Source organism: Mycobacterium sp. E183 (genome assembly GCF_001667735.1).
Lineage (GTDB): Bacteria > Actinomycetota > Actinomycetes > Mycobacteriales > Mycobacteriaceae > Mycobacterium.
Window position 1 is genome coordinate 1 of record NZ_LZJN01000136.1, and the last position, 56155, is coordinate 56155.

Consider the following 56155-nt stretch of genomic DNA (forward strand, 5'->3'; position numbering starts at 1 on the left):
GCGCGGTCGTGCTTCCATTCGGCGATCAGCGCGTCACGATGGGACTGCAAGGCGGCGTCGAACGTGGCGGCGTCCAAGTGGGGCAGGGTGATCCGGTAGCAGGCGCCCTGCTCGCTGGAGGTCTTCCTCAACGAGGGCTCGAGCTCGCGCCGGGGTCCTGGGTCAGGACGCGGTTCGAGGCTGACCGCGGTGCGCAACTGGTGCACCGTGGCCACCCGCGCCAACTCCGCATAGTGCGCATCGGAGCCCGCACCCGCGCGTGCCGCGATGACGCCGACCTGATCCAGCGACAGCCGGCCCTCCCGCATTCCTTGGGCGCAGCGGGGGAACTCCTCGACCCGGCGCGCGACGGTGGCGATCGTGTGCGCGGTGGTCGAGGACAACCCCAGCTTCCAGGCCACCAACGCCGGCACCGACCGCGCGCCGGTCATGCCGCACAGCTCCTCACGCTCGATCTCGGCGACCAAATCCACGATGCGCCCATCGACGGCGTTGCGCTGACCGGCCAACTCCGCCAACTCCTCGAACAGCACCCCGAGACGGTCTTTGGGGCTCACCACCACGGAGTCGGACGATGCGGTCGAAGACATGAACCCATCATCGCAGCGGGGTACGACAAGTTTCGAAAACCCGATCCCCGCTCACAGCCGCAGCGTCCAACGGCCGTCGCGCAGGTGCATGACGGTACGACTGACGGTCGCAATGTCGATGCGCCAGAACGATTCCGGCGGTGCCGCCAGGGCGACCAGGATCGCCGCCCGGATGACCGCGGGATGCGTAACCGCCACGGTCGGCTGGTTCACCGACTTCAGCCATCCCGCCACCCGTTCGACCAGGGCGACGATCGACTCGCCACCGTGCGGCGCCCGGCCCGGGTCGGTCAGCCACGCCTCGAGGTCCCGCGGGTCGATTGTCTCCCGTGCTTGCCCGCGCCATGTCCCGCAATCGATGTCGGCCAACCGGGGCTCGACGCTGGCCGCCAGGCCCAGCAGCTCCGCGGTTTCACAGGCGCGCCGCTCGGGCGCGGCGAGGTGCGTCTTGGCTTTGAAGCCAACCTTTTTCACCTGCCCCCGTCCGACGTCGCTGAGCGGTTCGTCGAGCGGAAATCGCGCGGACGCCATGGCGTCGGTCATCGCGTGTGACACCATCGTCAGCCGCAGGACACCGGTCACGCGTTGATGCTCGGCGCGCGCTCCTCGAGCAACCGCCCGGCGAGCGTCGCGAACACCACGCCGACGGTCACCCACAGCACCAACTGCGCGGACAACGAGAGCAGCCTGAAGTCGTAGAGGACGTCGGCGGGAAAGCCCGGATAGACGATCGTGCCCGACGCGTCGCGCAGCGGCCCGGGGGTCTCGTCTATGTCCGGCAACGACATCGCCAGCACCGCGACCGCCGCGACGTAGCCGCCCGCGGCGAGCAGCCGCCCGTTCCACGCTCCGAGGCGGGCGGTCAGGAACCGCGCCAGCCACACGGCCGCGATGGTCAGCACCACCGAGGCCACCACCATGACCAGGTACCAGCCGGTGCGCTCCCCGATCGTGTCCGCCTGGCCCACCGCCGGCGGGTTGGGCGGATACTTCACGAACGGCACCAGGTAGACCGCGACGAAGGCGGCCGCCGCCAAAAGCAGCGAAAGCGCGCGTGGCCCAACGCTTGTCACACGCGCGGCGATCACACAGAACAGCACGCTGAACAGCGCGCCCAGCGCGACGCCGAAGATGAGCAATCCGAAGCCCAGCCCGGCGTTGGACTGCACCCCGCGGCTGAACAACTCGGCGCCGTGCTCGTGCACACCATGAGCGTTCTCCGCGTCGGCCCGGCCGTCCTCGAAGGCGATCGCGCGGCCGATCACCGGCTCGGCGCCCAGGCGGGCGAAGGCGAACGCCAGCACCGCGCCGATTGCACCGGCCAGCAAGCCGCGCCCGATCAGACGCTTCTCCACGCGATCAGTGGCAGGGGAAGCCGAGCAGGTGCCGCGCGTCGTGCACGAACTCGTGCACGTGCGAATCGCTGCCGAACAGCGACACCGCGCCCTGGTCCACGCCGACGAAGTACAGCGCCAACAGGGCCAGGAAGGCGGTTGCCGCCAACCAGGCCGCGGCGCCGGCGGCCGACAAATCAACCGATCGGGTCCGGGTCGTCTCAAGGTTCGGCACGATCGACTCTCCTTCCGGGGGATAACCGCGTCCCCTCTGGTGACGACGGGCCATGGGTCTGACTATCGACAGTGGCGCGACCGTTCTGGAATTTCACCAGATTCCGTTGCCCGTCAGGACGAGAGTCAGTCTAAACCGCCGCTCACTGCTGTGGAGGCGGGGAGCCATAACCCAGCTGGCTGGCCGTGTATTTCGCGGCCTCGGTCAGCGGTGTCGCCTGGACCGCCGTGCCGTAGGCGCAGATCTCGGTCCACACGTCGCCGATTTCGGTCGTATCGAACCGCATCGCCACGATCGCGTTGCCGCCGCGATTGCGCGCCTCGGTGATCAGCCGCCCCATCGCCTCGTTCCGGCTCTCGGCCAGGTTCTTGGTCATGCCGGCCAGCTCGCCGCCGAACATCGCCTTGAATCCCGCGCCCATCTGGGAGAAGGCGTTTCGCGAACGGACGGTCAGCCCGAACACTTCGCCGCAGACCCGCTGGATCTCCCAGCCGGGCAGGTCGTTGGTGGTGACGATCAGCACTGGCTTGCCTCCTGGTCACAGCGAAAACGGGCGGTCAGTCCCGTGAGACTAACCGCCCGTTTCCGGTAATCGCTAGGGCGTTTCCGGCGCCGCGTGCGCCCCGGCCTTCGCCAGGTCCGGCTCGGCCGGCGGCTTGCGGGTGCCGGTGAAGGTGAACACCGCGTCCTCGCCGGCGCTCTCGCCGTCCCAGTTGTCCACGTCGACCGTGACGATCTGTCCCGGTCCGACTTCCTCGAACAGGATCTTCTCGGACAGCTGGTCCTCGATCTCGCGCTGGATGGTGCGCCGCAACGGGCGGGCACCCAGCACCGGGTCGAAGCCCCGCTTGGCCAGCAAGGCCTTGGCCTTGTCGGTCAACTCCATCGCCATGTCCTTGGCCTTGAGCTGCTTGCTGACCCGCTCGATCATCAGGTCGACCATGCGGATGATCTCGTCCTTGGTCAGCTGGTGGAACACGATGATGTCGTCGATGCGGTTGAGGAACTCCGGGCGGAAGTGCTTCTTCAGCTCGTCGTTGACCTTCTGCTTCATCCGCTCGTAGTTGTTCTCACCGCCACCCTGGGTGAAGCCCAGGCCGACAGGCTTGCTGATGTCGGACGTACCGAGGTTCGAGGTGAAGATCAGCACGGTGTTCTTGAAGTCGACCGTGCGGCCCTGACCGTCGGTGAGCCGGCCGTCCTCGAGGACCTGCAACAGGCTGTTGTAGATCTCCTGGTGCGCCTTCTCAATCTCGTCGAACAGCACCACCGAGAACGGCTTGCGCCGCACCTTCTCGGTGAGCTGGCCGCCCTCTTCGTAGCCGACGTATCCCGGCGGGGCACCGAAGAGCCGCGACGCGGTGAACCGGTCGTGGAACTCGCCCATGTCGATCTGGATGAGCGCGTCGTCGTCGCCGAACAGGAAGTTGGCCAGCGCCTTGGACAGCTCGGTCTTACCGACACCGGACGGGCCGGCGAAGATGAACGAACCCGACGGGCGCTTGGGGTCCTTCAACCCGGCGCGCGTGCGGCGGATGGCCTTCGAGACGGCCTTCACGGCGTCTTCCTGGCCGATGATCCGCTTGTGCAGCTCGTCCTCCATGCGCAGCAGGCGGGTGGTCTCGGCCTCGGTGAGCTTGAACACGGGGATGCCGGTCCAGTTGCCCAACACCTCCGCGATCTGCTCGTCGTCGACCTCGGCGACCACGTCGAGATCGCCTGAGCGCCACTGCTTTTCGCGCTCGGCCCGCTGGGCGACCAACTGCTTCTCCCGGTCGCGCAGGCTGGCGGCCTTCTCGAAGTCCTGGGCGTCGATCGCCGATTCCTTCTCGCGGCGGGCGTCGGCGATCTTCTCGTCGAACTCGCGCAGGTCTGGCGGCGCGGTCATCCGGCGGATCCGCATCCGGGCGCCCGCCTCGTCGATCAGGTCGATCGCCTTGTCCGGCAGGAACCGGTCGTTGATGTAGCGGTCGGCCAAAGTGGCGGCGGCCACCAGCGCGGAGTCGGTGATCGAGACCCGGTGGTGCGCCTCGTAGCGGTCGCGCAGCCCCTTGAGGATCTCGATGGTGTGCTCCACCGTCGGCTCCCCCACCTGCACGGGCTGGAAGCGGCGCTCCAGGGCGGCGTCCTTCTCGATGTACTTGCGGTACTCGTCGAGAGTCGTTGCACCGATCGTCTGCAGCTCACCGCGGGCCAGCTTGGGCTTCAGGATGCTGGCCGCATCGATCGCACCCTCGGCCGCGCCCGCGCCGACGAGCGTGTGCAGCTCGTCGATGAACAGGATGATGTCGCCGCGGGTGTTGATCTCCTTGAGCACCTTCTTCAGCCGCTCCTCGAAGTCACCGCGGTAGCGCGAGCCGGCCACCAACGAACCGAGGTCCAGGGTGTAGAGCTGCTTGTCCTTCAGCGTCTCGGGAACCTGGCCGTGCACGATGGCCTGCGCGAGGCCCTCGACGACGGCGGTCTTGCCGACGCCGGGCTCGCCGATCAGCACCGGGTTGTTCTTGGTGCGCCGGCTCAGGACCTGCATGACGCGCTCGATTTCCTTCTCGCGGCCGATGACCGGGTCGAGCTTGCCCTCCATCGCGGCGGCCGTCAGGTTGCGCCCGAACTGGTCGAGCACCAACGAGGTGGACGGGCTGCCCGACTCGCCGCCACGGCCGCCGGTGCCGGCCTCCGCGGCCTCCTTGCCCTGGTAGCCACTGAGCAGCTGGATGACCTGCTGGCGCACCCGCGTCAGCTCGGCGCCCAGCTTGACCAACACCTGGGCGGCGACGCCCTCACCCTCGCGGATGAGTCCGAGGAGGATGTGCTCGGTACCGATGTAGTTGTGGCCGAGCTGCAGCGCCTCCCGCAGGCTCAGCTCGAGAACCTTCTTGGCGCGCGGGGTGAACGGGATGTGCCCCGACGGCGCCTGCTGGCCCTGGCCGATGATCTCCTCGACCTGGCTGCGAACGCCTTCCAGCGAGATCCCGAGCGACTCCAGCGACTTCGCCGCGACGCCCTCGCCCTCGTGAATCAGACCCAACAGGATGTGCTCGGTGCCGATGTAGTTGTGGTTGAGCATCCGGGCCTCTTCTTGCGCCAGGACGACGACCCTGCGGGCACGGTCGGTAAATCGTTCAAACATCGGTGGTTACCTGCTCTCCCTCACCATCGGTACTTGGCCTCTGTGTGGCCCACCCGGTCCCCGTCGGGGCCGGAATCTCATACCTGCCATCCACTGTAATGGTCGGCCTGCCAGGGGGCATAACCTTGCGGTTCCTTGCTGTTCAAGACCCGCCGGGCCCGTATCGGGCGAACTCCCCTGTCATTACAGCGCCGTAACCGAACCAACGTGGCCGGGTGCCAATTCGTTTCCCGCACTCTCGGACGATTCTTTCGCCGCCAGCGAAATGACAAACCGGCGCCCGGGCCGCTGCGGTCCGGGGCGCCGGTTAAGAGGTTTGTCAGGTTGCCGCGTGAAACGCGTCGATGACGTCGGCCGGGATGCGGCCGCGCGTCGAGACGTTGTGGCCGTTGCGGCGGGCCCACTCACGGATCGCCGCGCTCTGCTCGCGGTCGATCGCGCCGCGGCCGCGACCCGAGCTGGACCGCCCACGCCGTCGACCGCCGACCCGGCGTCCGGCTTCCACCCACTGCTTCAGGTCGTTGCGGAGTTTTGCCGCATTCTTGGACGAAAGGTCAATCTCATAGGTCACCCCGTCAAGGCCGAATTCGACCGTTTCGTCGGCTGCGCCGGCACCGTCGAAATCATCGACCAAGGTGACGGTCACTTTTTTCGCCATTAGCTTATCCTCGCATTTCGTCCTGAGCAGTTGCTGAGCAGTTTGGGTGAGCCTCCCCGGGTCACCAATCTGCCATAACAAGGCAGCATACTCAATCCGGCCGCAAGGCGCACAGTTGCGTTTTTCATGTGGAGTGCGGCCGAACAATCGGGAACAAAACTGTCTCGCGAATTGACAGCCCAGTCAAAGTCATCAACAACCGATCGATACCCATTCCCGTTCCCGTGCACGGCGGCATCGCATACTCGAGGGCGGCAAGAAAGTCTTCGTCTAGCACCATGGCCTCGTCGTCGCCCGCCGCGGCCGCGCGGGCTTGGGCGGCGAATCTTTCCCGCTGAATGACGGGGTCGTTCAGCTCGGAATACCCGGTGGCCAATTCGACCCCGCGCACGTAGAGGTCCCACTTCTCGGTCACACCGGGGATGCTGCGGTGCTGACGCGTCAAAGGCGTTGTCTCCACGGGGAAGTCCCGCACGAAGGTGGGCGCCGTCAGCGTGTTTCCGACCGAGTGCTCCCAGAGTTCCTCGACGAGCTTGCCGTGCCCGTAGCCCCGGTCTCGGGGAATCTCGACCCCCAGCCGATCCGCGATGGCCCACAACCGCTCCGCCGGGGTCTCGGGGGTGATCTCCTCGCCGAGCGCCGCGGACAGCGACGGGTACATTTGAATCGACGCCCATTCGCCGTCTATGTCGTAGACACTCCCGTCGGGCAGCGGCAGTTGTCGGGTTCCGATCGCCTCATCAGCGACCTCTTGAATAAGCTCGCGCGTGACGACTGCCGAATCGTCATAGGTTCCGTAGGCCTGGTAGGTCTCGAGCATCGAGAATTCGGGAGAATGCGTCGAATCCGCGCCCTCGTTTCGGAACACTCGATTTACTTCGAAGACCTTGTCGAAACCACCGACGATGCAGCGCTTGAGGAACAGTTCCGGTGCGATCCGCAGGTACAGATCGATGTCCAGAGCATTGGAATGCGTCACGAACGGCCGCGCCGCCGCGCCGCCCGCCAGCGTCTGCAACATAGGCGTCTCGACTTCGAGAAACCCGCGCCGTTCGAGCGAGTTGCGGATCGCGCGGACCACGGCGATTCGCTGCCGCGCCACCGTGCGGGCCTGGGGGCGGACGATCAGGTCGACGTAGCGCTGCCGCACCCGCGCCTCTTCGCTCATCTCCTTATGGGCCACCGGCAGCGGCCGCAACGACTTGGCCGCCATCTGCCAGGAATCGGCGAGCACGGACAATTCGCCGCGCCGTGAGCTGATCACATTGCCGTGCACGTAGACGATGTCGCCGAGGTCGACGTCGGCCTTCCACGCGTCCAGGGATTCGGAGCCCACCTTGTCGAGGCTGAGCATCACCTGGAGCGTGGTGCCGTCACCCTCCTGGAGCGTCGCGAAGCACAATTTCCCCGAGTTGCGCGCGAAGATCACCCGGCCCGCGATGCCGACGACGTCGTCGGTAGCGGTATCGACCGGCAGGTCGGGATGGTCGGCGCGCACCTGCGCCAGGGTGTGGGTGCGTTCGATGGCGACCGGATAGGGCTCCCGGCCCTCCGCCAACAAGCGAGCGCGCTTGTCCCGGCGGATGCGGAACTGCTCGGGCAGGTCTGCTGCTGCATCCTCGCTGGCGTCACTCACGACGTGCCAGCTTAAATGACCTCGCGGGGCGGCTCTTACCGGCGGCCCGCCGAGATTGCCGTCACGGTCGTTGTTCCGGTCGCGACCACGACCACTGGGGCAATCTCGTCGCCGGGGATACTCAGCGCGCGGTCTTCAGCCGGCCCCGCTGGGCGTCCCGGTTGCGTTCGAAGACCAGCCGCAGCCCGTGCAGGGTCAGATGCTGGTCGTAATGGCTGGGCGTCTGCAGTTCGGGCAGCAGCAGCGGAGCCGTGTGCCCCGTCGCCACCACCGCGACGTCGTCACCGGCGAAGCCCTCGACGTCCTCGCGAATCCGTCCGACCAGGCCGTCGACCAGCCCGGCGAAGCCGAATACCGCTCCGGCCTGCATGCATTCGACGGTGTTCTTGCCCACCACCGAACGGGGACGGGACAGCTCCACCCGGCGCAGCGCGGCGGAGCGGGCCGCCGCCGCATCCGAGGAGACCTGCACGCCGGGCGCGATCGCGCCGCCGAGGAATTCGCCCTTGGCCGACACGACGTCCACACAGATCGAGGAGCCGAAGTCGATGACGATCGCGGCGCTTTGAAACCGGTGAAAGGCCGCCAGGCAGTTGACGATTCGGTCGGCACCCACTTCTTTCGGGTTGTCGACCAAGAGCGGGATGCCGGTGCGCACGCCGGGCTCGATCAGCACGTGCGGCACCGACGGCCAGTACTGGTCCAGCATGATCCGAACCTCGTGCAGCACCGACGGCACGGTGGACAGGGCGGCGGCGCCGGTGAGTCGCTCGGAGTCGTCGCCGATCAGGCCGTCGATGGTCAGGGCCAGCTCGTCCGCGGTGACCTCGGACTCGGTGCGGATCCGCCACTGCTGCACGACCTTTGCGTGCTCTTTGGATCCGGAGATCAGCCCCACGACGGTGTGGGTGTTACGGACGTCGATCGCCAGCAGCACGGCTACCGCACAGTGATTCGGGGGTCGAGAAGCTCGGCCGCATCCGCGGGAACGAACGCCGGATCGTGTCCCAGGTCGATGGGCCTGTTGTCCGCGTCGACGAACACGATTCGCGGCTGGTAGGAGCGCGCCTCCGCGTCTTCCATCGTCCCGTACGCGATCAGGATCACCAGATCACCCGGGTGCACGAGATGGGCGGCGGCGCCGTTGATCCCGATCACTCCACTGCCGCGCTCGCCGGTGATCGCATAGGTGACCAGGCGGGCGCCGTTGTCGATGTCCACGATGGTCACCTGCTCGCCCTCCAGCAGATCGGCGGCGTCCATCAGATCGGCGTCGATGGTCACCGAGCCGACGTAGTGCAAATCGGCCTGCGTCACGGTGGCGCGGTGAATCTTCGACTTGAGCATGGTCCGTAACATCAATTCCTCCAAGATGATTCACGGGGGTCCCGATATCCGTCCGGCCCAACGGGTGCCGGCGAAGTTTCGATCTCGATCGCGATGTTGTCCAGCAGCCGGGTGCGGCCCAGCCGGACGGCCACGAGCAGCCGCCCGGATCGGTTGGCCCGCAACGGGCCCAGCTCCGGATCACGCAACTCGAGGTAGTCGACCGTGAGCTCGGGCACCGCCTCGAGCACCGCGCGTGCCGCGTCCAGCGCGGCCTGCGGTCCGGCGTCCGCGGCATGGGCCCCCGCGGTCAATGCCGCCGACACCGCCACGGCCGCCTCGCGTTGCACCGGATCGAGGTAGCGGTTACGTGACGACATGGCCAGCCCGTCGGCCTCGCGGATGGTCGGCACGCCCACCACGGCGACGTCGATGTTCAGGTCGGTGACCATCTGCCGGATGAGCACCAGCTGCTGATAGTCCTTCTCGCCGAAGAACACTCGATCGGGGCGCACGATCTGCAGCAGCTTGCACACGACTGTCAGTACGCCGGCGAAGTGGGTCGGTCGCTGGCCACCTTCGAGGTCGGCGGCCAGCGGACCGGGCTGCACGGTGGTGCGCAGGCCGTCGGGGTACATCTCAGCGGCCGTTGGCGCGAACACGATTTCGACGCCTTCGCCCCGCAGGAGCGCCACGTCGTCGTCGAGGGTCCGGGGGTAGGCGTCCAGGTCTTCCCCGGCGCCGAACTGGAGCGGGTTGACGAAGATCGACACCGCGACCACCGAGCCGGGCACCCGCTTGGCGGCGCGCACCAAAGCGAGGTGGCCGTCGTGCAGGGCGCCCATGGTGGGCACCAGCATCACCCGGCGGCCGGTGTGGCGCAGCGCGCGGGAGACGTCGGTGACGTCGCGCGGGCGCGAGTAAACGTTGAGTTCGCCGGCCTTGAAGGCGGGCGGTTTGCCCGGTCTCATCCCGCCAGCACCTCGAGGACGTCGGCGGGAGCGTGGGCGCGCCGGGCGGTCCGCAGGGCGTTCACCCGGTACGCCTGCGCGAGTTCCGGGTCGGCCTGGTTCAACGCGGCCAGGTGCCCGGCGACCGCGGCCGCGTCACCGCGTGCGACCGGGCCGGTGAGCGCGGCCTGCCCGCGTTGCAGGGTGTTCTCCAGCGCCGCCCGCGCCAGCGGCCCGACGATGCGTTCGGCGATGCCGCCCGGCTGGTCGTCGACGGACTGTTGCCCGAGCAGTTCGCTGCCACGCAGCGCGGCCCGCAGCGCCTCGAGCGCGTCGGCGAGGACCGTCACCAGGTGGTTGCTCGCGTGCGCCAGCGCGGCGTGGTAGAGCACCCGCGCTTCCTCAGGCACGGAGAACGGCTCGCCGCCCATCTCGAGGACGAGCGACTGCCCGATCGCGTACCCCACCTCGTCGGCGGCGGTGATGCCGAAGCAGGTGTCCGCCAGCCGGTTGATGTCCTCATCGGAGCCGGTGAACGTCATCGCCGGGTGAATCGCCAGCGGGATGCAACCGTCCTGGGCCAGCGGCGCGAGAATGCCGACCCCGTTGGCGCCGGAGGTGTGGGCGACGATCGTGCCCGGCCGCACCGACGACGTCGCGGCCAAGCCGGACACCAGGCCGGCCAGCTCGCTGTCGGGAACGGCCAGCAACAGCAGCTCGGCGCCGGCCGCCACGTCCGGCGGCGACGCCACCGGGGTGTCGGGCAGTCGACGCTGCGCCCGCTGGCGCGACGCGTGGGAGATGGCGCTGCAGGCGACCACGACATGGTCGGCGCGCTCCAGCGCGACACCGAGCGCGGTGCCCACCCGGCCGGCCGAGATGACTCCCACCTTGAGCCTGGCCGGGCGCAAACCGTCGAACTGCACCATCGCAGACGACCTCACAGATTTCTTTCGTTCGTTCCGGTCCCACCTCGTGGGTACCGTTCGGTCACTAAAACTCTAGTCGATCAGCGGGCCCCGACCAATGAAAGCCCCATGTGAGGAAGCTCCCAGCTCAGCCGTCGCGGCGCCGCCGGCGGCCGCCCTCGGACGGCTGGACCTGCAGCCGCGCCAGCAACTCCGCAACCGACTGACCGCCGGTCGGGGGGCCTTCGCCCGGCCCGTCCGGGGCCTGCGCCAGCGGGTCCGCGCCGCCATGGCGGGGGGCGTGCTCCGGCGGTGGCGGCGGGGCGAGCCGCGGCGGTGGTGGTGGCTCCCCGTCGGTGTGGGGTGACGGTGAATGCGGCGGCGCTGGAGGCGGGGGCGTGGCCGCCGCGGGAATGGGGCCGGACGCGAACGCGGGCTCGCTCGGGGGCGCGAAGCCGGGGGCGCCGTAGTCGCGGTACTCGGCCGAGTGGCGCGACCGCGCCCGGCGACCCGGCTCACCGAACGGCGGCGGCGGCTCGTCGCGGGGGGCCGCCCATGCCTGGTCCGGCTCGGAGTGGCGGGCGCGTCGCCGCCGGCCCGACGTCTCCTCGCCCGGCGGGGCGGACTCATCGGCACCGGCCCAGTTGCTTCCCGGCGCGCCGGGCGGCAACCACAGCCCCGACGCACCCACCGGCTGCCAGCCTTGCACCTGCGGCTCCGGCTGCGGCGCCGGCGGCTGCTGACGCGGTTCGAAGCGCGGCTCGGGCTCGGGCGGTGCGGCGCTGTACGACGGCTGCGGTGGGGCCGGCGGTGGCGGCTCCTGCGGCGGTTCGTACTGGTAGGGGACCCGGTCGCGGCGGGGCTGCGGCGGGCTCTGGGGCTGCCGGGGCGGCAACAGCGGTTCCTCGGGCACGTCGATGATCGCCGTCTCGTCGGCGCGGCCCGCCGGGTTGTCCTGGGGGACCGAGCTGACCCGATCGCTGGCGACCCAGTCGTAGGGCGCGTCACGCGGGGTCTCGCCGTTGCGGTCCCACTCGCTGTACGCGCGTTCGGGGGCCGCCTCCGCTTCGGGCGTCTCGAGGGCCGGCCGCTGGGCGAGGTCGGTGTCGAACAGGATCTCCAGGCTGGTGCGCAGCGCGCTCAATTCCGCGCGCAGCTCGGCCAGGTCGTCGGCGGCTTGTGCGCGCAGCTCGGATGCCAGCTCGCGACGCAGCTGGGACTCGACGGTCAGCTCGTACTCGCGCCGGGCGGAGATCTCCCGATCCAGCTGCAAGTCGTACACCAGCTTCAGGTCGCGGACGCGGGATTGATCCGCATCGCTCTGACGGCGGTACAGCACCGAGACGAACGCGCCGGCGACTGCGGCCCACAGGGCCAGGATTACAGCGAGCTTGAGGAGTTCCACCCGATTGGTGAAAACCAAAGCGGAACTGGCCCCCATCGCAAGGACCAGCAACGCGGTCAAGAGCACCCACCCCGGCCTGCGGCCGCCGCGCCGAACCCGGGCGCCGCGGGACAGAACGGTCATGGCCTGACTGTACCTGCGCGAGGTCAATCCGCGTGTCGCCCTACTCCGGCGATTCTCACGCTGTTGTTACCCGGGTCACAGGGGGGCTAGTTTTCGGCACCCTCGCCGTGCTCGGTCTGGTCCGGTGGCGACTTGCAGCAATGCTGCAGCCACAGCGCGGCGAGGAGCAGCGCCAGCGCGCTGACGGCGGCGACCACGGCGCCGGTGGTGTCCTCGGCGGCCGCCCGCAACCAGGATCGTCGCGGCAGGAAATACACCAGGATCCCGGCCCACCAGCCCAACATCAGCGCGCCCACCCAGGCCGACGCCTTGGCGACCATCAGGCTGCGGGCCACCGCCAGCGGGTGCAGCCAGCCGGGGCCGACCCCGATTTCGCCGTCGTTGATTTTGGTCCGCACGTAGCGCGCCCACAGGGCTTCGCCGACGGCGACGGCCAGCAACGACAGACCGGTCCACACCGTGATCGGCGGAAACAATCGGTAGAGGCCGTTGACCAGCAAATAACCAACCACCGCCGCGGCTACCACCGCGGCCGTCAGGTCACGTTTCCTGGTCGGCCCCATCAGCCTTCCGGACTCCGGTCTGCCGGGTCCGTGCCCGGCCGGTGCAGCTTGAGGTCGGTCAACCGGACGCTTTCCCGGTCCGCGGGGTCCAGCTGGGCCAGCAGGCCCGAGACGGGCTGAGCGTCCCCGGCGACGGTCAGCTGGGCATCGGGGTCGATGGCGAGCCAGGGGATCATCACGAAGGCACGCAGGTGGGCCAATGGGTGCGGCAACGTCAGATTGTTCTCGCGGGAGATCACCTCCGCCTCGCCGTAGCAAGCGATCAGGTCGACGTCGAGGGTGCGCGGGCCCCAGCGCTCGCCGCGCACCCGGCCGGCAGCCCGCTCGAACTCCTGCGCCCGGCGCAACCAGCACTGGCCGTCGCAGGCCGGGTCGTTGGCGATCAGCACCGCATTGAGAAACGGCGCCTGGTCGACGCGGCCCCACGGGTCGGTCTCGTAGACCGGGGAGACCGCGAGCACCGTCTCGCCCAGCCCGTCGACGACGGACTGCAACCGGGCCAGGCGGTCGCCCAGGTTGGAGCCGATGGAGAGGACCACCCAAGTCATAGGCGCCGCTCCGCCGGGATCACCGAACCGCGGCCGCCGCGCCGAGACCGGCGCACCACCACCGCGACGTCGGCGAACTGCTGCGTGATCGGAGCCTGCGGCTTGTGCACCACCACCTCGACGGCATGCACGCGGTCGTCCTGCATCACCCGATCGGCGATCTCACCCCCGACCGCTTCGATCAGGTTGCGCGGCGGCCCGGCCACGATGTCGGCCGCCAGCTGGGCCAGCCGGCCGTAGTCGTAGGTGTCGGCCAGCGCGTCGCTGGCGGCGGCGTCCGCGAGGTCGATCCACACGGTCATATCGATGACGAAATCCTGCCCGTCGGCGCGCTCGTGCTCGAAAACCCCGTGTCGCCCACGAATCGTCAACCCCCGCAATTCGATTCGATCAGCCATCGTCTCCAGCCAGCTCGGTCTGCTGCGATTCGGTCTGCGCCCAGGCCCCGACCACCTTGAGGGCATCGGCCGTGGCCCGCACGTCGTGCACACGAACACCCCACGCCCCGTACAGCGCTGCCAACGCGGAGATCACCGCTGTCGCTGTCTCGCGGCCGGCGGGCGGTCGCGGCGAGCCATCCGGCCCGGCTAACAACGTACCGAGGAACCTTTTACGGGATGCACCCAGCAGCACGGGGATTCCGGTGGCCACCAACTGCGGCAACGCGCGAAGCAGCGCCCAATTGTGTTGAGCCGTCTTGGCGAACCCGAGTCCCGGGTCGATCACCAGCTTGGCGGGGTCTACACCGGCCGCCACCGCGTCGTCGACGCTGGCGAGCAGCTCGGCGCGCACTTCGGCAACCACGTCGTCGTAGTGCGGAGCCGCATGCGGGCGCTCGGCGGACACCGAACGCCAGTGCATCAGCACCCAGGGCACGCCGGCCTCGGCCAGCAGCGGAGCCATCGCGGGATCGGCACGCCCGCCCGACACGTCGTTGACGATCCGCGCGCCGTTCTGCAGCGCCGCGCGCGCGACATCAGCGTGCATGGTGTCTATGCTTACCGTTATTCCCTCTGCCACAAGCTCTTTGACGACGGGAATCACGCGAGAGGTCTCGATCTGGGAGTCGATCCGCGTGGCGCCGGGCCGAGTTGACTCGCCTCCGACGTCGACGATGTCGGCGCCCTCGGCGGCCAACGCCACCCCATGCGCCACGGCGTTGCCGGTGTCGAGATAGCGGCCGCCATCGGAGAACGAGTCGTCAGTGACGTTCAGGACTCCCATCACCCGCACAGGCGCCGGCTCACTTACGCAAAATGAGGTCGAGCGCTTCGGCTCGAGAAGCGGCGTTGGATTTGAACTGCCCGCGCACCGCCGAGGTGGTGGTAACGGCGCCGGGCTTGCGAACGCCGCGCATGGCCATGCACAGGTGCTCGGCCTCGATCACGACGATCACCCCGCGCGGATTGAGCTTCGTCATCAGGGCGTCGGCGATCTGGCTGGTCAGCCGTTCCTGCACCTGCGGGCGCTTCGCGTAAAGGTCGACCAGCCGCGCGATTTTGGACAGCCCGGTGACGCGCCCGTCGGCCCCTGGGATGTACCCGACATGGGCGACACCGTGGAACGACACAAGATGGTGTTCGCAGGTGGAGTACAGCGGGATCTCCTTGACCAGCACCAGTTCGTCGTGCTCCTCGTCGAACATGGTGTTCAGCACGCTGTCGGGGTCGGTGTAGAGCCCGGCGAACATCTCTTGGTAGGCACGGGCGACGCGGGCCGGCGTCTCACGCAGGCCGTGCCGGTCCGGGTCCTCGCCGATGGCGTACAACAACTCTCGGACTGCGGCCTCGGCGCGCTCCTGGTCGAACACCCGAGTTGAGGGGGTGGCGGTGTCCGGGCCCAAACCGGTTACTGCCATCGAATCCTCCGTTCGTCAGCCGTGAGCCGGCGGATTGGACCGGCTCACGTCGTCGTCCTGCTGGTCGGGAGACCTTGCGCCGTCCGGGTCGGGCAGACTCGGCGGCGGGTAGGGCGGATACGGCGGGTAGGGGGGCTGCGCCTGCCCTTGCTGACCGGGGTGGGTCTGCTGGCCCGGGTGCCCGTGCTGGCCGGGATAACCCGGGTAGTGCCCCGCCGGCTGCGGCCAGTACGGCTGTTGCGGGGCCTGCGGCGGCGGATACCAGTAATTCGGCTGCTGGTCCTGCGGCGGCCATCCCGGTGCGTGCCAGCCCGCCGGCGCACCGTAGTCGGGCTGGGTGGGTGCATGCGGCGCGCCCGGACGGTGGCCGGATGCCTGAGAACCATTGCCGCCGTTGTTGTTTCGGTCCGCATCCGCCCCCGCGGCCGCGGCGGCCTGGCTGGCGCGCGCGATGGCCGCCTTGAACGCCGGCTCGGGGACCGGCGGCGGCCACGGCTCGCCGCGCTCCATCGCCAGCTCGCCGGGCGTCTTGATCGGCGGTTTGTCCGACGGGATGCGGCCGCCGAAATCGTCGAACATGGTGAGCCGGGGCCGCTTTTCGACGTCGGCGAAGATGCCCTCCAGCTCGGCCCGGTGCAGCGTCTCCTTTTCCAGGAGCTCGCCGGCCAGTGTGTCGAGCACGTCGCGGTATTCGGTGAGGATCTCCCACGCCTCGGTGTGAGCCGCCTCGATCAGCTTGCGGATCTCGTCGTCGATGTCGCGGGCGACCTCGTGAGAGTAGTCGGCCTGCGTTCCCATGGTGCGGCCCAGGAAGGGGTCACCGTGTTCGGTGCCGTACTTGACCGCGCCCAGCTTGGAACTCATCCCGAATTCGGTGACCATCGCGCGGGCCACCTTGGTGGCCTGCTCGATGTCGGACACCGCGCCCGTCGTCGGCTCCCGGAACACCAGTTCCTCGGCGGCGCGTCCGCCCATCGCGAACACCAGTTGCGCGATCATCTCCGAGCGGGTCCGCAGACCCTTGTCTTCCTCGGGCACCGCGACCGCGTGGCCGCCGGTCCGGCCGCGCGCCAGGATGGTCACCTTGTAGATCGGCTCGATGTCCGGCATCGCCCAGGCGGCCAGGGTGTGCCCGCCCTCGTGGTAGGCGGTGATCTTCTTTTCCTGCTCGCTGATGATGCGGCCCTTGCGGCGCGGGCCGCCGATCACCCGGTCCACCGCCTCTTCGAGCGCGGCGCTGGTGATGACGGTGCCGTTCTCCCGGGCGGTCAGCAGCGCCGCCTCGTTGATGACGTTGGCCAGGTCGGCGCCGGTCATGCCGACGGTGCGTTTGGCCAGCCCGGCGAGGTCGGCGTCGGGGCCGATCGGCTTGCCCTTGGAGTGCACCTCGAGCACCGCTTTGCGGCCCGCCAGATCCGGGTTGGACACCGGGATCTGCCGGTCGAAGCGGCCGGGCCGCAGCAGCGCGGGGTCCAGGATGTCGGGCCGGTTGGTGGCCGCGATGAGGATGACGCCGGCGCGTGGGTCGAAGCCGTCCATCTCGACCAGCAGCTGGTTCAGCGTCTGCTCGCGTTCGTCGTGGCCGCCGCCCAGGCCGGCACCGCGCTGTCGGCCCACCGCGTCGATCTCGTCGACGAAGATGATGCACGGGTTGTTCTGCTTGGCCTGTTCGAACAGGTCGCGCACCCGCGATGCGCCGACGCCGACGAACATCTCGACGAAGTCGGAGCCGGAGATGGTGAAGAACGGGACTCCGGCCTCGCCGGCCACCGCGCGTGCCAGCAGCGTCTTACCGGTTCCCGGCGGACCGTAGAGCAACACGCCCTTGGGGATCTTGGCGCCCAGCGCCTGATAGCGGCCGGGGTTCTGCAGGAAGTCCTTGATTTCGTACAGCTCTTCGACCGCCTCGTCGACGCCAGCGACGTCGGCGAACGTGGTCTTGGGCATGTCCTTGTTGAGCAGCTTCGCCCGTGATTTGCCGAACCCGAAGCCCATTCGGGCACCGCCCTGCATGCGGGAGAACATCACGAACAGGCCCACCAGCAACAGCAGCGGCAACACGTAGACGAGCAGCTCGCCCAGGATGCTGCCCTGGTTGACGACCGTGCTGACCTTCGCGTTCTTCGCGCTCAGCGCGTTGAACAGGTCGACGGCGTACCCGCTCGGGTATTTGGTGATGACCTTGTCGGAATTGTCGGTGTCGTTGTTGCCCTTTTTCAGGGTCAGCCGCAGTTGCTGCTCGCGGTCGTCGATCTGCGCGCTCTTGACGTTGTCGCCGTTGATCTGCGCCACCGCCACCGACGTGTCGACGGGCTTATAGCCGCGGGTGTCGTCGCTGAAATAGAAGAACGACCAACCGAGGAGCACCACGACGGCAATCGCCGTGATGGTGCGGATAACGTTTTTCCGGTTCATCAATCATCGGCCTTGCTGGCCAGGTCCTTCCCCGATATACACGCAGCTGGAAAAGTCCAGGTTACCGCTAGTGGCGATCGCGAGTCCCGGCAGAGCCGGGGCGCTGCGGGTCGCCACCATCTGCACAGTGGCGATCGCGAGTCCCGGCAGAGCCGGGGGGCTGCGGGTCGCCACCATCTGCACAGTGGCGATCGCGAGTCCCGGCAGAGCCGGGGCGCTGCGGGTCGCCACCATTCTCTGGATACAACGACGACGGGTTCCCGACCAGCCGGGCACGCCGAGCGTCACGCCAGCGTGACGGTGGCCTGCGCTGGTCACGCCAGCGTGACGTTCGGTGGGTGAGCCTGTCGGGTCTCCCATCATTCGTAATAGCGAGCCTCGATCACGTTGCCGTCCGGATCGGCGAAGTAGTAAGCCTGCGGCGCCCAGCCCTGGGCGCCGAAGTTGGGGCCCAACCGCGCGCTGGTGTCCACGCCCTCCGCTCGCAGACGCTGGTCCAACGCGTCGTATTCGGACTTCGATAGCGCAAGGCACACGTGATTCACCGGGTGGCCGGCGCTGCCGTCCGTCCGCGTCAGCGCCTCGGTGCCAGCGATACTGGCGATCGGCGACAGGTCGATGATGGCGTCCTCACACACCCGAACACTCGGGAACGGAGCGTCACCGGCCTCGAACTCGGCAAACCGGACCGGCGCCAACCCGACCACCCTCGTATAGAAATCCATCGACGCGCGCGGATCTCTCGTCCAGAGGACGACGTGGTCGAGCCGCTTCATGCGGGGTCCACCTGCTTCCACTGAAATGCGAGTGCCTCATGGCGATATCTACCAGGCGACCAAAGTGATTGGAACGGTATTCGCAATCAGCGCGAATACTTCTCAGCCCCGGAGGGGGTGTGCTTTGGTGACATGGTGCTCAAATCAACCGAACGGTTAGTAGAGACCAACGGTGTACGGCTGCGGGTGGTCGAGGCGGGAGAGCGCGGCGCGCCCGTGGTGATCTTGGCTCATGGCTTTCCCGAATTGGCCTATTCGTGGCGCCACCAGATACCGGTTCTGGCCGAGGCCGGCTATCACGTTCTGGCGCCCGATCAGCGTGGCTACGGCGGCTCCTCTTGCCCCGAGGCGATCGAGGCCTACGACATCCACCACCTGACGGCCGACCTGGTCGGCCTGCTCGACGACGTCGGCGCCGAGCGTGCCGTCTGGGTCGGACACGACTGGGGCGCCGCCGTCGTGTGGAATGCGCCGCTGCTGCACCCGGATCGGGTTGCGGCCGTCGCCGGGCTCAGCGTCCCGGCCGTTCCCCGCTCGCATGTGGCGCCGACGAGGGCGTGGCGCAAGATGCTCGGCGACAAATTCTTTTACATCCTGTACTTCCAGGAGCCGGGCGTCGCCGACGCGGAACTCAACGGTGACCCCGCGCGCACGCTACGCAGGATGCTGGGCGGCCTGCGGACATCGGGTGACCCGCTCGCCGCGGCGCGCATGGTGGCGCCCGGTGACGAGGGGTTCATCGATCGCCTTCCCGAACCCGACCGGCTGCCGGACTGGCTCAGCCAGGACGAGCTCGACCACTACATCAGCGAGTTCTCCCGCACCGGATTCACCGGTGGCCTGAACTGGTATCGCAACTTCGACCGCAACTGGGAGACCACCCCAGAGCTAGCCGACGCCAAAATTACTGTCCCTGCACTCTTTATCGGCGGCACCGCCGACCCGGTGCTGACGTTCACCCGCGCCGACCGCGCATCGCAATTGATCACCGGCTCCTACCAACAGGTGATGCTCGAAGACGCGGGGCACTGGCTGCAGCAGGAACGGCCGGAAGAGGTCAACGCGGCCCTATTGGATTTCCTCAACGGATTGGAGCTGCGATGAGTGCCCCCCTGCGGTTCGGTGTCTTCATCACACCGTTTCACCCGATCGGCCAATCGCCAACGGTGGCTCTGGAATACGACATGGAGCGAGTCGTCGCGCTGGATCGGCTCGGCTTTGACGAGGCATGGTTCGGCGAACACCACTCCGGCGGCTACGAACTGATCGCCTGCCCGGAGGTGTTCATCGCGGCCGCTGCGGAGCGGACGAAGCACATCCGGCTGGGCACCGGAGTGGTCTCGCTGCCCTACCACCACCCGCTCATGGTGGCCGATCGATGGGTGCTGCTCGACCACCTCACCCGCGGCCGGGTGATGTTCGGCACCGGCCCCGGCGCGCTGCCGTCGGACGCCTACATGATGGGCATCGACCCGGTCGATCAACGGCACATGATGCAGGAGTCGCTCGAGGCGATCCTCGCGTTGTTCCGGGCCGGCCCCTCGGAGCGGATCGACCGCCACACCGACTGGTTCACATTGCGCGAGGCGCAACTGCACATCCGGCCTTACACCTGGCCCTACCCCGAGATATCGACCGCGGCAATGATTTCGCCGTCCGGACCGCGGCTGGCGGGTGCGTTGGGCACGTCGTTGCTGTCGCTGTCGATGTCGGTGCCGGGCGGCTTCGCCGCCCTGGAAACCACCTGGGACGTGGTGCGCGAACAGGCCGCCAAAGTCGGCCGGGACGAGCCGGACCGGGCCGACTGGCGTGTTCTGAGCATCATGCACATCGCGGACAGCCGGGAAAAGGCGATCGACGACTGCACCTACGGCCTGCAGGATTTCGCCAACTACTTCGGCGCGGCCGGGTTCGTACCGTTGGCCAACTCCGTCGAAGGCGCCCAGTCACCCCACGAGTTCGTCGAGGACTACGCCGCCAAGGGCAATTGCTGTATCGGCACGCCCGACGATGCCATCGCCCACATCGAGGACCTGCTCGAGCGCTCCGGTGGCTTCGGCACGTTGCTGATGCTGGGGCACGACTGGGCCTCCCCCGAGGCGACGTATCACTGCTATGACCTGATGGCGCGCAAGGTGATTCCTCATTTCAAAGGGCAGCTCGAAGCGGCGCGGTCATCGCACGACTGGGCCAAGGGCAATCGCGATCAGCTGATCGGCCGAGCCGGTGAGGCAGTGGTGAAGGCCATCTCCGAGCACGTCGACGAACAGAAGGGCGTGAAAAGCTGATGCGCGCTGCGGTATTGCGAAACGGCCGAATGGTCTACCGGGACGATGTGCCGGATCCCGTGCCGGAGGCAGGGCAGGTGCTCGTCGGCGTGCGGGCATGCGGGATCTGCGGCTCCGACCTGCATTTCGCCGCGCACGGCGCGCAGGTGCTCGAGATGACCGATCGGGTGGCCGGCGGCCGGAGCGGCATGCACGTCGACCTCGACCACGACATCTTCATGGGACACGAGTTCAGCGCCGAGGTGCTCGAGGCAGGCCCCGATACCGAAACCCTCCCGCCCGGAACGCTGGTAACCTCGCTCCCGGTGTTGCTGTCGGCCAAGGGTGCCGAGCCAATCGTCTACAGCAACAGCACAATCGGCGGCTATGCCGAACGCATGCTGCTGTCCGCGCCGCTGCTGCTGGCCGTCCCCAACGGCTTGGACTTCAGGCAGGCGGCCCTGACCGAACCCTTGGCGGTGGGCTTGCACGCCGTCAACAAGTCCAACATCTCCTCCGGAGAGACGGCCCTGGTCATCGGCTGCGGTCCGATCGGCATAGCGATCATCGCGGCTCTGCGTGCCCGCGGGGTGGAAAACATTGTGGCATCAGATTTTTCGCCGAAGAGGCAGGAGCTGGCCACCGCCATGGGCGCCCATCAAACGCTGGACGCTTCGCAGGGTTCGCCGTTCGACGTCGCCAAACCAGCCGTGGTGTTCGAAGCGGTCGGCGTGCCCGGGATCATCGACGACGTGCTGCTCCGGGCCCGGCCCGGCACCCGCCTGGTGGTCGCGGGCGTTTGCATGCAGCCCGACACCTTGCATCCGTTCTTCGCGATCGCCAAAGAGATCAACGTCCAGTTCGTGCTCGCTTACACCCCGGAGGAATTCACCGACTCGCTGCGTGCACTGGCCGAGGGCGACATCGACGCCAGCCCGCTGATCACCGGGGAGGTCGGGCTGGACGGGGTCGGCGCGGCCTTCGACGACCTCGCCGACCCCGAGCGCCACTGCAAGGTTCTCGTCACCCCTTAGGCCCCTGGTGTCGACCCGCCGCGCCCCTAGGCCCAACTGGACCCGACAGCGCTGTCGGTGCCCGCCATGTTGCTGCCGGCGGTTTGCACGTTCTGCCCGTGCGCGTTGGCCTGCTCGTAGATCACCTGGAAGTTGCGGCCCAGCTGAATGATGAACTCCTGGCACGCCGCGGACCCCGCGCCGCCCCAAAAGTCGCCGGAAGCAAGAACATCGCGAACGATGGCCTGGTGCTCGGCCTCCAGTGACGCGGCCTGCGCGCGGATGGTGGCGCCGTGGGCGTCGACATCGCCGAATTGATAGTTGATTGTCATCGTTACTCGTCTCCTGTTTGTCGGTGGGCTAGGTGCCCAGGATCTGCTGCGAGGCCTGCTCTTGCTGCTCGTAGTTGTTCGCGTCGCGGATGAGCCCGTCGCGCACACCGTGAAGCATGTTGACGATGTTGCGGAAGGCCTGGTTGACCTGACCCATGGTGTCGTACGAGGTCGCCTGCGCCTGGCCGCTCCAGCCCGAGCCGGCGATGTTCATCGACGACGCCCACATCTTGCGGGCCTCGTCCTCAACGGTCTGGGCGTGCACCTCGAAGCGGCCCGCCATCGCACGCATCTCGTGCGGATCCGTCATGAATCGTGCTGTCATTACATTTCTCCTTCGAAAGTATTTGTCAATTCTGAAGTTTGGTCGCTAAATCCTCGAAGTTCCCTCTCTCCCTTCCGTCATCCGACCAGCTGGGGCAGTACAGTGGCGCGAGTCGGTGCCGCAGCGCCGAATCCGCGCATCTCCATGCCGCCAACCTGACCCGCCGGGATACCGCGCGGAGCCAGCATCGGTGCGCCGGCACTGCCCAACGGGGTGGCGGTCGGGCCGGCGACCTCGGGAGTCGCGGCTTGCCAACTCGGCGGCACCGACAAACCTCCAACAGGAGCCGCCTGGCCCATGGCCGCGGATGGCATCAACCGCGCGGGCGCCAGCATCTGCGGCGCGCGCATGGACGGCGCGGCCGGCACCAGGTGCTGCATTCCGGGCATCCCGACCCGCGAGACAACACCGGGTCCGAGCATGGCCGTCGCAAGGCCTGCGTTCGACGCCGTCGTCGCGCCCAATCCCGATGCGGCCGTACCGGCGCCCTGTCCTCCGAATGGCGTGCCGAGCAAGCCGGTGAAACTGCTGACGGCCGAAGGGAAGCTGCTCACCAATGACGACGCGGACGAATTGAGCGTGGACGGCAGGCCCATCGCCAGTCCCTGGGTGGCGCCCTGCATGCTGGCCTCACCCGCCGCCACGGCGCTGGCCGCCGCCCCTCCGGGGTTGGTGGTCGGCGGGGCGACCGCCATCGGTGCCAGCATCGCCGCCGCGGCCGACGAGCCGGCGTAGGCGTACATGGCCGCGGCGTCTTGGGCCCACATCTCGGCGTACTGCGCCTCGGTGGCCGCGATCGCCGCGGCGTTTATCCCCAGGAAGTTGGTCGCGACCAACATCATCAGCAGCGAGCGGTTAGCGGCGATCAACGGTGGCGGCACGGTAGCCGCGAACGCCGTCTCGTGCGCGGTCGCGGCGGCCGTCGCCTGCATGCCGGCCTGCTCGGCCTGCGCGGCGGTCGCGTGCATCCAAGCCACGTAGGGCGCCGCCGCGGCCGCCATGGCCGCCGACGACGGGCCCTGCCAGCCGGCGTCGGTCAGGTTCAGGATCACCGACCCGTAGCTCGTCGCGGCCATCCGCAGCTCCGCGGCCAACCCCTCCCATGCCATCGCCGCCGCCAGCATCGAACCTGGTCCCGGGCCCGCGTACATCAGGCCCGAGTTGATCTCCGGGGGCATCGCACCGAAATCCATTACTGCTTTCCTCTCTTACGGTCGTTTTCGCTATGCCAGCGCCGGCAAGGGCTTTGGGCCGGCGGCGGCTTTGATTGCGGCGTGCGCGTGCACGACGTGTTCGCCGGGCGTGCCGCCGGGCAGCTGCATGGGCAGCACCTTCTCGGCGGGTATGGCGGCAGCAAGGGACACCCGGTGGACCGGTGCCGTCGGCGCCAGCTCGGCGGGTGAGACGTGCTGGGGCGCCATATCCGCGCGGGTGACATGCTGGGGCGCCAGCTCGGCGGGTGAGACGTGCTGGGGCGCCACGTCGGCGCGGGCGACATGCTGGGAGGGCGCCGCGTGCGCGGGCGCGACGTGCTCGACATGCTGGGCGGGCGCCATGTGTGCGGGAGGCGCAAGGTGCTGGGCGGGAGCGGGCGGGCGGGCGCCATAGTGACCGCGGCTGTACGGAGCCTGGTGGCGGCCGTAATTGGCCGCTCCATAGCCGTTATAGCCGCCGTGCTGCGATGGCATGTGCCCGCCATACCCGCCGCCGCTCCAGCCCGAGGCCGTGGACGCCGGGGGCGCGCCTGCGGTCGCCGGCCGGGCGGGCACCGTGGGGGTCACGCGGTTGGGCACGGCGGGCGCCACGCGACTGGGCATGGCAGGCGACGTGTGAGCGGGTCCGCCCGGAGCCAGATGGACGGGCATGGCGGGTGCGACGCGGCCGCCCGCGGCTTGTGTCGCATTGGCGGCTTCGGTTCCGGCATACGAATCGGCGCTGATTCCCAGGGCGCTGACGAACTGCTCGTGGATCATGCTGGCCTCGGCGTTGATCGCCTGATACTGCTGGCCGTAAGCGGCGAAGGTGGCCGCGGTCATCGCCGAGACTTCGTCGGCGGCCGCCGGGACCACGCCCGTGATCGCAAACGCGGCCATCGAGTTGGCCGCGGTTAGCTCGGAGCCGATTGCCTGCAGCTGGCCCGCCGCGGCTAACAGCAGCTGGGGCTGCGTGGTCAGGAACGACATCTGGTCTTCTCCTCTGCAATGCCGGAATCCGGCTCGTGTTGTCGTGCTTGCGGACACTATGTCATAAATTCGGAATTGTTGTCTAGCTCTCTGCCATGCTTTCATTTTTTCAGTCACGAACTCGCAGGTGGAGACACTTTGCCCGGGTTTCGGCACCGGGTTACTCTGGGTGGATGCCACGAACGAATGCCGCAGGTTGGGGGCTGAAGCGCCTGCTTGAAGCGACGCTGAACCGCGACATCACCATCGAGCAGTTGCGCGACGCCTGTGGCGTCACGAAAGGGCGCTGGTACGGGGCCGGCGGGCGCGCCAACGCGGACGACTTTCCCGATGCCGAAGAGGCCAGGCGCGCCGCGCACGCGTTCGGGCTCAGCGCTACCTGGCTACAGATAGAACTGGGCCTGATCACGCCCGAGGATGTGCACGCGGTCCTGGGCGACGGTCAGTCGCCGGATCCGTTCCGTGTGACGACCCGACAGCGCGTGCTGATGCCGAACCCGACGGCGGAGTCCTCGCGCGACTGAGCTCGCCGCAGTCATCTGTTTTTCGGCCCCTCTGGCCGCCACGACACCGCTCACGACCGCCGTCATGGAAAATGCGGCGGCCAATCTCGTCGTTGCGCACCCCGACGGTTTGGTCTGCGACTCGGCCCGTAACGTCGCGAACCCGAAACCGGATGCCGTGCTCGCTTGCCGGCTTACTCTGCCGGCATGGATCGCATCTGGCAGTGGGCGTGGGACCGGTTCGGGGCGAGGTATTGGTGGGCGCTTTTGATAGCGGTTTTCATCTCGACTCTGCCGGTCTTCCTGCTTTGGTCGTGGATCGTCGTCGCATTCGAGAAGTCCAGTCACTACGTGGAAGCATCTGTCGTCGCAACCGTCGTAACGCTGGTGATGAGCTTCGTAAGTCTTGTTCCCGGCATTGGACGGTTGCGACTGGCGCAACAGTGGGCGGCCGGCCGTGAGGTTGATCGGGCGAAGGCCCTGGCCGGTACCTATGACTGGGTTCGAATGGCCGATATCCGAGCGTTTTGGTTGATAGCGACGTCGGTCGTGGTGCTCTTGACGGTTGTCGGTTTGATTGCCGGAGCTAGCGGGACGCGGCTGATTCAGTACGGGATCGTCGGTGCCGCCGCAGGATTGGCTACCGCGCTGATCGGTGTGCACAATTTCGGGGAGGGAGCGGCGCGACCAGTCAGGGCAGCCCTTGCCGAAAATACCGGCATCGGCGACGACTTCCCGCGCGCTCGTCCGACCTTCGCCACCTGGCTGGGCCTCTCGATAGCGGGCTCCATTTTCACCTTCTCCGCAATGGCCGCGATGGTGGCGGTAGCGCTGGATCGGGGCAGAGGAGTCCCGGTGCTCTCCCTTGTGACCGCCGGCGCCTTGACACTTGTCGTCGGGGTACCGATCACCGTCGTTGCGATGCTCTCGCCGTCATTTCGGCCCATTCGCGACCTCACCGATGCAACGGTGCGGGTGGGGGCCGGCGACTACGGACAACGCCTGCCGGTGGTCCAGGATGATGACCTCGGCGCGCTGGTGGCGTCGTTCAACCGCATGCAAGCGGGTTTGGCTGAGCGACAACGACTTCAGGCAGCATTCGGCACCTACGTCGACCCCGCCCTGGCGGCCAGACTGCTCGAACAGGGTGACGATGTTTTCACCGGCGAGCGCCGTGAGGTGACGGTGATGTTCGTCGACGTGCGCGACTTCACGCCGTACGCCGAGGCAAACACCGCCGAGGACACCGTTGCCCGCCTGAACGCGCTTTTCGAAATCGTGGTGCCTGCGGTCGTCGACGCCGGTGGGCATGTCAACAAATTCCTCGGCGACGGCGCTATGGCGGTGTTCGGAGCCCCCAACGACCTCACGGATCACGCGGACGCCGCGGTGAGCACCGCGGTGCGAATTCAACGCCGCGTCACAGAACTATTCGAAACGGACCTTCGGATCGGCATCGGCATCAACACCGGTACGGTGATCGCCGGAACCATCGGCGCCGCGGGAAAGCTGGAGTTCACCCTCATCGGCGACACGGTCAACGTCGCAGCGCGCGTCGAGCAGCTCACCAAGACCACCGGCGACGCAATCCTTCTCACCGGCCAGACCGTTGCCTCCCTGGCCACTCGACCGGCAACGCTCGCCGACCGCGGATTTCACGCGCTGAAAGGAAAATCCGCTGCACTGCACATCTATTGCCTCGACCCGCGGCGGGAGGCGATCTCAGGCTGACGCTCGGGAGGGGTGACCCATTTGGCGGAATCTTATCTTTCACATTCGCGGCCGCCATTCGATCGAAACCACTCAACGAACCACCGCAGGGCGAAATGTTCGCTAGCTCTGCATATTTCAGCTGACACGCTTCTAACGCTTCAACTCTCAGCCGCCCGCGGGGGGTTGAGCGATGACCGTCGGCCTGAAGCCGTATCGGGGCGCGACAAACTGGCCCGCGGCATTGCGGCCCGTCCCACCGAACGGCGTCATCGGCACCCCACCGACCGCATTCGTGGCGGGTTCGACCGCCCCAGCCGAATGGAATCCGTTGACCGCCAGGGTGACCGGCGAAGCGGCCGGGGCCGCGCTCGCCCAACCGGCCGGCACGGACAAACCACCGATTGACGCAGCCTTACCCACGGCACCGCCTATCGACCCGATCGAGCCCAGGCCTGCGCCGCCCGAAACCGCTGCGGGCAGAGCCGCTTCCGCGGCCTTGGCGGCGCTCTCGGTGGCGGACTTCGCGGCGGGCATCATGCCCTGAGCGATGCTCTGTATGTCCTTGAACGAGGTCGTGAATAGCCGTGTCGGTGAGATCAATCGGATGAACGCGTCGAAGGGCGTGCTGGCATCCAAGGTCTGCGACCCGGTCAGCCCCTCCAACAAATCGCCAAGCGGGCCGCCGATGACGAGCCCATCGCCTTCGGGGTTCAGACTGATTCCGCCCAGGGAAAACGTGGGGTTGGCAGCCGCGGGGTTGTTCGGCAGCCCGGCCAGTGACGACAGCGTTTGCGGCACCGCGTCCAGTCTATGCGTACCGCTGTTCGCGGCCGCTCGGGTCACCGCCGCGGCCTGACCCGCGACCCCGGCCGAATTGGTGGTGGGTGCCGCCGGCTCCAATGGCGGCAAGGTCGCCGCCGCAGCCGACGTGCCGGCGTAGCCGTACATTGCGGCTGCATCCTGAGCCCACATCTCGCCGTATTGGAACTCGGTGGCCGCGATCGCGGCGGTGTTCTGACCGAGGACGTTCGTCGCCAGCAGCTCCATCAAGAGGGCCCGATTCGCGGCGATCACCGGCGGCGGCACCGTTTCGGCGAACGCCGCCTCGTAGGCGCCCGCTGCCGCCATCGCTTGAGCGGCGGCCTCTTCCGCATGCCCGGCCGTGCCGCGGAGCCACGCCACTTGGGGCGCGGCGGTCGCCAGCATGGCGGACGCGGCCGGGCCCTGCCACGGCCCGTCGCCTAGACCCGCGATCACCGAGCCATAGGCGGACGCCGCGGCATGCAACTCGGCTGCCAGCCCGTCCCACGCCGCCGCGGCACTCAGCAGCGGCCCCGAGCCGGGTCCCGAATACATCAGCGCGGAGTTGACCTCCGGCGGTAGCTGCGCGAAATCCAGCATTGCCCTTCCGCCTAACCGACCGCGGCAGTGTTGACGATCTCCGTGGCGGCATAGGAACCGGCGCTGATACCGAGCGTCGTCGCCAGCTGCTCGCGAACCGCCGCGGCCTCGGCACTGACCGCCTGGAAGAGCCTCGCGTGCCACGAGAACTGCGCCGCGGTCAATATGGAAACCACATCCGCGGCGGCCGGAACCACCCCGGTCGTCGGCGCGGCCATGGCCGAATTGCCCTCCCGCACCGCCGCATTGATGCCATGCAGCTCTCCGGCCGCCGCCTCGATCGTTTCCGGCTGCGCCATCACGAACGGCATATCCCCTCCTCAAATCACCTTGTAATCAACAACTTTCAGCACCAGCTGTCGGGTACCGAATCAGACGCCTGGACACGTTAGGGGAGGCATGCCCAGGAAGGACAGCCTTGGGACTGCCAATTCATGACCGGGTCGGTAACTGTTCACTTAGCTGACCGGAAGTGCTGGAACATTTGGATTCTGCATGAAAGTTATTGCAAACCAATATGTTTAGAGTCATATATGTGCTTATATGTGGTTGCTGGATTAGCAGTCAACGTTTGCCTGCGGGATGCAGAGGACGGCCGAACGCCGCCGTGCGACGGGCGCATGAGGCCAGGGCGTGCCACAATGCCGGCGACATTACCGATTTGGCACCAATACCAATGGGGCACAGCGACATTCGCGCATAAGAACCGCCAGAATCGCCTGGTACCGGGCAACCCGTAGCCTCTGCTTGCGTCAACGGCTAGGGTGCCAGGCATGCCGGTCGCAAGGAATGCCCCGAGATTTGCCCGCAAGTGGATCACCCTGGTCGTCGCCGGGTTAGCTACCGCCACGGTGTCGGCCTGCGATTCCCCACCGTCGGCGCCCGCGCCCGGCGTGAATCCTCGTCAGGTCACCGTCTTGGGGTCGGGGCAGGTCCAGGGCGTTCCGGACACCCTGACCGCAGACGTCGGTATCGAATTCACCGCGCCCGACGTGACCTCGGCGATGAACCAGACCAACGACCGCCAGCAAGCGGTCATCAATGCGCTGGCCGGCGCGGGCGTCGACCGCAAGGACATCAGCACCACCGAGGTCACGCTGCAGCCACAGTTCAGCAATCCGGGGCCCAACGGGACCGCCACCATCACCGGGTACCGCGCCACCAATGCCATCACGGTCAGGATCCACCCGCCCGACTCCGCGTCGCGGATGCTGGCCCTCATCGTCGGCACGGGTGGCGACGCCACCCGAATCAAGTCGGTGAGCTACTCCATCACCGACGATTCGCAGTTGGTCAAGGATGCCCGCGCGCGAGCGTTCAACGACGCCAAGAACCGCGCCGAGCAGTACGCACAGCTGTCCGGACTCCGGCTGGGCCGAGTGCTGTCCATCTCGGAGGCGACCGAACCCACGACGGGTGGACCGCCCGCGCCACCGAGGGCCATGCCCAGCGCGGTCCCGCTGGAACCCGGCCAGCAGACCGTGAGCTTCTCGGTGACCGCAGTGTGGGAGCTGGACTGATCCGATGGCGGCGACCCGCTTCACCCGGCTCCGCCGCGCTCACGATCGCCGCTAGCCCGATGGCGGCGACCCGCTTCACCCGGCTCCGCCGCGCTCACGATCGCCGCTAGCCCGATCGCGGGCTACTGCTGGTAGACCCTCGGATCCAGGGTGCCGATGTACGACAGGTCGCGATAGCGCTCGTCGTAGTCCAGGCCGTAGCCCACGACGAAGTCGTTGGGGATGTCGAAGCCCACATAGGCGATCTCGACGTTGGCGCCCTTCGCGTCGGGCTTGCGCAACAGCGTGCACACGCGCAGCGACCGCGGATGGCGGCTGGTGAGGTTGCGCAGCAGCCAGGACAGGGTCAGGCCCGAGTCGACGACGTCCTCCACGATCAGCACGTCGCGGCCCTGGATGTCGCGGTCCAAGTCCTTGAGGATCCGCACCACACCGGACGACGACGTGGAGGACCCGTAGGAGCTGACGGCCATGAACTCGAACTGGGTGGGCACCGGAATCGCCCGCGCCAAGTCGGTGACGAAGATCACAGCGCCCTTGAGAACGGTGATCAGCAGCAGATCCTGGCCGGTCTCGGCCATGACGTCGCGGTAGTGCCCGCCGATCTCCTCGCCGAGTTCGCCGATTCGCGCCTGGATTTGCTCGGCGGTGAGCAGGACCGACTTGATGTCCCCCGGGTACAGCTCCACGGGCTGCGCGGGGGTGATCGCCGAGGAGATCTGGGCCACGCCCACAGAGTGCCACGCCAACGGCCGAATAACCAACGGCGACCCCGGTATTGCGGTTACCCGACAGGTTCGCGCCACAGGGTCAGGACCCCGCCGCGCCGCCCCGCGATCAACCGCTCGTCACGCAACGCGGACCCGACAGCCACCCCGCCCTGCCCGCGCCAGGCGGTGACGAGGGCGTCGACACCGCGGATCTGCTTGTCCGTCAAGCCGGTTGCGCCTCCCGCCAGAAGCCAGCCGCGGATCACCCGGCGCCGCACCGCGGCGGGAAGCGCGGCCAGGGCCTGCGCCTGCAGCCCAGCCTCGGCCTTCACCTCGGGCAGCGCCCGGGCAGCGAGGGAGTCGATCAGCTCGGTGTCCTCGCGCAGCGCCGTCGCCGTGCGGGCCAGCGCCTCGGCCACCCCGCCGCCCAGTACGTCCTCCAGCAGCGGCAGCACCTCGAGGCGCAGCCGGGTCCGCGTGAAGCGGCGGTCGGAGTTGTGCGGATCCTGCCACGGCGTCACACCCAGCTCGAGGCACGCTGCGTGGGTCACGGCGCGCCGAACACCCAACAACGGCCGGCCCCACGGCGGGTCGTACGGCCGCATCCCGGCGATCGACCGCACACCCGACCCGCGACCCAACCCCAGCAGCACGGTCTCCGCCTGGTCATCGAGCGTGTGGCCCAGCAGCACCGGCCCGTCGTGGTACGCGCTCAGCGCGGCATAGCGGGCCGCGCGGGCCGCGGCCTCGGGGCCACCTTCGTTCCCCACACGCACGCGAACCACTTGCGCCGCAACGCATCCCAAACCGACGGCTTGCGCCCGGGCGGTTTCGGCGACGCCGGCCGAGTCCGGCTGCAGGCCGTGATCGACGATCACCGCGGTGGTGGGCCGCAACTGGGCCGCCACCGCGGTCAGCGCGAGCGAATCGGGGCCGCCGGACAGCGCCACACACCACTGCTCGACGGTGGCGACGTGAGCCTTGACGAACGCCTCGACAGCCGCACGCAGCTGCCCTACAGCACCCTGTCGATCCATCGCTGGGGGTCCTCGATCTCGGCGGGCAGGGGCAGCGTCTCGGGTCCGGTCCAAATGGCGTTGAACCGCCCCATACCGACCTTGCCCACCACGTGGTCGACGAACGCCTTGCCGCGGGTGTACTGGCTGAGCTTGGCGTCGAGACCCAGCAAAGCGCGGAGCAGGCGCTGCAGCGGCGGTTGCTTGCGGTTGCGGCGTTCGTCGAACCGGCGGCGGATGGTGGTGACCGACGGCACCACCATTGGCCCGACGGCGTCCATCACATGGTCGGCGTGGCCCTCCAACAGCGTGCCGAGAACCAGCAGCCGGTCGAGGGCCTGCCGCTGCGGCTCGGACTGCACGGCGCGCACCAGGCCGACGATTCCCGACGGGCTGTCCGGCGCCCCGTTGCCGCGGTTGCGCACGTAATCCGCGAGCCGGCTCGCTACCTGCCCGACGTCTTCACCAACGTCCCGGGTCAACAGCGCCAGCGCCTGCGACATGTGCTCGGAGAGCCACGGGTTGGCGGTGAACTGCACCCGGTGCGTCACCTCGTGCAGGCAGACCCACAGCCGGAAGTCGGAGGGCTCGACCCGCAGTTGCCGCTCGACGGCGATCACGTTCGGATACACCAGCAGCAGGCAGCCCTGCTTCGCGGCCGCGAACGGGTCGTACTGGCCGAGGATCCCGGACGACACGAACGCCAGCACGGCGCCGGTCTGCGCGCCGGTGACGCGGCCGGTGAGGAAGCCCCGCGGCTTCTCGGCGCCGTTCATCATCACCCGCATCGACTCCGCGGCCGCGCCGATCCATTGCGGGCGGTCGACGATGCGGGCGGCAGGCACGGCGCCCTGGGTGACCAACCCGGTGACCTCGCGCACCGGCGGTTCGGCCTTTGCGGCCGAGTTGGTCAGCTCGTCGATCACCTGCCGCCGGGTGTAGTCGCTGGACGGCGGACCCGGCCGGGCCAGCCGCTGGCCGACGGTGGCCGCGAAGCCCCAGTCCACCGCGGTGCCGAGCGTCAGCTCCGAGGGCGGGCTCATGAGCACCCGCAGGACCACAGCTTGGTGGCCAGGGCGTCCATCGCGTTGCGGCCGTTGGGTCCGGCGGCGTTGGAGATGAAGGCGAACGTGAGCACCCGTCCGCTGCGGTCGGTGAGCACGCCGGCCAGGGCGTTGACGGCGGTCAGCGATCCGGTCTTGGCGCGCAACCAGCCGGCCGGCCCCTGATTGGAGCCCGCATCGGTGAAACGGTCGCCCAGCGTTCCGCTGCCCGCGGCGATCGGAAGAAGGTCCAGCAGCGCCCGCAGCGCCGGCTGGTCGGGTCCTGCGGCCGCCTGCAGCACGCCGTCGAGTGTCTTGGCGGTCAACCGGTCGTCGACGGAAAGCCCGCTGGAATCCATCAGCGTGATGCCGCCGGTGTCGACGTGCGCGGTGCTCAACCGGTTGGACACGGCATCGGCGGCGCCGGCGAAGCTGCGCGGCCGGTTGATCGCTGCCGCCACCTCGCGGGCGATGCATTCGGCCATCACGTTGTCGGAGTGGTCCATCATCTCCGACAGCCGCTGGACCAACGGCGCCGACTGCACGACGGCCAGCTGCCGCGCGCCGGACGGGGCCGTCGCGACCGTCACCGCCGCGGGGTCCAGGCCAAGGGCCTTGGCCAGCTCCCGCCCGGCGTCCAGCGCCGGGGTGCGGGAGCGCCGGGAGTTGACGGTGGTCGGTTGGATGCGCCCGGCGTCGATCATCACCGACTCGATCGGCGCGATGTCGCCGTTGTCGACGTCGGCCGCGTCCCATCCCTGCGCCATCGTCGGCCCGCTGAACGCCGAGGTGTCCACCTGCACCGCGGTTGGCGTCACGCCGCTGCGGCGGATCTGCTCGACGAGGTCGCTGATCCGGGCCGATCCGCGGTACCAGGTGTCGACGCCGGGCGGCGCGGCCGACAGCGCCGGGTCACCGGCACCGACCAGCACGACGGGTCCCTGGGCGTTCTGGCTGCCGGCCACCACCCGCGTGCTGATCCGGGCCTGATGGTCCAGCGTGAGCAGGGCCGCGGCCGCCGTCAGCACCTTGTTCGTCGACGCCGGCACCAGCGGCATGTCGTTGGCGACCTGCCAGAGCTCTTTTCCGGTCAGGGCGTCGGTGACCCGGGCGCCCAGCCTGCCGAGGTTGGGATCGGCGGCCACGGCCCCCAGCACGGCCGCCACCCCGGCGGGGCTCGGTGTCTCGGCGGTGTCGCTGACCGGGACCATTCCCGGCTTGACGGTCGGCGCGTGTGGGGGCGGCATCGGGGCGTGCGAATTGTTGCCGCCGTGCCCCGCCGAGGTGAAAAACGTTGCCGCCGCGACCACCGCGGCGACAAACGCCAGCACGGCCAACCCGACGAACACATGGGTGGATTTTTGCCAGCGAGTGGGACCCATCGCTCTCCTGACTGTCTCCCGCCCATTCTGCCGAATCCGCCGCACAGGCCTCGACTAGGGTGATCCCCGACGCAAACGGACCACCGCGAAACGCCCAGATCTAAGGAGCGCCCAGTGCAATTCGACGTGACCATCGAGATTCCGAAGGGCCAGCGCAACAAGTACGAGATCGACCACGAGACCGGACGTGTGCGTTTGGACCGCTATCTCCACACCCCGATGGCCTATCCCGCTGATTACGGGTTCATCGAGGACACCCTCGGCGAGGACGGGGATCCGCTGGACGCGCTGGTGCTGCTGCCCCAGCCGGTGTTCCCGGGTGTGCTGATCGAGGTGCGGCCGGTGGCGATGTTCCGCATGGTCGACGAGAAAGGCGGCGACGACAAGGTGCTGTGCGTGCCGGCCGGCGACCACCGGTGGGATCACGTACAGGACATCGGCGACGTCCCGCAGTACGAGTTGGACGACATCAAGCACTTCTTCGAGCACTACAAGGACAACGAGCCGGGCAAGTTCGTCAAGGCCGCCGACTGGGTCGGCCGCGCGGACGCCGAGGCCGAGGTGCAGCGCTCGGTGGAGCGGTTCAAGTCGAACGGGCACTGACGCCTTACGGCGTGCGGTGACGCTCACGGCGTAACCGCACACCGATTTCCGGTGGCATCCTGGCGATGTGACCCCGGTGTTGCATTTCGCGGCCAACTTCTGGTGGCTGGTCTTCCCGCTGGGCGGCGCAATCGGTGGAGGCCTTCGGGCCGTCGCCGCCGCGAACGAGCGGCGGGCCGAGCGGCGGCTCGAACGGTATCGGCTCAAGCAGCAGGCCAAGATCGCGGTGGCCGAGGCCTCCGGGCGGGCGCGGACCAACCGGGACAGCGACCGACGAGAGATCGCCAAACTCGTTGAGGCGCATGATCGGACCGACGCGCGGTGGCTCGACTACGAGGTCGATATCGCGCGATTGCTGGACTTCCCGATGATGACCGATATGCGGGCTCCCCTGACCGTCGCGTTTCACAAGGCGAAGCGGCATGCGGACCTACTGCGGCCGGAACCGCCCGAAGGTCTGCTTGGCGACCGCGACGCGTTGGCCGAATACCGCGACGCCGTCCACGAGTACATCAGTGCGTTCGAGATCGCCGAGGCGGAGGCGATTCGCCGGCGCCGCAGCGACTTCTCGGCGGACGAGCAACAACGGATGGCGCGGGCCCAGAGCCTGCTGCACCTCGCGCAGGACGACGCCGCCACCCGCGAGGAGCGACAGCATGCCTACGTGCGGGCGAGCAAGGAACTGGACGGCCTGATCGCACTGCCCGCCCCCGCGAGGGTCAGCATCGAACGGCGCATCGCGGGCCAGATCGAGGCCTAGGCCGCCGGCGAGGCGGCCGCCTTGGCCTGGCGCCGATTGCGCAACACGCTCCAGCCCAGCGCGGCCCCGATGAACACCACGCCCACGGACGCGGTGAGGGCGTCGGGAACCTCGAAGTGCGGGTTGATCGACAGCAGCATGATCACCGCCAGCACGCCTATCGCCCAGTGCGCCCCGTGCTCCAGGTACACGTAACGGTCCAGCGCATCCTGCTTCACCAGGAAGATGGTGATGGACCGGACGAACATCGAGCCCACCAGCCCGAGACCCAGCGCGATGACGACGGGGTCCGAGGTGATCGCGAAGGCGCCGGTGACCCCGTCGAACGAGAACGCGGCGTCGAGCACCTCGAGATAGAGAAACATGGTCAGGCCGGCCTTGCCGGCCGCTTTTCCCGCCGAGGCCGCCTCGATGTCCGGCGGCCGAAACGCCCGGCTCAGACCGTTGACGACCAGGTACGTCACCAGCCCGAGCAACCCGGCCGTCAGCACCGTCGCCCGCTCCGCACCGGAATGCGCCAATCCCGTTCCCACCAGGACCAGCGCGACAGCGGCCACCGCCACCGGCACCTGGCCCAGCCGCCCGATGCGGGCGAACGGGATCTCGATCCACTTGAGCCACTTGATGTCTCGGTCGTGGAAGACGAAATCCAGGAACAGCATCAGCAGGAAGGTCCCGCCGAACGCCGCGATCTGCGGATGCGCGGCGGCGATCAGCTTTTCGTAGCTCGGTGAGCCGTCGGGGAATTCCAGCGCGCCGTGCGGCGGCGGATGCAGCGCCAACTCCATCGCACGAACCGGATCGAGGCCCGCGGTCGCCCACACGATCAACAGCGGGAAGAGCAGCCGCATCCCGAACACCGCGATCAGAATCCCGACGGTCAGGAACATCTGCCGCCAGAACGGGCTCATCTGCTTGAGGATCGCGGCGTTGATGATGGCGTTGTCGAACGACAGCGAGATCTCGAGGGTGGCGAGCACCAGCAGCAGGAAGAGGTCCTTCAGGCCGCCGTGGGCATATCCGACCGCGAGGGCCGCCACGGTGACCAACAGCGAGATCCCGAAGATGCGCAAGGCGGCCAAGGTCCTTTCCGACAGCCGCCCACGATAGCGAACAGCGGTCGCCGCCGCAGACCCGTGTCCACGGGACTTACTATTTTCAGATTGTGGCGATGCCCGAAGTCGGCGGTACCCCAGCGTCCACCGGCGCCGGTCCGATCACGCGCGGCAGCGTGGCCCGGGTCGCCACCGCGACGGCGCTGACAGCCCTGTGCGGGTACGCGGTCATCTACCTCGCCGCCCGCGACCTGGCGCCGGGCGGCTTCTCGGTGTTCGGGGTGTTTTGGGGGGCCTTCGGTCTGGTCACCGGCGCCGCGAACGGTCTGCTCCAAGAGACCACCCGGGAGGTCCGCTCGACCCGGCACCTCCCTGATGTCCTGCGCGTTGCCGACGAACCGCGGACCCACCCGCTGCGGGTCGCCATGCTGGTCGGGGTGGGCGCGGCCGTGGTGATCGCCGGCACCTCGCCGCTGTGGAGCGGGCGGGTCTTCGTCGAGGAACGCTGGCTGTCGGTCGGGCTGCTCAGCGTCGGGCTGGCCGGGTTCTGCGTGCACGCCACCCTGCTGGGCATGCTGGCCGGCACCGATCGGTGGACCGGCTACGGAGCGCTGATGGTCACCGACGCCGTCATCCGGGTCGCCGTCGCCGCCGCGACCGTCCTGCTCGGCTGGCGCCTGGTCGGCTTCCTGTGGGCCACGGTCGCGGGCGCGGTCGCGTGGCTGATCATGCTGGTCGCGTCGCCCTCGGCCCGGGCGGCCTCCCGGTTGTTGACACCCGGCGGGGCCCAGACCTTCCTCCGCGGGGCCGCCCATTCGATCACCGCCGCGGGCGCCAGCGCGATCCTGGTGATGGGGTTTCCGGTGTTGTTGAAGCTGACCAGCAACGAGCTCGGCGCCGAGGGCGGGGTGATCATCCTCGCCGTGACGCTGACGCGGGCGCCGCTGCTGGTGCCGCTGACGGCCATGCAGGGCAACCTGATCGCGCATTTCGTCGACGCGCGCAGCGACCGCATCCGCGCCCTGGTCGTCCCGGCCGGCATCATCGGGGGCATCGGCGCGGTCGGGGTGCTGGCCGCCGGGGTGGTGGGCCCCTGGCTGCTGCGGGTCGCGTTCGGGCCGCAGTATGACGCCGGCGGGGCGCTCCTGGCCTGGCTGACGGCGGCCGCGGTGGCGATCGCGATGCTGACGCTCACCGGTGCGGGCGCCGTCGCGGCCGCGCTGCACCGGGCATACGCGCTGGGCTGGGTGGGCGCGACGGTCGCGTCGGGCCTGTTGCTGCTCCTGCCGCTGGCGCTGCAGACGCGCACCGTGGTCGGCCTGTTGTGCGGCCCGCTGGTCGGAATCGGCGTTCATCTGGTGGCGCTGGCGCGCGCCGACCGCTTAGCCGGCTGATCCTGGCTAACCTGGTGGGCTAGATGGTTACTGAAGCCAAATACTCGGGCGCCTGGATCGTCATCCCGGCCTTCAACGAAGCCGCCGTCATCGGCGAGGTGGTCGCCGATGTGCGTTCCGTCTTCGACAACGTCGTGTGCGTGGACGACGGCAGCACCGACGACACGGGCGACATCGCCAGGCGCGCCGGTGCTCACCTGGTGCGCCACCCGATCAACCTGGGGCAGGGCGCGGCCATCCAGACCGGCGTCGAGTACGCGCGCAAACAGCCTGGGGCGCAGGTTTTCGCCACGTTCGACGGTGACGGGCAACACCGGGTCAAGGATCTGGCCGCGATGGTCGACCGGCTCTGCGCGGAGGACGTCGACGTCGTCATCGGGACGCGGTTCGGCGCCCGTGTCGGCGCCCGGCCGCCGTTCCTGAAGCGGCTGGTGCTGCAGACCGCCGCGCGGCTGAGCCGGCGCGGTCGCCGACTTGGCCTGACCGACACCAACAATGGGCTGCGCGTCTTCAACAAGAAGGTCGCCGACGGGCTCGACATCACCATGAGCGGGATGAGCCACGCCAACGAGTTCATCATGCTGATCGCCGAAAACCATTGGCGCGTGGTCGAACAACCGGTAGAGGTGCTCTACACCGATTACTCGAAGTCGAAGGGCCAGCCGCTCCTCAACGGGGTGAACATCATCTTCGACGGGTTCCTGCGAGGGAGGACTTCACGATGAACTGGATCCAGGTGCTGCTGATCGGGACGATCATCGCGCTGCTGGTCTACCTGCTGCGGTCCCGCAGGAACGCGCGGTCCCGGGCCTGGGTCAAGGTCGGCTACGTCGTCTTCGTGCTGGCCGGCGTCTATGCCGTGCTGCGGCCCGACGACACCACGGTCGTCGCGAACTGGTTCGGGGTGCGCCGCGGCACGGACCTGATGCTCTACGCGCTCGTCATGGCGTTCTGCTTCACCACGCTCAGCACCTACATGCGGTTCAAGGACCTCGAGCTGCGCTACGCGCGCCTCGCCCGGGCGGTCGCGCTCGAGGGCGCCGAGGAGCCCGACGCTCCTCAATCCGCGTCGAACGTCTAGCCCCCAGGCCCGCGTGCACTCAAGCCGCGAACGCACACCCGAGCTGTACCCACGCTCGGCGCAACGTCAAAGAGCGCGCGTCTTGCGGAAGTACTCGACCGTGCGGCGCACGCCGTCGTCGAGCCCCACCCGCGGCCGCCACCCCAAAACCCGCTCGGCCAAACCGATGTCGAGGCACGACCGCCTCAGGTCGCCCAGCCGCGGCGGGTGAAACTCCGGGTCGTCGGGCGCGCCGACGGCGGCGGCCACCGCCGAGTGCAGTTGCCGGTCCGAGGTTTCCACGCCGGTGCCCACGTTGAAGCGCTGACCGCCGCCCGCCTCGCCGGCGGCCTTGACGAAGGCGTCGACCACGTCGTCGACGAACACATAGTCGCGGGTGTTGCCGCCGTCGCCGAACACCTTGGTGGGCTTGCCCGACAGCAGCCCCTGGGCGAATATCGCCACCACGCCCGCCTCCCCGTGCGGGTCCTGGCGGGGGCCGTAGACGTTGGCCGGCGCGATGTGCGAGCAGTCCAAGCCGTAGAGATGGCGGAAGGTGTTCAGGTAGATCTCGCCGGCCACCTTGCCCGCGGCGTACGGCGAGGCAGGGTCGGGCTGCACCGATTCGGGGGTCGGATACACCGGCGGCGTGCCGTAGATGGACCCGCCCGACGAGGTGTGCACGACCTTGCGCACCCCCGTCTGCCGCGCCGCCTCGGCCAGGCGCACCGTCCCGACGACGTTGACCGAAGCGTCGAACTGTGGGTCGGCGACCGAGTGCCGCACGTCGATCTGGGCAGCCAGGTGGAACACCACCTCGGGCCGGTGCTCGTCGAGGATCGCCCGCAGATCGGCGGTGACGATGTCGGCCTCGACGAAGACGTGCGACGGGTTGTCGGCCAGGTGCTCGAGGTTGGTCGCACGGCCGGTGGCGAAGTTGTCCAGCCCCACGACCGCGTGGCCGTCGGCCAGGAGGCGGTCGACTAGCGTCGACCCGATGAATCCGGCTGCTCCGGTGACCAGTGCGCGCACCGGCCCACCATACATAGCGGCCGTGGCCATCGCGCTGATCGCCGCTGCGCTGGGCATACGCGCGGCGCTGGCGTTCGGGGGCTACTTCTACTGGGACGACCTGATCCTCATCGGCAAGGCCGGCACCCACAACCTGCTGTCGCCGGCATACCTGTTCGACGACCACGACGGCCACGTCATGCCCGGCGCCTTCCTGGTCGGCGGCGCGATCATCCGGCTGGCCCCCCTGAACTGGACGGGGCCGGCGATCAGCCTGCTGGTGCTGCAGCTGCTGGCCTCGCTGGCGCTGCTGCGGGCCCTGCACGTCATCCTGGGCTGGCGGCCGGTGCTGCTGCTCCCCCTGACGTTCGCGCTGTTCACCCCGCTGGCGGTGCCGGGGTTCGCCTGGTGGGCGGCGGCGCTGAACTCGCTGCCGATGCTGGCCGCGCTGGCCTGGGTGTGCGGCGACGCCGTGCTGCTGGTCCGCACCGGCAACGGGCGCTACGCGGTGACCGGGACGCTGGTGTACTTCGGCGGGCTGCTGTTCTTCGAGAAGGCCGCGGTGATTCCGTTCGTCGCGTTCGCGGTGACCGCGCTGCTGCGCCACGTGCAGGGAGATCGGGGAGATCGGGCGGCGCTGCTCACGATGTGGCGGGCCGGGCTGCGGTTGTGGATCCCGACGCTGTCTTTGACCGCGGGCTGGATCGCGCTGTACCTGGCTGTGGTGAACCAGCGGCGCTGGAGTTCGGACCTGGCGATGACCTCCGAGCTGCTGGCGCGATCGATCACCCACGGCATCGTGCCGGGGCTGGCCGGCGGGCCCTGGCATTGGGACCGCTGGGCACCCGCCTCGCCGTGGGCGACGCCCCCGCCGTTGGTGATGGCGCTCGGCTGGCTGGTGCTGGCGGGCACCCTCGCGGTGTCATTGCTGCGCAAGCAGCGCATCGGGCCGGTGTGGGTGACCGCCGCCGGCTACGCGGTCGCCTGCCAGGTGCCGATCTACCTGATGCGCTCGTCGAAGCAGACCGCACTCGAACTCGCCCAAACCCTGCGGTATTTCCCGGATCTCGTGTTTGTGCTCGCGCTGCTGGCCGCCGTCGCGTTGTGCGCGCCGAACCGGCCCGCCGCGCCGCGCTGGCTCGATGCCTCGCCCAGGCGCGCGGCGGTGACGCTGGGCCTGGCGGTGTTGTTCGTGGCCAGCAGCCTGTATTCGACGGCGACGTTTTTGACCAGCTGGCGCGACAACCCGGCCCAGCCCTATCTGCGGAACGCTCGGGCCGACCTGGCCGCGGCACACGCCGCCTCGACCGCCCCGCTGCTCGACCAGGAGGTCGATCCGCTGGTGCTGCAGCGGGTGGCGGCACCGGAGAACCTGGCCAGCCACCTGTTCGCCCTGCTCGGGGATAGGCCCGAATTCGCTTCGGCAACAACGCAATTGCGGATGCTGGACAGCTCGGGCCGACTGGTCAAGGCGCGGGTGACCTGGGTGCGGACGATCGTTCCGGGACCCATGCCGCAGTGCGGGTATTTCGCGCAGCCGGACAAGCCCGCGCGCCTGGTTCTCGACGGGCCGCTGTTGCCGGCCGACTGGAGCGTCGAGCTCAACTACCTGGCCAACAGCGAGGGAACCATGACGCTGGCGCTGACGCAGGGACCGGAAGCCAAGGTGCCCGTGCACCCGGGCCTCAACCGCGTCTTCGCCCGCCTGCCGGGCGCCGGGGATGCGATCACCGTGCGCGCCAACACCACCGCGCTGGCGTTGTGCGTCGCGTCGGGCCCGGTGGGTTTCCTCGCGCCGGCCTAACGCGCGTCACGTCTGAGCTCAGCGAACGTCTGAGCGCGTCCGGTCACGGCTTTCACGGAGGCGACGGCGCCATCGGCGACGCGGGCGATCCCGGCGGCGTGCAACGACGCCGGCTTTCCGACGAATGGTTCGGAGCCGGCACCCAGGCCACCCCGGTAGGCGCCGTGGATCGTGACATGGAACGGAACGTCGTCGCCCGCGGAGAACAAGTCGTTGACCACGACGCCGCGCGGATCGAGCACCGCTTGCTGGGTGGCGCCGATGCGTTCGTCGTCGATCTCGTGGACGTCGGCGTCGGCGAGATCTCCCCTTTCCAGCCACGCGCGCACGATTGCTTCGGCGTCGGGGTCAGCGGGCACCGCCTCGGTCGACATCCATGGATCGATGTGCGGCGGAATCAGCGGATGCGGTTGGCCGCCGGCGATTTGGGCCCGCATCGCGAAGTAGTCCTGCTCAACGTAGTTTTCCGTCAAACGAGTGCCGTTCCACTTGTACAGTCCGACGCCGCGCCAGCAGGTGAGAGCGCGCTTCTGTCCCGCCGGCATGGCCGCGTGCTCACTGAAGTGCATGCACAGGCGATCGCCGTTGAGCACGAACTCGTGCACGACGATGCCCAGACCCGGTGCGGCGTCGAAGATTTGGCGAACGGCGTCGGCATAGGTGGTCGACCGGACGAGCGCCAGGCCGTTGATGTGCACGACGTAGTCGGGCTCCATGATCTCCGCGCAGACCGATTGGTCGTGCGAGTTCGTATAGTCGATGCAGTAGCGGCGCATCAGCGCGACGAAGGGATGCACCTCACTCGTCCGGGCCGAGAAGCTGTGATACACAAAGAGATTCGGGGACGCGCTCGATGCCAATGGCCCGGTCGATGGCTTCGTGCAGATAATAGATCCGCCGCTCGTGGTAGCCGAGCCGCAGCGACTCGAGGGCTCCTGCGTTCAGCGACCGCTGGGCGCCGGGCAGGACGCCGAGGTCCTCGAAGAGCACCTGGGACAAGACCGCGATGAAGGCGTCGTGGGTCTCCCGGTTGCCCTCCGCAGCGAGCGACGAACACCAGTGGACGCGGTACGTCGACGTGGCCGGGCCGGTCGGCCAATTCGTGATCAAGAAGACGAACCCGGCGCCGTTGAACACGATGCTCAGGTTCGGGAAGACGTGGTAGGAGAACGTTCCCAGGAATGGCAGATCACCGAGGCCGGGAAATACGCACGGGAACGGTGAGAGCGATTCGCCGTCGATGCCGTCGCGATACGAGACGAGCATCCGGGAATGGCCGTTGCGCAGCAGCTGTATGCCGGTCGCCGACTGCTGAAGTGCGCGCGCGGCCGTGGCGCGGTGCACGTAGTTGACATGGTAGGTCTCGAGATTGGCGTCGACGGGCAGCTTCCAGTTGACCGGGACGTCGCGCACCGTGCGATCCACCAGGTGCAGCCGCCCGTCGAGCTCGGCGAAGTCGCTCAGCTCCTCGCCGACCGGCCCGAGAAACGCGGACAACGGATGCGCATCGCGGTCGAGGTTGACGAACACGAGGGGTCCCCACGACTCGCACCGGACCTCGGCCAGGCCGTGGCACGTAGGGTCCAGGCCGGAGAAGTTGGACGCCTCGGGGTAGCCGACAAGTTTCCCCTCGAGCGAGTACGTCCACGCGTGGAACGGGCACGTGAGCCTGCGGCCGACGTTGCCCCGCGACTCTTCGACGAGCGCGGCCCCCCGGTGCCGGCAGGTGTTGTAGAAGGCGCGAACGACGTTGTCCCGGCCGCGGATCAGCATGACCGGCTTGTCGAGCTGCTCGAGCAGGAGGTAGTCGCCGGGGTTGCGCAGCTGATCGGCGTGGGCGACGAACAACCACGAGCGCGAAAAGACCGCAGCGGCTTCGAGCTTGGCGAAATCGGCGTCGAAATACCGCCCGGCGGGCACGGGCGGGAGCACCGGGAAGTCCGGCGGATACACCCGCCGATCCGCCTCGGCTTGCGCGTGCCGCTTTACCCCGTCCATCACCCGCGAGCCCATCGCCACCATCCGATTATATGAATGATCGTTCATTTATCAAGACATGCTGCCTTCTGCCCGCAAGAATGGCGAGCATGCCGAACAAGCAGAAGGCGCCCGCGCGTCGCCCGCGGGGCCGCCCGCCGAACTCGGACGGGCAGTTGACCGCGCAGCGACTCCTTGACGCCGCAACGACCGTATGCGTCGAAAGGGGTTTTGAGGGGAGCACGCTGCCACGGATCGCGGAGCGGGCGGGCGTCTCACCGACCGCCGTGTACAACCACTTTCACAGCCGGGAGGAATTGCTGTACGCGGCGGCGGTGCGTGCCCTCGACCAAATCACCGCGGCCGCGCTGCGGGCGGGACGCGGTGCCGGGACCCTGCAAGCGATCGCGATGGCCTACCTACGGCCGGAGATGACACAGAACCGCCGGCTGATCGCCGAGCTGCACCTGGCCAGCCGGCGCGACGAGCGGTTGGCGTCCCTGATCGCGCAGTGGCATCGGGATTACGCGGACCGCTTCGTCGGAACCCTGGGGGCTGATCCAAACCCGCAAGCCACGACGAAAGTCGTGTTTCTGCTGCTCCTCGGGCTTTGTCACTTCGATGACCTGTCGGCGATCAGGGCGTCGCGCGCCGCGGTTAGCGAGCGGGTGGAGCGCCTGATCGAGGTGCTGCTACCGGATGGAGCCACCTAGGAGAATCGAACTCCTGACCTGCTCATTACGAGTGAGCCGCTCTACCGACTGAGCTAAGGTGGCGTGCCCTTCAGGGCGGCACGAGTCTACGGCAGCGGGGCGGGCACCCCCAAGTTAGTCGCGCAGTTCCTGGCCGAAGGTGGCCACCATCGCGTCGACGGCGAACTTGGGCTTGACGTTGATCGCCAACGCTTCGCGGCACTCCAGGACCGCTTCGATGCAGCGCAGCAGCCGCTGCGGCGAGGAGTGCGCGGCCAGCGCCGACACCCGGTCGGCCATGTCCGGATGGTTGTGCCGCACCGACCCGGCACCGGCCGAGACCATCAGCGCATCGCGGAAATAAGTGGCCAGGTCGATCAGCGCCCGGTCGAGCGCGTCGCGCGAGGCCCGGGTCTGACGCGACTTCTGCCGCCGCTCGAGGTCCTTCATCGCGCCCGTGGCGCCGCGCATCGCCCCGGCGGTGCCCTTGCCGGTGCCGCCGGCGCCCAGGGCCGTCCGCAGCTCCTCGGTCTCGGCCTCGGCGCGGTCCGCGGTGAGCACCACCGCCTCGGCTTCCGCCGCGGCGACCAGCTCCTCGGCGGCGGCGTAGGCCCGCGACGGGGTCGCGGCGTCGCGCACCAGCGCCAGCGCCCGTTCCCGGCGCTCGCGGGCCTCGGGATCGGTGGCCAGCCGCCGCGCCCGGCCCACGTGGCCGCCGCTGACCGACGCCGCCCAGTCCGCGGTCTCGGGGCTCAGGCCGTCGCTGTCGACCAGCACGCGGGCGATCGCCTCGGTCGGCGGGGTGACCAGCGCGACGTGCCTGCACCGGGAACGCAGCGTGATGGCGATGTCCTCCGGATCCACCGACGGCGCGCACAACAGGAACACCGTCGACGGCGGCGGCTCCTCGACGACCTTGAGCAGCGCGTTGGCGGCGCCCTCGGTGAGCCGGTCGGCGTCCTCGATCACCACGATCTGCCGGTGCCCGGTCGCCGGACGCCGCGACGCGATCTGCACGATGGCGCGCATGTCGTCCACCCCGATCGACAGCCCCTCCGGGACCACCCGGCGGACGTCGGCGTGGGTGCCCGCCATGGTCGTGGTGCAGGCCCGGCACTGACCGCACCCCGGTTCCCCGTCGGAGGTGCACTGCAACGCGGCGGCGAAGCACAGCGCCGCGACCGAGCGCCCCGACCCGGGAGGACCCGTGATCAGCCACGCATGTGTCATAGTCCCGTCGCCCGCGCCGCTGTGAACCAAGTCACCGCGGGCCGCCCTGGCGGCGGCGAGCAGCTCGGCCGTCACCACGTCCTGGCCTACCAGCCGCGTAAACACCCCGGACATCACCGGTAACAGTAGCCACCACCGCCGACATATACCGATCGGCCACCGTATCGCGACGATCCCGTTACATTTCGCCTCTTTTCGGCCCACGCGGGGACGCGTCGAGATCGTTGTAAGTTTCCGACAAGTCCCTGCTGACCGATACGGTGGGATCGTGGCAACACCGGCAGCACTGCCCGGGCGGATCAGCGGATTCGTCCGGTGGGTGGTGCGCACGCCGTGGCCGCTGTTCTCGCTGAGCATGCTGCAGGCCGACATCATCGGCGCCCTCTTCGTACTCGGCTTCCTGCGTTACGCGCTGCCGCCCGAGGACCGCATCCAGCTGCAAGATCTCCCGGTGCTGAACCTGGCGGTCTTCGGCACCGCGCTGGTGGTGCTGTTCCTGGCCGGCTGGATGGTGAACCTGAAGCTGCTGATGCCGGTCTTCCGCTGGCAGCGCCGCGACAACCTGCTGGCCGAGGCCGACCCGGCCGCCACCGAGCTGGCCCGTAGCCGCGCCCTGCGAATGCCCTTCTACCGCACGCTGATCAGCATGGTCGCCTGGTGCATCGGCGGGGTGGTGTTCATCATCGCCAGCTGGTCGGTGGCCCGGTTCGCGGCGCCCGTCGTGGCCGTCGCCACGGGGCTCGGCGCGGCGGCGACGGCCATCATCGGCTACCTGCAGTCCGAGCGGGTGCTGCGGCCGGTCGCCGTGGCGGCCCTGCGCAGCGGCGTCCCCGAGAACGTCCAGGCGCCGGGCGTCATCCTGCGGCAGATCCTGACCTGGATGCTGTCGACCGCCGTGCCGGTGCTGGCCATCGTGCTGGCGGTGATGGCGGACAAGGCGTCCCTGCTGCACGCCACCCCGGAGAAGCTCTTCACGCCGATCCTCCTGCTGGCGCTGGCGGCGCTGGGCATCGGCTTCGTCAGCACCCTGCTGGTCGCCATGTCCATCGCCGACCCGCTGCGCCAGCTGCGGTGGGCGCTGTCGGAGGTGCAGCGCGGAAACTACAACGCGCACATGCAGATCTACGACGCCAGCGAACTCGGCCTGCTGCAGGCCGGCTTCAACGACATGGTGCGCGACCTGTCCGAGCGGCAGCGGCTGCGCGACCTGTTCGGCCGCTATGTCGGCGAAGACGTGGCCCGCCGGGCGCTGGAGCGCGGCACCGAGTTGGGCGGCCAGGAGCGCCACGTGGCGGTCCTGTTCGTCGACCTGGTCGGCTCCACCAAGCTCGCCGCGACCCGACCGCCCGCCGAGGTGGTCCACCTGCTCAACGAGTTCTTCCGGGTGGTGGTCGAAACCGTCGGCCGGCACGGCGGTTTCGTCAACAAGTTCCAGGGCGACGCCGCGCTGGCCATCTTCGGGGCGCCGATCGAGCATCCCGACGCGTCCGGTGGCGCGCTGGCCGCGGCCCGCGAGCTGCACGACGAGCTCCTCCCGGTGATCGGTTCGGCGGAATTCGGGATCGGGGTGTCGGCGGGCAGGGCGATCGCCGGGCACATCGGCGCGCAGGCCCGCTTCGAGTACACGGTGATCGGCGACCCGGTCAACGAGGCCGCCCGGCTGACCGAGCTGGCCAAGCTGGAGTCCGGCCACGTGCTGGCGTCGGCGATCGCGGTCAGCGGCGCGCTCGACGCCGAGGCCTTGTGCTGGGACGTCGGCGAGGTGGTCGAGCTGCGCGGCCGCACCGCACCCACCCAGCTGGCCCGGCCGGTGAAGCTCGCCGGATCCACGGACTCCCAGCCCGTGCGGTCCGCCGAGGAGCTGCACAGCGAGTCGATCGGCCCCGGCTACTAGGGCCTAGGTGCGCTTGGCGGCCTTCTTGGCCGGCGCTTTCTTGCGGGCGGCCTTCTTCGCGGGCCGCTTCACCGGACCGCGCGCCCGCCGGTCGGCCAGCAGTTCGGCGGCGCGCTCGTCGGTGATCGACAGGACGTCGTCGCCCTTTCGCAGGCTCGCGTTGGTCTCGCCGTCGGTGACGTAGGGCCCGAACCGGCCGTCCTTGATCACCATCGGCTTGCCGGTCGCCGGGTCGGCGCCCAGCTCCCGCAACGGCGGCGCGGCCGCCCCCTGCCTACCGCGGCGTTTGGGCTCGGCGTAGATCTTCAGCGCCTCGTCCAGCGTGATCTCGAAGATCTGCTCCTCGGTCGCCAGAGAACGAGAATCGGTGCCGCGCTTCAGGTATGGGCCGTAGCGACCGTTCTGCGCGGTGATCTCCTCACCGGTCTGCGGGTCGACTCCGACCACCCGGGGCAGCGACAGCAGCTTCAGCGCGTCCTCGAGCGTGACGCTCTGCAGGTCCATGCTGCGCAACAGCGAGCCGGTGCGGGGCTTGGGCCCGGTGGGCTTCTTCCCCTTCTTCGCCGGGGCGCCACCCTCCTCGTCGGGCGGCGGCGGCAGTACCTCGGTCACGTACGGCCCGTACCGGCCGTCCTTGGCGACGATCTCGTGACCCGTTTCCGGGTCGACGCCCAACGTGCGCCCCTCTTGCGGCGTGGCGAACAGCTGCTCGGCCACCTCCAGCGTCAGCTCGTCGGGCGTCAGCGAGTCGTTGAGGTTGGCCCGCTGCGGCGTTGGTTCACCGTCGTCGCCGGTCACCATGCGTTCCAGGTAGGGCCCGTTCTTGCCCACCCGGACGTACACGGGGCGACCCTGCTCATCGTCAAAGAGCTTGATGGAGTTGACTTCTCGGGCGTCGATCCCTTCGAGGTTGACGCCGACGAGTTTCTTGAGACCACCGGAGCGCGCCACCGAATCGGCCACGCCATGGTCACCGCCGAAGTAGAAACGGTTCAGCCAGTCGGTGCGCCGCTCCTGCCCGGAGGCGATCGCGTCGAGTTCGTCCTCCATCGCGGCGGTGAATCCGTAATCGACGAGCCGGCCGAAATGCTGTTCCAGCAAACCGGTTACGGCGAATGCGACCCAGGAGGGCACCAGGGCGCTGCCCTTCTTGTGCACGTAGCCGCGGTCCTGGATGGTCTTGATGATCGACGAGTACGTCGACGGCCGGCCGATGCCCAGCTCCTCGAGCGCCTTCACCAGCGACGCCTCGGTGTAGCGTGCCGGCGGGTTGGTGGCGTGGCCGTCCGGGGTGAGCTCGATGGCGTCCAGCCGCTGGCCCTGCGTCAGCTGCGGCAGCCGGCTCTCGGCGTCGTCGGCCTCGCCGCCGGCCAATTCGTCGACGGTCTCCACGTACGCCTTCAGAAAGCCGGCGAACGTGATGGTGCGCCCGCTGGCCGAGAACACGACCTGGCGGCCGCCGGATTCACCGTTGATCCGCAGGCTCAACGTCGTCCCGCGCGCGTCGGCCATCTGCGAGGCCACGGTGCGCTGCCAGATCAGCTCGTAGAGCCGAAATTCGTCGCCGTCGAGCTCGCGGCGCACCGCGTCCGGGGTGGCGAACGCCTCGCCGGCGGGCCGGATGGCCTCGTGCGCCTCCTGGGCGTTCTTCACCTTGCGGGTGTACTGCCGCGGCGACGGCGAGACGTATTCCTCGCCGTAGAGCTGACGCGCCTGGGTGCGCGCGGCGTTGATCGCCGACTGCGACAGCGTGGTCGAGTCGGTACGCATATAGGTGATGTAGCCGTTCTCGTAGAGCCGCTGGGCGATGCTCATGGTGCGCTCCGACGAGAACCGCAGCTTGCGGCCCGCCTCCTGCTGCAGCGTCGACGTCATGAACGGCGCGTAGGGCCGCCGGGTGTACGGCTTCTCCTCCACCGAGGCGACCGCCAGTTGGGCGCCGCGCAGCCCGGCGGCCAGCTCGGTCGCCTGGGTCTCGTTGAGAACGGTCACCTCGTCGGCCTTGCGCAGCTGGCCCAGCGAGTCGAAATCGCGGCCGGTGGCCACGCGCAGGCCGTCAACGCCTGCCAGCCGGGCGGAGAAGGCGGGCGGTGACGCCTGCGGGTCGGACACGCTGGCGTCCAGCTGGGCCACGATGTCCCAGTAGGAGGCGCTGCGGAACGCCATCCGGTCGCGTTCCCGCTGCACGATGATGCGGGTGGCCACCGACTGGACCCGGCCCGCCGACAGCTTCGGCGCCACCTTCTTCCACAGCACCGGGCTGACCTCGTAGCCGTAGAGCCGGTCCAGGATGCGGCGGGTTTCCTGCGCATCGACCAGGTCGATGTCCAGGTCACGGGGGTTTTCGGCGGCCTCGAGGATGGCCGGCTCGGTGATCTCGTGGAACACCATCCGCTTGACCGGGATGTTCGGCTTCAGGGTTTCCAGCAGGTGCCAGGCGATCGCCTCGCCCTCGCGGTCACCGTCCGTGGCCAGATAGAGCTCGTCGACGCCCTTGAGCAGGCCCTTCAGCTCGCTGACGGTGCTCTTCTTCTCCGGGCTGATGATGTAGAGCGGTTCGAAGTCGTGGTCGACGTTGACTCCGAGCCTCGCCCAGGGCTCCGACTTGTATTTCGCCGGCACGTCGGCCGCGGCGCGGGGCAGGTCGCGGATGTGGCCGCGGGAGGATTCCACTATGTAGTTGGAGCCCAGGTAGCCGGCCAGTTTGCGCGCCTTGGTCGGCGACTCGACAATGACGAGTCGCCTACGGCTCCCAGCCCGGCCGCTCTCGCGGTCCTTGAGATTCGGGTCGGCCAACTACGCTTACGCTCCATCCTTGATCTCGGCCCCCCTGCGAGGCCGCCCCGCAGAAGAATGACAGGCCAGCGCCAGAAATTCCGGGGAAATTCAGATACGCCAGCGTTCCTTCGCCTTCGGGCACCTGACAATTTCCCACCCTTGGGCGCGACTGCGCAAACCGACTGCCCGCAGGACAAATCTTTTTCCGCGGTTATACCCGCGGCCACACCGCTGACGCGTCAACGCCGTCTGGGGCTTCGCCCACGTTCTCTACCAGGCGTGATAGCCGACGACGGCCGCTGATCCGCAGCGCCGGGCGGCCGCCGCGGGTGCCAATCAATGTCGGCGCGATTCCGACCCGCATCAAAGCCGACGCCAGCGGGGAATGGGTATCGGGCGCGTGGGGATCGAGACCCAGAAGGTAATGGTCGCCCTCCGGATGACCGGCCGCCAGCGTCCAGGCCCGCAATTCACGCGGTCCGGGCAGCCAGCGCGGCGGCACCGTCTTGACCGCCCCGCGCGTCCATTCGGCCGCCAGGCTCACCAAGGCCGGGGTCACCGCCGTACGCACCAACGGCGTGTCCTCGTCGGTCCGGCAGATCTCGGGTTCCAGCCCCGCCTCGCGGATCATCTCGGCCAACGCGGCGGCGCGCCAGGCCTGATCCACCACCACGGAAAGGCGCGCACCCTGCCCCTCCGGCCCGCCGACCAAGACGACCTGACCGGAAGCCGCCAGCACCCCGGAGAGATCGGCGACCGCGGGGGGCACCGACTCCGCTGTGAAGAAGGAAAGCTGGCTCACGCCACCGACAGTAGGCCAGGTCCGCCATCCGCGTCTTGAGGCAACCGGCGCGGCGTCGCAAACCGGCCGCAATACGAAAACCCCCCGGCGGGCCCGCTACGCGGGACTGCACGGGGGGTTCGTGGAGATTCGGCTCGTCCTTTAGACGGAGCGGACTCCGGTGGCCTGGGGGCCCTTAGGGCTGTGGCCGATTTCGAACTCGACCTTCTGGTTTTCTTCGAGGGTGCGGAAGCCCGAACCCTGGATCTCCGTGTAGTGGACAAACACGTCGGCGGAGCCGTCTTCGGGGGCGATGAACCCGAAGCCCTTCTCCGCGTTGAACCACTTCACAGTTCCCTGTGGCATCTCTCGATCTTTCCTTTTCTTCTGGGTGCGGGGCATCGCCTTTCGATGCCCCGGGCCTGGTACGACCGCCATACCTCGCTCAGTCGCCGGAACTTCACCCGACCGATTAACCTCGCAGGAACCGCGGCCGCAACGATAGATCCTGCGAAAGTTTGACACGAACACAGAAGCTGCGACCGCAAATAGTCAACCATGTTCATCGCTTCGGCGACAGACTTGCGCCTTGGACGCGAGCTCAGCCGGGTCCAAGGAGGGTGCTGATGGCGAGTTTCGGCAGCGAGTTGCTCGCCGCCGCGCTCGCCGGTACCGCCGCCGACGAGCATCCGTTGCGGCACGTCGCCGAGCTGCCGCCGCGCGGCGGCCGCCCGCACCGCTGGCCGACATGGGCCGAGCCCGACGTGGTGCGCGCCTTCACCGACCGCGGCGTCATTTTGCCCTGGTCACACCAGTCGGCGGTCGCGGAATTGGCTCACTCCGGCCGCCACGTGGTGGTGAGCACCGGCACCGCGTCGGGCAAGTCGCTGGCCTACCAACTTCCCGTCCTCAACGCGCTGGCCACCGATCCGCGCGCCCGGGTGCTGTACCTGTCGCCGACGAAGGCGCTGGGGCATGACCAATTGCGGGCCGCCCACACGCTGGCGGGCGCCGTCCCGCGGTGCCATGACGTCGCGCCCACCGCCTACGACGGCGACAGCCCGCCGGAAGTCCGGCGCTTCGCGCGCGAGCGCTCCCGATGGTTGTTTTCCAATCCGGACATGATCCATGTGTCGATCCTGCGCAACCATGCCCGCTGGGCGGTGCTGCTGCGGGGCCTGCGATTCGTGATCGTTGACGAATGTCATTACTACCGTGGGGTTTTCGGCTCCAACGTGGCGATGGTGCTGCGCCGGTTGCTGCGACTGTGCGCGCGGTACTCCTCGGCGCCCACGGTGATCTTCGCGAGCGCCACGACGGACGCGCCGGGCGCGACGGCCGCCGAACTCATCGGCTATCCGGTCGAGGAGGTCGTCGAGGACGGCTCGCCGCAGGGCGCGCGGACGGTGGCCTTGTGGGAACCGGCGCTGCGGCCCGATCTGCTGGGCGAGAACGGGGCACCGGTGCGCCGCTCCGCCGGCGCGGAGGCGGCGCGGGTGATGGCCGACCTGATCGCCGAGGGGGCGCAGACGCTGACGTTCGTGCGCTCGCGCCGCGCCGCGGAGCTGACCGCGCTGGGCACCCAGGCGCGGCTGGACGACATCGCCCCGGAGCTCTCCGGCAAGGTGGCCTCCTATCGCGCCGGCTACCTCGCCGAAGACCGCACCGCGCTGGAACGTGCCCTGGCCGAGGGTCGGCTGCGTGGGCTGGCCACCACGAACGCCCTGGAGCTTGGTGTCGACATCGCCGGACTGGACGCGGTGGTGCTCGCCGGGTTCCCCGGGACCGTCGCCTCGTTCTGGCAGCAGGCCGGCCGGTCGGGCCGGCGCGGGCAGGGCGCGCTGGTGGTGTTGATCGCCCGCGACGACCCGCTCGACACCTACCTGGTCCACAACCCCACCGCGCTGCTGGGCAAGCCCGTCGAACGGGTGGTGATCGATCCCGCCAACCCCTACATCTTGGGACCCCAACTGCTCTGCGCCGCAACCGAAATGCCGCTCGAGGAGGCGGAAGTGCGTGACTTCGGCGCCATCGAGGTGGCCGAGGGCCTGCTCGACGACGGCCTGCTGCGTCGCCGCAACGGCAAGTACTTTCCCGCGGCCGGCCTAGAACCGCATGGCGCCGTGGACATCCGGGGTTCGGCGGGCGGCCAGATCGTGATCGTGGAGGCCGACACCGGGCGGTTGCTGGGCAGCACGGGCGTCGGTCAGGCCCCGGCGTCGGTCCACCCGGGTGCCGTCTACCTGCATCAGGGGGAGAGCTACGTCGTCGACTCACTGGACTTCGACGACGCGATCGCCTTCGTGCACGCCGAGGACCCCGGTTACGCCACGTTCGCCCGCGAAATCACCGACATCGCCGTCACCGGCACCGGAGAACGCGCGCAGTACGGTCCCGTCACACTGGGTCTGGTGCCGGTCACCGTCACCCACCAGGTGGTGGGCTACCTGCGCCGCCGGCTCTCCGGCGAGGTGATCGACTTCATCGAGCTGGACATGCCGGAGCAGACGCTGGCGACCACGGCGGTGATGTACACCATCACCGAAGAAGCGTTGCTGCGCAAGGGTATTGACGTACCGAGGATCCCCGGATCGTTGCATGCCGCCGAGCACGCCGCGATCGGCCTGCTGCCGCTGGTGGCCAGCTGCGACCGCGGCGACATCGGCGGCTTGTCGACCGCGGTGGGACCGGATCCGGCCGGCCTGCCCAGCGTCTTCGTGTACGACGGCTATCCGGGCGGCGCCGGGTTCGCCGAGCGCGGTTATCGCAAGGTGGGCACGTGGCTGGGTGCGACAGCCGCCGCCATCGAGGCATGCGACTGCCCCCGGGGATGTCCGTCCTGCGTGCAGTCCCCCAAGTGCGGCAACGGCAACGACCCGCTCGACAAGGCGGGCGCGGTGCGGGTGCTGGAACTCGTCCTGGCGCAGTTGCCGCGCGCCGAGCAACCCGGCGGATGACGACCGACCCCTCGACGGTCGACCCCGCGGATCTGCTCTGTGACACCCGCCCCGAGCGCGCATTCCCTGCTGCTTGAAGAAACGACGGCGTGCTGTCGCACGGTCGGACGAACGCTCACCGGTGAGCGGTTGGCGGCCGGCTGCGCGGGCGCAGCAGCAAACTATCAAAGGCCGCGGCGGCATGGCAACTTCATCGGCATCGGCGTTGCGGCCCGAAGGCGTTGGCGCAGAGAACGATAGCGTTTTCTGCGGTCGATTCGAATCCTGCCGATAGGCCCGAGGTCCCGAGGAGTCGGGCCCCCGCCGTAAAATCTCACCGCATGGGCCACGACTGGTTGCTCGTGGAGACGCTGGGGGGTGAACCCACCGTGGTGGCGCAGGGGCGCCAACTCAAGAACCTCGTGCCCATCACCACGTTCTTGCGCCGCAGTCCCTATCTGTCCGCGGTCCGGACCGCGATCGCCGAGACGGTGCAGACCGGACAGAGCCTGACCAGCATCACGCCCAAGCGCGACCGCGTGATTCGCACCGAACCGGTGGTGATGTCCGACGGCTATATCCACGGGGTGCACGTGTGGACCGGGCCCGCCGACGTCGAACCGCCGGAGCGGCCGATTCCGGGGCCGCTCAAGTGGGATCTGACCCAGGGCGTCGCCACCGACACCAGGGAGTCGCTGGTGAACAGCGGAAAGAATCCGGAGGTCGAGGTCACGTTCGGCCGGGCCTTCGCAGAAGATCTCCCATCCCGGGACCTCAATCCCAACGAGACCAAAGTCCTCGCCATGGCCGTCAAGGCCAAGCCCGACCAAACCATCTGCAGCACTTGGGATCTCACTGACTGGCAGGGCAACCCCATGCGAATCGGCTTCGTCGCGCGGACCGGATTGGAAGAGGGACCCGACGGCCGCGACCATCTGGTCGCGCGGGCGATCAACTGGCGCGCAGAACTCAAGGGCCCGGCGGTGTCGACCGACGATCTGGCGCAACGGATCCTGAGCGGACTGGCCCAGGCCGGCGTGCACCGGGCACTGATCGACCTGAAGAATTGGGCGTTGCTGAAGTGGCTGGACGAGCCCTGCACCTTCTACGACTGGCGGGGCAGTGAGACGGGCAAGCCGAAGGTGCATCCGGACGATCAGCACTTGGTGGCGTCGATGACGGAGGAATTCGCCCACGGCGCCACGAGTCGGGTGCTGCGCATGCCCGGCAATCACGACGACTGGGTGCCGGTGCACGTCACGGTCAACCGGGTGGAGCTCGAACCGGATACCTACGCCGGCCTGGTGTCGCTGCGGTTGCCCTCCGATGAGGAACTCGCCGCCGCGGGGCTCTCGGGCAGCCCCGAGCCGACCGGCTAACCGACCACGGGCAGCAGGCGTTGAGCGGCCAGCGAGAGGCGCTGGCCGGCGAGTTGCGGCCAGGCCTGCACCGCGCAGAACGGCGCGCACTGGTCCTGCGACGAACGAGTGCCGACGTGCACGCAGCACTGCACCAGCCGCTCTTCGATCATCGTCGACATGTCCATGAACGGTTTGACCGTGATGCGCACGACTCGCTCGCCCAGCATCCGCCGCAATTGGCGCCGCCGGCCGGGCAGCGCGGCGGACGCCACCGTCAGCAACGTCGCCATGCCGAGATCGCAGTTCTCGCAGATCATGCGCCACACGTCCGACATCTGCGGGTGTGACAGCGAGGACTGCTCCGACAGCAAGCCCATCAGCGATTCCCGCACCGCCAGGCGCAACTCGCGGGGGATATCGGAGTCGGCGATCCGGTTGGCGACCAACCCGAGCTTGTCTTTGAGGTTGTCGTGGCCGATCAGGGCGACCAGCGAACGCCATTGCCCGCTGTCGTCACGGAGCGCGTACCCGACCGAACAGCAATGCGGGTGCGAGCAGGGCAGCGCGGTCAGGTCCCGCCAGGTGATCAGGTCGCCGGTCTGCGGGCCCAACCGCCTCAGCACACCGGTATGGGTGAGGCGCCTGTCCGGGTCGATGAGATCGGAACGCCCGGAGGCGAATTGCGGCTGGATGCAGACGCCTCCGACGTACGGCGTGTCCAGCGCGAGCTTGACGACGCCGCCGATCTCGTCGTCGTTCACGCCGAGCGCCGCCGTCATCACCAGGGTGGTGAAGATTTGACGCTCGGAAAGTCGCCGCAGCGCCGCGTGCTTGACCCGCGACAGGTCACCGCCGCGGTGGTGGCGGTGCGCGGCCGGCGATATCCCGTCGTATTGCAGGTACACCTCGGCGCGTTCGCGGTACTCGGTGAGCAGGTCGAGGAGCTCGTCATCCTG

The 56155-nt window shown here is 68.7% G+C and carries 54 protein-coding genes, 1 tRNA gene and 1 pseudogene (1 of these 56 cut by a window edge); 16 read left to right on the top strand and 40 right to left on the bottom strand.

What is annotated here, in order from left to right:
- The 20 genes from A5691_RS14570 to A5691_RS14670 form a co-directional block, all read right to left on the bottom strand.
- Window positions 1–590 (bottom strand): DUF222 domain-containing protein (locus A5691_RS14570; protein ID WP_156675778.1); only part of this gene is annotated, 590 nt, incomplete at its 3' end.
- A gap of 51 nt (window positions 591–641) precedes the next feature.
- On the bottom strand, window positions 642–1172 hold the full coding sequence (locus A5691_RS14575) for a histidine phosphatase family protein (RefSeq protein WP_067758489.1): 531 nt from the start codon (window positions 1170–1172) through the stop codon (window positions 642–644).
- Window positions 1169–1945, bottom strand: a complete 777-nt coding sequence (locus tag A5691_RS14580) for a CbtA family protein (RefSeq protein ID WP_068019521.1) — start codon at window positions 1943–1945, stop codon at window positions 1169–1171. The genes A5691_RS14575 and A5691_RS14580 overlap by 4 nt, the downstream gene beginning before the upstream one ends.
- Before the next feature lie 4 nt (window positions 1946–1949).
- A complete protein-coding gene (locus A5691_RS14585; protein WP_067781653.1) occupies window positions 1950–2159 on the bottom strand; it encodes a CbtB-domain containing protein in 210 nt (69 codons plus the stop codon).
- A gap of 142 nt (window positions 2160–2301) precedes the next feature.
- A complete protein-coding gene (locus tag A5691_RS14590; protein WP_067758483.1) occupies window positions 2302–2682 on the bottom strand; it encodes a YbjQ family protein in 381 nt (126 codons plus the stop codon).
- 72 nt (window positions 2683–2754) lie between these two features.
- Window positions 2755–5289, bottom strand: coding sequence for an ATP-dependent protease ATP-binding subunit ClpC (gene clpC1, locus A5691_RS14595; RefSeq protein WP_067754212.1), 2535 nt, complete (start codon window positions 5287–5289; stop codon window positions 2755–2757).
- A gap of 319 nt (window positions 5290–5608) precedes the next feature.
- A complete protein-coding gene (lsr2, locus tag A5691_RS14600; RefSeq protein WP_067754209.1) occupies window positions 5609–5947 on the bottom strand; it encodes a histone-like nucleoid-structuring protein Lsr2 in 339 nt (112 codons plus the stop codon).
- A gap of 124 nt (window positions 5948–6071) precedes the next feature.
- Window positions 6072–7583, bottom strand: coding sequence for a lysine--tRNA ligase (gene lysS, locus A5691_RS14605; RefSeq protein WP_067781656.1), 1512 nt, complete (start codon window positions 7581–7583; stop codon window positions 6072–6074).
- A 121-nt stretch (window positions 7584–7704) separates the two neighbouring features.
- Window positions 7705–8520 (bottom strand): type III pantothenate kinase, encoded by an 816-nt coding sequence (locus A5691_RS14610; protein ID WP_067781658.1) that lies wholly within the window; start codon window positions 8518–8520, stop codon window positions 7705–7707.
- Window positions 8521–8522: 2 nt separating this feature from the next.
- Window positions 8523–8942 (bottom strand): aspartate 1-decarboxylase, encoded by a 420-nt coding sequence (panD, locus tag A5691_RS14615; RefSeq protein ID WP_067758696.1) that lies wholly within the window; start codon window positions 8940–8942, stop codon window positions 8523–8525.
- A complete protein-coding gene (gene panC / locus A5691_RS14620) occupies window positions 8942–9880 on the bottom strand; it encodes a pantoate--beta-alanine ligase (RefSeq protein WP_068019526.1) in 939 nt (312 codons plus the stop codon). The genes panD and panC overlap by 1 nt, the downstream gene beginning before the upstream one ends.
- Window positions 9877–10788 carry a Rossmann-like and DUF2520 domain-containing protein gene (locus tag A5691_RS14625; protein WP_067758702.1) on the bottom strand — a complete coding sequence of 304 codons (912 nt, stop codon included), beginning with the start codon at window positions 10786–10788 and terminating at the stop codon, window positions 9877–9879. Before A5691_RS14625 ends, panC begins: the two co-directional genes overlap by 4 nt.
- 127 nt (window positions 10789–10915) lie before the next feature.
- Entirely contained in the window at window positions 10916–12295 is a 1380-nt protein-coding gene (locus A5691_RS14630) for a DUF6779 domain-containing protein (RefSeq protein ID WP_067758705.1), read from the bottom strand.
- Window positions 12296–12381: 86 nt separating this feature from the next.
- Window positions 12382–12858, bottom strand: coding sequence for a DUF3180 domain-containing protein (locus A5691_RS14635; protein WP_067890514.1), 477 nt, complete (start codon window positions 12856–12858; stop codon window positions 12382–12384).
- Window positions 12858–13406: a 2-amino-4-hydroxy-6-hydroxymethyldihydropteridine diphosphokinase gene (folK, locus tag A5691_RS14640; RefSeq protein ID WP_067758711.1), complete on the bottom strand. Its 549-nt coding sequence runs from the start codon at window positions 13404–13406 to the stop codon at window positions 12858–12860. Before folK ends, A5691_RS14635 begins: the two co-directional genes overlap by 1 nt.
- Window positions 13403–13804: a dihydroneopterin aldolase gene (gene folB / locus A5691_RS14645; RefSeq protein ID WP_068266649.1), complete on the bottom strand. Its 402-nt coding sequence runs from the start codon at window positions 13802–13804 to the stop codon at window positions 13403–13405. Before folB ends, folK begins: the two co-directional genes overlap by 4 nt.
- Window positions 13797–14630: a dihydropteroate synthase gene (gene folP / locus A5691_RS14650; protein ID WP_067758818.1), complete on the bottom strand. Its 834-nt coding sequence runs from the start codon at window positions 14628–14630 to the stop codon at window positions 13797–13799. Before folP ends, folB begins: the two co-directional genes overlap by 8 nt.
- Window positions 14631–14649: 19 nt before the next feature.
- Window positions 14650–15264: a GTP cyclohydrolase I FolE gene (folE, locus tag A5691_RS14655; protein ID WP_067758715.1), complete on the bottom strand. Its 615-nt coding sequence runs from the start codon at window positions 15262–15264 to the stop codon at window positions 14650–14652.
- Between the two features lie 15 nt (window positions 15265–15279).
- The gene (gene ftsH, locus A5691_RS14660) at window positions 15280–17679 is read right to left on the bottom strand and encodes an ATP-dependent zinc metalloprotease FtsH (RefSeq protein WP_067781667.1); all 2400 of its coding nucleotides are present in this window, start codon (window positions 17677–17679) and stop codon (window positions 15280–15282) included.
- Between the two features lie 359 nt (window positions 17680–18038).
- Entirely contained in the window at window positions 18039–18455 is a 417-nt protein-coding gene (locus A5691_RS14670; RefSeq protein ID WP_067781670.1) for a VOC family protein, read from the bottom strand.
- 132 nt (window positions 18456–18587) lie between these two features.
- Between A5691_RS14670 and A5691_RS14675 the strand changes: the two genes are divergently transcribed.
- Genes A5691_RS14675 through A5691_RS14685 form a run of 3 tightly spaced genes read left to right on the top strand, consistent with a single transcriptional unit; the run spans window position 18588 to window position 21756 of the window.
- Window positions 18588–19559 (top strand): alpha/beta fold hydrolase, encoded by a 972-nt coding sequence (locus A5691_RS14675; protein ID WP_067758732.1) that lies wholly within the window; start codon window positions 18588–18590, stop codon window positions 19557–19559.
- Window positions 19556–20743, top strand: a complete 1188-nt coding sequence (locus tag A5691_RS14680; RefSeq protein ID WP_067758737.1) for an LLM class flavin-dependent oxidoreductase — start codon at window positions 19556–19558, stop codon at window positions 20741–20743. Before A5691_RS14675 ends, A5691_RS14680 begins: the two co-directional genes overlap by 4 nt.
- Complete coding sequence (locus A5691_RS14685; RefSeq protein ID WP_067758740.1) at window positions 20743–21756, top strand: zinc-binding dehydrogenase; 1014 nt, start codon at window positions 20743–20745, stop codon at window positions 21754–21756. The genes A5691_RS14680 and A5691_RS14685 overlap by 1 nt, the downstream gene beginning before the upstream one ends.
- Window positions 21757–21782: 26 nt before the next feature.
- Here A5691_RS14685 and A5691_RS14690 read toward each other — a convergent pair whose 3' ends face one another.
- The 4 genes and pseudogenes from A5691_RS14690 to A5691_RS28045 form a co-directional block, all read right to left on the bottom strand.
- Window positions 21783–22067 carry a WXG100 family type VII secretion target gene (locus A5691_RS14690; protein ID WP_067758743.1) on the bottom strand — a complete coding sequence of 95 codons (285 nt, stop codon included), beginning with the start codon at window positions 22065–22067 and terminating at the stop codon, window positions 21783–21785.
- A gap of 28 nt (window positions 22068–22095) precedes the next feature.
- Complete coding sequence (locus tag A5691_RS14695) at window positions 22096–22392, bottom strand: WXG100 family type VII secretion target (RefSeq protein ID WP_067890511.1); 297 nt, start codon at window positions 22390–22392, stop codon at window positions 22096–22098.
- Between the two features lie 77 nt (window positions 22393–22469).
- A complete protein-coding gene (locus tag A5691_RS14700; protein WP_067781675.1) occupies window positions 22470–23585 on the bottom strand; it encodes a PPE family protein in 1116 nt (371 codons plus the stop codon).
- 696 nt (window positions 23586–24281) lie between these two features.
- A pseudogene (locus tag A5691_RS28045) lies at window positions 24282–24575 on the bottom strand (PE family protein); the annotation flags it as partial.
- A gap of 173 nt (window positions 24576–24748) precedes the next feature.
- On the opposite strand from A5691_RS28045, the gene A5691_RS14710 reads away from it, so the two are divergent.
- The gene (locus A5691_RS14710; RefSeq protein ID WP_067781684.1) at window positions 24749–25099 is read left to right on the top strand and encodes a hypothetical protein; all 351 of its coding nucleotides are present in this window, start codon (window positions 24749–24751) and stop codon (window positions 25097–25099) included.
- A 186-nt stretch (window positions 25100–25285) separates the two neighbouring features.
- Window positions 25286–26809 carry an adenylate/guanylate cyclase domain-containing protein gene (locus A5691_RS14715; protein WP_067781687.1) on the top strand — a complete coding sequence of 508 codons (1524 nt, stop codon included), beginning with the start codon at window positions 25286–25288 and terminating at the stop codon, window positions 26807–26809.
- Between the two features lie 147 nt (window positions 26810–26956).
- Here the strand turns inward: A5691_RS14715 and A5691_RS14720 are convergent, their stop codons facing one another.
- Both A5691_RS14720 and A5691_RS14725 read right to left on the bottom strand, forming a co-directional pair.
- Complete coding sequence (locus A5691_RS14720) at window positions 26957–28192, bottom strand: PPE family protein (RefSeq protein WP_068019532.1); 1236 nt, start codon at window positions 28190–28192, stop codon at window positions 26957–26959.
- Window positions 28193–28203: 11 nt separating this feature from the next.
- A complete protein-coding gene (locus A5691_RS14725) occupies window positions 28204–28503 on the bottom strand; it encodes a PE family protein (protein WP_068019534.1) in 300 nt (99 codons plus the stop codon).
- Window positions 28504–28965: 462 nt separating this feature from the next.
- On the opposite strand from A5691_RS14725, the gene A5691_RS14730 reads away from it, so the two are divergent.
- The gene (locus A5691_RS14730) at window positions 28966–29712 is read left to right on the top strand and encodes an SIMPL domain-containing protein (protein WP_067758763.1); all 747 of its coding nucleotides are present in this window, start codon (window positions 28966–28968) and stop codon (window positions 29710–29712) included.
- A gap of 122 nt (window positions 29713–29834) precedes the next feature.
- On the opposite strand, the gene hpt is transcribed toward A5691_RS14730, so the two are convergent.
- The 4 genes from hpt to dacB are packed head-to-tail and all read right to left on the bottom strand — an operon-like array spanning window position 29835 to window position 33863.
- Window positions 29835–30446 (bottom strand): hypoxanthine phosphoribosyltransferase, encoded by a 612-nt coding sequence (hpt, locus tag A5691_RS14735; RefSeq protein ID WP_067758765.1) that lies wholly within the window; start codon window positions 30444–30446, stop codon window positions 29835–29837.
- Window positions 30447–30496: 50 nt separating this feature from the next.
- Window positions 30497–31459, bottom strand: a complete 963-nt coding sequence (gene tilS / locus A5691_RS14740) for a tRNA lysidine(34) synthetase TilS (protein ID WP_068019537.1) — start codon at window positions 31457–31459, stop codon at window positions 30497–30499.
- Window positions 31438–32481: a zinc-dependent metalloprotease gene (locus A5691_RS14745; protein ID WP_068019549.1), complete on the bottom strand. Its 1044-nt coding sequence runs from the start codon at window positions 32479–32481 to the stop codon at window positions 31438–31440. The genes tilS and A5691_RS14745 overlap by 22 nt, the downstream gene beginning before the upstream one ends.
- Window positions 32478–33863 (bottom strand): D-alanyl-D-alanine carboxypeptidase/D-alanyl-D-alanine-endopeptidase, encoded by a 1386-nt coding sequence (gene dacB / locus A5691_RS14750; protein ID WP_156670204.1) that lies wholly within the window; start codon window positions 33861–33863, stop codon window positions 32478–32480. The genes A5691_RS14745 and dacB overlap by 4 nt, the downstream gene beginning before the upstream one ends.
- Before the next feature lie 114 nt (window positions 33864–33977).
- Between dacB and A5691_RS14755 the strand changes: the two genes are divergently transcribed.
- Together A5691_RS14755 and A5691_RS14760 are read left to right on the top strand one after the other, a co-directional pair.
- Window positions 33978–34466, top strand: coding sequence for an inorganic diphosphatase (locus tag A5691_RS14755; protein ID WP_067758773.1), 489 nt, complete (start codon window positions 33978–33980; stop codon window positions 34464–34466).
- A 67-nt stretch (window positions 34467–34533) separates the two neighbouring features.
- Window positions 34534–35226: a hypothetical protein gene (locus A5691_RS14760; RefSeq protein WP_067890502.1), complete on the top strand. Its 693-nt coding sequence runs from the start codon at window positions 34534–34536 to the stop codon at window positions 35224–35226.
- On the opposite strand, the gene A5691_RS14765 is transcribed toward A5691_RS14760, so the two are convergent.
- Window positions 35223–36308 (bottom strand): DUF475 domain-containing protein, encoded by a 1086-nt coding sequence (locus A5691_RS14765; RefSeq protein WP_068019540.1) that lies wholly within the window; start codon window positions 36306–36308, stop codon window positions 35223–35225. The genes A5691_RS14760 and A5691_RS14765 overlap by 4 nt on opposite strands.
- Before the next feature lie 89 nt (window positions 36309–36397).
- Between A5691_RS14765 and A5691_RS14770 the strand changes: the two genes are divergently transcribed.
- The 3 genes from A5691_RS14770 to A5691_RS14780 are packed head-to-tail and all read left to right on the top strand — an operon-like array spanning window position 36398 to window position 38756.
- Window positions 36398–37675 carry a hypothetical protein gene (locus A5691_RS14770; RefSeq protein WP_067780390.1) on the top strand — a complete coding sequence of 426 codons (1278 nt, stop codon included), beginning with the start codon at window positions 36398–36400 and terminating at the stop codon, window positions 37673–37675.
- Between the two features lie 23 nt (window positions 37676–37698).
- Window positions 37699–38400: a glycosyltransferase family 2 protein gene (locus A5691_RS14775; protein WP_067780387.1), complete on the top strand. Its 702-nt coding sequence runs from the start codon at window positions 37699–37701 to the stop codon at window positions 38398–38400.
- Window positions 38397–38756, top strand: coding sequence for a DUF2304 domain-containing protein (locus tag A5691_RS14780; RefSeq protein WP_067758790.1), 360 nt, complete (start codon window positions 38397–38399; stop codon window positions 38754–38756). The genes A5691_RS14775 and A5691_RS14780 overlap by 4 nt, the downstream gene beginning before the upstream one ends.
- Window positions 38757–38822: 66 nt before the next feature.
- On the opposite strand, the gene A5691_RS14785 is transcribed toward A5691_RS14780, so the two are convergent.
- Window positions 38823–39767 carry an NAD-dependent epimerase/dehydratase family protein gene (locus A5691_RS14785; protein WP_156670205.1) on the bottom strand — a complete coding sequence of 315 codons (945 nt, stop codon included), beginning with the start codon at window positions 39765–39767 and terminating at the stop codon, window positions 38823–38825.
- On the opposite strand from A5691_RS14785, the gene A5691_RS14790 reads away from it, so the two are divergent.
- The gene (locus A5691_RS14790) at window positions 39733–41550 is read left to right on the top strand and encodes a hypothetical protein (RefSeq protein WP_197694477.1); all 1818 of its coding nucleotides are present in this window, start codon (window positions 39733–39735) and stop codon (window positions 41548–41550) included. The genes A5691_RS14785 and A5691_RS14790 overlap by 35 nt on opposite strands.
- On the opposite strand, the gene A5691_RS14795 is transcribed toward A5691_RS14790, so the two are convergent.
- Complete coding sequence (locus tag A5691_RS14795; RefSeq protein ID WP_067780384.1) at window positions 41547–42347, bottom strand: hypothetical protein; 801 nt, start codon at window positions 42345–42347, stop codon at window positions 41547–41549. The genes A5691_RS14790 and A5691_RS14795 overlap by 4 nt on opposite strands.
- 1 nt (window position 42348) lies before the next feature.
- Window positions 42349–43563: an aromatic ring-hydroxylating dioxygenase subunit alpha gene (locus A5691_RS14800; protein ID WP_231978292.1), complete on the bottom strand. Its 1215-nt coding sequence runs from the start codon at window positions 43561–43563 to the stop codon at window positions 42349–42351.
- Window positions 43564–43637: 74 nt separating this feature from the next.
- On the opposite strand from A5691_RS14800, the gene A5691_RS27380 reads away from it, so the two are divergent.
- A complete protein-coding gene (locus A5691_RS27380) occupies window positions 43638–44240 on the top strand; it encodes a TetR/AcrR family transcriptional regulator (RefSeq protein ID WP_197498963.1) in 603 nt (200 codons plus the stop codon).
- Here A5691_RS27380 and A5691_RS14810 read toward each other — a convergent pair.
- Window positions 44228–44303, bottom strand: a tRNA-Thr gene (locus A5691_RS14810). The two genes, A5691_RS27380 and A5691_RS14810, sit on opposite strands and share 13 nt — an antisense overlap.
- A 51-nt stretch (window positions 44304–44354) precedes the next feature.
- Window positions 44355–45563, bottom strand: coding sequence for a DNA polymerase III subunit delta' (locus A5691_RS14815; protein ID WP_067758806.1), 1209 nt, complete (start codon window positions 45561–45563; stop codon window positions 44355–44357).
- A gap of 106 nt (window positions 45564–45669) precedes the next feature.
- Between A5691_RS14815 and A5691_RS14820 the strand changes: the two genes are divergently transcribed.
- Window positions 45670–47343 carry an adenylate/guanylate cyclase domain-containing protein gene (locus A5691_RS14820; protein ID WP_231969223.1) on the top strand — a complete coding sequence of 558 codons (1674 nt, stop codon included), beginning with the start codon at window positions 45670–45672 and terminating at the stop codon, window positions 47341–47343.
- A gap of 3 nt (window positions 47344–47346) precedes the next feature.
- On the opposite strand, the gene topA is transcribed toward A5691_RS14820, so the two are convergent.
- From topA to cspA, 3 genes are all read right to left on the bottom strand, one after another.
- Window positions 47347–50139: a type I DNA topoisomerase gene (gene topA, locus A5691_RS14825; protein WP_068019544.1), complete on the bottom strand. Its 2793-nt coding sequence runs from the start codon at window positions 50137–50139 to the stop codon at window positions 47347–47349.
- 193 nt (window positions 50140–50332) lie between these two features.
- The gene (locus A5691_RS14830) at window positions 50333–50923 is read right to left on the bottom strand and encodes a hypothetical protein (protein ID WP_068019546.1); all 591 of its coding nucleotides are present in this window, start codon (window positions 50921–50923) and stop codon (window positions 50333–50335) included.
- A 141-nt stretch (window positions 50924–51064) separates the two neighbouring features.
- Window positions 51065–51268, bottom strand: a complete 204-nt coding sequence (cspA, locus tag A5691_RS14835) for a cold shock protein CspA (RefSeq protein WP_007166602.1) — start codon at window positions 51266–51268, stop codon at window positions 51065–51067.
- Between the two features lie 260 nt (window positions 51269–51528).
- On the opposite strand from cspA, the gene A5691_RS14840 reads away from it, so the two are divergent.
- Both A5691_RS14840 and A5691_RS14845 read left to right on the top strand, forming a co-directional pair.
- Window positions 51529–53859, top strand: a complete 2331-nt coding sequence (locus A5691_RS14840; protein ID WP_067758834.1) for a DEAD/DEAH box helicase — start codon at window positions 51529–51531, stop codon at window positions 53857–53859.
- A 320-nt stretch (window positions 53860–54179) separates the two neighbouring features.
- Window positions 54180–55217: a PAS domain-containing protein gene (locus A5691_RS14845; RefSeq protein ID WP_068015911.1), complete on the top strand. Its 1038-nt coding sequence runs from the start codon at window positions 54180–54182 to the stop codon at window positions 55215–55217.
- Here A5691_RS14845 and A5691_RS14850 read toward each other — a convergent pair.
- On the bottom strand, window positions 55214–56155 hold the 3' portion of the coding sequence (locus tag A5691_RS14850) for a radical SAM protein (RefSeq protein WP_068015921.1). Its footprint extends 600 nt past the window's final position; 942 of the gene's 1542 nt are visible here — the last part of the coding sequence; the start codon falls outside the window, past its right edge; the stop codon is at window positions 55214–55216. The two genes, A5691_RS14845 and A5691_RS14850, sit on opposite strands and share 4 nt — an antisense overlap.

What these genes read in the sequence shown, in the direction of transcription:
- clpC1 (WP_067754212.1), bottom strand. Translation starts at nt 5,289, where the DNA reads ATGTTTGAACGATTTACCGACCGTGCCCGCAGGGTCGTCGTCCTGGCG.
- lsr2 (WP_067754209.1), bottom strand. Translation starts at nt 5,947, where the DNA reads ATGGCGAAAAAAGTGACCGTCACCTTGGTCGATGATTTCGACGGTGCC.
- panD (WP_067758696.1), bottom strand. Translation starts at nt 8,942, where the DNA reads ATGTTACGGACCATGCTCAAGTCGAAGATTCACCGCGCCACCGTGACG.
- panC (WP_068019526.1), bottom strand. Translation starts at nt 9,880, where the DNA reads ATGAGACCGGGCAAACCGCCCGCCTTCAAGGCCGGCGAACTCAACGTT.
- A5691_RS14625 (WP_067758702.1), bottom strand. Translation starts at nt 10,788, where the DNA reads ATGGTGCAGTTCGACGGTTTGCGCCCGGCCAGGCTCAAGGTGGGAGTC.
- A5691_RS14630 (WP_067758705.1), bottom strand. Translation starts at nt 12,295, where the DNA reads ATGACCGTTCTGTCCCGCGGCGCCCGGGTTCGGCGCGGCGGCCGCAGG.
- A5691_RS14635 (WP_067890514.1), bottom strand. Translation starts at nt 12,858, where the DNA reads ATGGGGCCGACCAGGAAACGTGACCTGACGGCCGCGGTGGTAGCCGCG.
- folK (WP_067758711.1), bottom strand. Translation starts at nt 13,406, where the DNA reads ATGACTTGGGTGGTCCTCTCCATCGGCTCCAACCTGGGCGACCGCCTG.
- folB (WP_068266649.1), bottom strand. Translation starts at nt 13,804, where the DNA reads ATGGCTGATCGAATCGAATTGCGGGGGTTGACGATTCGTGGGCGACAC.
- folP (WP_067758818.1), bottom strand. Translation starts at nt 14,630, where the DNA reads ATGGGAGTCCTGAACGTCACTGACGACTCGTTCTCCGATGGCGGCCGC.
- folE (WP_067758715.1), bottom strand. Translation starts at nt 15,264, where the DNA reads ATGGCAGTAACCGGTTTGGGCCCGGACACCGCCACCCCCTCAACTCGG.
- ftsH (WP_067781667.1), bottom strand. Translation starts at nt 17,679, where the DNA reads ATGAACCGGAAAAACGTTATCCGCACCATCACGGCGATTGCCGTCGTG.
- A5691_RS14670 (WP_067781670.1), bottom strand. Translation starts at nt 18,455, where the DNA reads ATGAAGCGGCTCGACCACGTCGTCCTCTGGACGAGAGATCCGCGCGCG.
- A5691_RS14675 (WP_067758732.1), top strand. Translation starts at nt 18,588, where the DNA reads ATGGTGCTCAAATCAACCGAACGGTTAGTAGAGACCAACGGTGTACGG.
- A5691_RS14680 (WP_067758737.1), top strand. Translation starts at nt 19,556, where the DNA reads ATGAGTGCCCCCCTGCGGTTCGGTGTCTTCATCACACCGTTTCACCCG.
- A5691_RS14685 (WP_067758740.1), top strand. Translation starts at nt 20,743, where the DNA reads ATGCGCGCTGCGGTATTGCGAAACGGCCGAATGGTCTACCGGGACGAT.
- A5691_RS14690 (WP_067758743.1), bottom strand. Translation starts at nt 22,067, where the DNA reads ATGACAATCAACTATCAATTCGGCGATGTCGACGCCCACGGCGCCACC.
- A5691_RS14695 (WP_067890511.1), bottom strand. Translation starts at nt 22,392, where the DNA reads ATGACAGCACGATTCATGACGGATCCGCACGAGATGCGTGCGATGGCG.
- A5691_RS14700 (WP_067781675.1), bottom strand. Translation starts at nt 23,585, where the DNA reads ATGGATTTCGGTGCGATGCCCCCGGAGATCAACTCGGGCCTGATGTAC.
- A5691_RS14710 (WP_067781684.1), top strand. Translation starts at nt 24,749, where the DNA reads ATGCCACGAACGAATGCCGCAGGTTGGGGGCTGAAGCGCCTGCTTGAA.
- A5691_RS14715 (WP_067781687.1), top strand. Translation starts at nt 25,286, where the DNA reads ATGGATCGCATCTGGCAGTGGGCGTGGGACCGGTTCGGGGCGAGGTAT.
- A5691_RS14720 (WP_068019532.1), bottom strand. Translation starts at nt 28,192, where the DNA reads ATGCTGGATTTCGCGCAGCTACCGCCGGAGGTCAACTCCGCGCTGATG.
- A5691_RS14725 (WP_068019534.1), bottom strand. Translation starts at nt 28,503, where the DNA reads ATGCCGTTCGTGATGGCGCAGCCGGAAACGATCGAGGCGGCGGCCGGA.
- A5691_RS14730 (WP_067758763.1), top strand. Translation starts at nt 28,966, where the DNA reads ATGCCGGTCGCAAGGAATGCCCCGAGATTTGCCCGCAAGTGGATCACC.
- tilS (WP_068019537.1), bottom strand. Translation starts at nt 31,459, where the DNA reads ATGGATCGACAGGGTGCTGTAGGGCAGCTGCGTGCGGCTGTCGAGGCG.
- A5691_RS14745 (WP_068019549.1), bottom strand. Translation starts at nt 32,481, where the DNA reads ATGAGCCCGCCCTCGGAGCTGACGCTCGGCACCGCGGTGGACTGGGGC.
- dacB (WP_156670204.1), bottom strand. Translation starts at nt 33,863, where the DNA reads ATGGGTCCCACTCGCTGGCAAAAATCCACCCATGTGTTCGTCGGGTTG.
- A5691_RS14770 (WP_067780390.1), top strand. Translation starts at nt 36,398, where the DNA reads ATGCCCGAAGTCGGCGGTACCCCAGCGTCCACCGGCGCCGGTCCGATC.
- A5691_RS14775 (WP_067780387.1), top strand. Translation starts at nt 37,699, where the DNA reads ATGGTTACTGAAGCCAAATACTCGGGCGCCTGGATCGTCATCCCGGCC.
- A5691_RS14780 (WP_067758790.1), top strand. Translation starts at nt 38,397, where the DNA reads ATGAACTGGATCCAGGTGCTGCTGATCGGGACGATCATCGCGCTGCTG.
- A5691_RS14790 (WP_197694477.1), top strand. Translation starts at nt 39,733, where the DNA reads ATGAATCCGGCTGCTCCGGTGACCAGTGCGCGCACCGGCCCACCATAC.
- A5691_RS14800 (WP_231978292.1), bottom strand. Translation starts at nt 43,563, where the DNA reads ATGGGCTCGCGGGTGATGGACGGGGTAAAGCGGCACGCGCAAGCCGAG.
- A5691_RS27380 (WP_197498963.1), top strand. Translation starts at nt 43,638, where the DNA reads ATGCCGAACAAGCAGAAGGCGCCCGCGCGTCGCCCGCGGGGCCGCCCG.
- A5691_RS14815 (WP_067758806.1), bottom strand. Translation starts at nt 45,563, where the DNA reads ATGTCCGGGGTGTTTACGCGGCTGGTAGGCCAGGACGTGGTGACGGCC.
- cspA (WP_007166602.1), bottom strand. Translation starts at nt 51,268, where the DNA reads ATGCCACAGGGAACTGTGAAGTGGTTCAACGCGGAGAAGGGCTTCGGG.
- A5691_RS14840 (WP_067758834.1), top strand. Translation starts at nt 51,529, where the DNA reads ATGGCGAGTTTCGGCAGCGAGTTGCTCGCCGCCGCGCTCGCCGGTACC.
- A5691_RS14845 (WP_068015911.1), top strand. Translation starts at nt 54,180, where the DNA reads ATGGGCCACGACTGGTTGCTCGTGGAGACGCTGGGGGGTGAACCCACC.